The organism is Novosphingobium profundi (assembly GCF_020524485.1).
Classification (GTDB): domain Bacteria; phylum Pseudomonadota; class Alphaproteobacteria; order Sphingomonadales; family Sphingomonadaceae; genus Novosphingobium; species Novosphingobium profundi_A.
Genome location: NZ_JAIVLF010000006.1, coordinates 448,807 through 501,447, shown reverse-complemented (window position 1 = coordinate 501,447; position 52,641 = coordinate 448,807). Strand labels below are relative to the sequence as shown.

The window sequence follows — 52,641 nt, the reverse complement described above, 5'->3', positions numbered from 1 at the left end:
GAACAAGCTGTCCGTCTATCGTGGCGACCACCCCAAAGCGCCGTGTTTGGCGGCGTGCTTCGCTGCGGTGAGAGGCCCTCTAAGTGAGCCCCGCGATTCGGTCAAACCCTTTTTTCAAAAAACCTTCATGAAATCGGCATTTTTTCCAAATGACGGAAATCAGGTCATTTTTGTTCGCGCATACGTCCTAGAGGGCAACTATCGACCACCGCCGGAGCAGCGCCCCGGCGAGACAGGGATTCGCCGTCGTAAATCCTCGTCCCGGTGCACGGCTTGGCCATCTCTGATGAGCCTCAGGTGATGCTCTGACCGCACGTTGGCGTTCTCCTCGCAGTCAAAAGTTGGCATCTGATGGGGGCGCCGCTTAGGCTCAGGGCATGATGCGGCCTGCGAACGGCGTGCCGTGCCCAAGGAGATCTGTGCAGACATGACCTACTGGCCGCTGATCGGCATCGCGCTTGTCGTCGTGGGCTTCGTGGCCCGGCTCAATCCCCTGATGGTGGTGGCCGTCTCGGCCATCGTCACCGGCCTACTTGGCGGGCTGGAGTTCGTCCCCGTGCTCGAGGCCCTGGGCAAGGCCTTCAACGACAACCGCTATATCTCCGTCACCTGGATCATCCTTCCCGTGATCGGGCTCCTCGAGCGTTACGGGCTTCAGGAGCGGGCGCGCACGCTCATCGGGCAGGTCCGCGGAGCCACCATGGGACGCCTGCTTGTCCTCTACCTCGGCTTTCGCCAGATTACGGCAGCGCTGGGCATGAAGGACATCGGTGGGCACCCGCAAACGGTGCGCCCCCTCATAGCCCCCATGGCCGAGGCCGCCGCCGAGCGCGCCCACGGGGCGCTCTCCCTCAAGGAACGCGAGAAGGTGCGCGCAATGGCCGCCGCAACCGACAACATCGGGCTCTTCTTCGGAGAGGACATCTTCTTCGCGATTGCCTCGATCCTCCTGATCCAGGGCGTGTTCGAGGCGCAAGGCTATCCCCTTGCCCCCTTGCAGCTTTCGGTCTGGGCGATCCCGAGCGCGATCTGCGCCTTCCTGCTTCATGGCGCGCGCCTTCTGGCGCACGATCAGCGCCTGGCCCGCCTTCCCGCCAGCGAAACGGAAGGCGCCGCATGATCACGCTCGAATGGCTTTACGTCCTGACCGGGCTTGTCTTCAGCGCCTGGGCGCTCCTCAGCCTGCGCGACCGGACAAACCCCAAGCGCTGGGGCAACGCCGCCTTCTGGGGATTGCTGGCGGGCAGTTTCTTCTTCGGCTCGCACATCTCGGACCTGGCGAACGGGATCCTGGTGCTGGTCCTCGTCGCGCTGGCCGGAACGGGACAGCTTGGCCGCAGCCACCCGGCTACAACCAGCGAAAAGGAGCGCACGGCACTCGCCGCACGCCTCGGCAACCGGCTTTTCGTGCCCGCGCTCGTCATCCCGCTCACCGCGGTCGCGGGCACCCTTGTCTACACCTATACCCCGCTGGGTGAGAGCGGCCTGTTCGAAGCGCGCCGCGAGACTCTGATCCTGCTGGGGGTCGGCGTGCTCCTGGCTCTGGCGCTGGCCATGCTGTGGATGCGCGCGCCGCTCCTTGCACCGCTCGAGGAAGGGCGCCGGCTCATGGATTCCATCGGATGGGCCGCGATTCTGCCGCAGATGCTGGCCGCGCTGGGCGCCGTCTTCGCGCTCGCGGGCGTGGGCTCCATCGTCGGGGACCTTGCAGGCACGCTCCTGCCGCGCGGCAGCCTGTTCCTCGCCGTCCTTGTCTATTGCACCGGCATGCTCCTCTTCACCGTCATCATGGGCAACGCCTTTGCCGCCTTCCCGGTGATGGCCGCCGCCATCGGCATCCCCGTGCTGGTCGAGGACTATGGCGGCAACGTCGCGCTGATCGGAGCGGTCGGCATGCTGGCGGGCTTTTGCGGCACGCTGCTCACCCCCATGGCCGCCAACTTCAACATTGTGCCCGCCGTGCTGCTCGACCTGCGCAGCCAGTACGGCGTCATCCGCGCGCAGGTGGGAACGGCGCTGCCGCTCTTTGCCTGCAATGTCCTTCTCATCTATTTTCTGGCGTTTCCATGACCCAACTCGATCCGGCCCTGGCCGCCCGCTTTGCGAACATCGCCCTTGGCCATGTCGCACGCGAATACCCGCACAAGCTCGACCACGTGATGGAGAGTGACGGGGATGTCCTGCCCCCGCGCGTGCTGCACCCGGTCTTCTTCGGCAGTTTCGACTGGCACAGCTGCGTGCATGGCTGGTGGACGCTGCTGACCTTGCGCCGGATGTTCCCCGCGATGTCCGAAAGCGCGGACATCGCGACGCTGGCCGAAACCACGTTCAGCCCCGAAAAGCTGGACGTGGAACTTGCCTATCTCGACCGGCCTTCCGCGCGCGGGTTCGAGCGGCCCTATGGCTGGGGCTGGCTCTTGGCGCTCCACCTGGAAGCGACCCGCCACGAGGACCGGGGCTGGGCCGCACGTCTGGAACCACTCGCCCGGCGTCTTGCCACAGCAGTTGGCGACTATCTCGGCAAGCTGACCTACCCGATCACCGTGGGCACCCACTTCAACACCGCCTTCGCGCTGATCCTCGCGCACGAATGGGCGCAGGTCCACGATGCTGCGCTCGCCGAGACAATCGAAAGCTGGGCGCTGCGCGTCTTTGGAGACCGCCGCGACTACCGGGGCTGGGAGCCGGGGGGCGATGAATTCCTCTCCCCCGCCCTCACCGCAGCCGTACTGATGCGCCGCTGCCTGCCTGCGCGCGACTTCGCCCCGTGGTTCGCCGCGTTCCTGCCGGAGGGGGGCTGGCTGGACAGCGACCTGCAACCGGCCACCGTCTCGGACCGCAGCGATGGCAAGATCGCGCATCTCGACGGGCTCAACCTCAGCCGCGCGTGGTGCCTGCGCGAGATCGCGGCAGGCCTCGCGCCTTCCTCACGCACAACGCTGCTGGAGGCCCGCGCCCAAGCACACCTCACCAGAGCCCTCCCCCATGTCGCGGGCGACTACATGGGCGAACACTGGCTGGCGAGCTTCGCGCTGCTGGCTCTGCGCGCCGCCCCGGACGGCTGATCAGTCCTGGTCCGGGACGCCCGCGACCTCCTCGAGACCGCCGCCGAGCGCCGTATAGAGGTTGACCGCGTTCTGCAGTTCGGTCGCGCGCAGCGAAATCAGCGTCTGGCTGGCCGAAAACAGGCTGCGCTCGGCGTCGAGCACTTCCAGGTAGATCGCGATGCCGTTGTCGTAGCGCAGGCGCGCCGTGCGGGCGAGCCGGCGCTGCGCGGCAATGGTGCGCTGCTGGATCTCGATCTGCTCGGCAAAGCGCTCGCGCCCGACAAGCCCGTCGGCGACCTCGCGAAAGGCGTTCTGCACCGCCGACTGGTAGGCCGCTTCCAGTTCGGCGGCCTGCGCCTTGCTGAGACGCACCTCGGCCTCGCGCCGTCCCCAGTTGAAGATCGGCAGGCTGGCCGTGCCGCCATAGCTCCAGCTCTCGTTCGCGCCGTCGAAGAGCGAGCCGAGCGCGTTCGACATGAAGCCCAGCGTGCCGGTCAGCGAGATCGTCGGGAAATAGGCCGCGCGCGCCGCGCCGATATTGGCGTTGGCGCCGATCAGCGCGTGCTCGGCCTGCAGGATGTCCGGGCGCTGTTCGAGCAGGGTCGAGGGCAGACCCGCCCTTACCGGCACGACCTGCTCGGACAATGAGAGACCGGCGGGCATCGGGCCGGTGATCGACCCGCCGACCAGCACGTTCAGCAGGTTGCGCGCCTGTTCGGTGGTGCGCTGGATCTCGGCGAGTTCGGTCTCGGCCTGGGTGAGGAGGAGTACGGTCTGGTCGTAGTCGGCGGTCGAGGTAACCCCGGCCTCGAGGCGCATGCGGGCGATCCGCTCACCCTCGCGGCGCCCTTCGAGGCTGCGGCGGGCCAGCGCGATCCGCTCTTCTCCGGCGCGGATGTCGAAGTAGGTCGCGGCGACCTGCGCGATGAGCGAGAGACGGTAAGCGCGCGCGCCCTCAACCGAAGCCAGCCAGTTCTCACGCTGCAGGCGGGTCAGATTGCGCACGCGGCCCCACAGGTCGAGCTCGAAGGAGCTGACGCCCAGGTTCGCGCCGAACTGGGTAAAGCGGATGGAGTCGGGCACAGGCGTACCACCCCCGCCACTGCCGTCACCCGGGATCGCCGATCCGACCGCGCCGAGCCCCGCGATGGGAGTCTGGCTGCGTGTGCCGGTGCCCGTCGCGTCCAAAGCGGGCAGGCGGCCGGCGGCCTGGATGCGGAACTGCGCGCGGGCCTGGTCGACCCGGGCGTAGGACTGGGCCAGGTCGCGGTTGTTGGTGAGCGCCGCTGCAATCAACGACTGGAGGCGCGGGTCGCGGAAGAACTGACGCCAGCCCAGTTCGGTCGCGAGCGGAGCCTCGGCTTGCGACGCGGCGTCCACCTGCCCGTCCCGGTAGACAGGCGAAATGGCCGCATTGGGCCGCTCATAGTCGGGGGCAAGACTGCAGGCGCTGGCCAGTCCTGCCAGGAGCAGTGCGGCGCACTTACGCATGGGGGGCCTCCCTCTCCGGGCCAGGGCCGTTTTCGTCCCCATCATCGCGGTTCTGCGCCAGCCAGCGCGCGTCCTCGGCTTGCGGATCGCGCCGTTTGCTGAGGTAGGTGCGGGTCAGATAGTAGAAGACCGGCGTGAAGAAGATGCCGAGCGCGGTAGCCGCGATCATCCCGCCCATGACGCCCGTGCCGACCGCCTGGCGGCTTGCCGCCCCCGCGCCCGAGGCAATCGCGAGCGGCACCATACCCAGGATGAAGGCAAGGCTGGTCATCAGGATCGGACGCAGGCGCTGGCGCGAGGCCTCCAGGGTCGCCTCGCGCGGCGAGCTGCCCGCATCCTCATCCTCGATGGCGAACTCGACAATCAGGATCGCGTTCTTGGCGGCCAGGCCGATGATGGTGATGAGACCGATGTTGAAGTAGACGTCGGCCGAAAGCGAACGCAGCAGCGTGAAGACCACCGCGCCCATGATCCCGAAGGGCACCACCAGCAGCACCGCGATGGGAATGCCCCAGCTGTTGTAGAGTGCAGCGAGCAGCAGGAACACGACGATGACGCTCAGGCCCAGCAGCAGGCCGATCTGCCCGCCCGCCTGGCGTTCCTCGTAGGCCGTGCCGGTCCACTCGTAGCTCATCGCGCCCGTCAGGTTGCGCGCGGCGATCTCCTCCATGATGTCGAGCGCCTCGCCCGAGGAGTGCCCCGGCGCGGCGTTGCCCGAAATGGTGAGCGAGGGATACCCGTTGTAGCGCTCGACCTGGATCGGCCCGGAACGCCAGGAACTCTTCGCAAAGGCACTGAAGGGCACCATCTGGCCGTTCTCCCCGCGCACGCGCAGGTTCATCACGTCATCGGGCGTCATGCGCGCGGGCGCATCGGCCTGGACGTAGACGCGCAGCGTGTTGCCATCGCGCGTGAAGTCGTTGGCGTAGGACGAGCCGAAGCTGATCGCCAGCATCTGGTTCACCGACTGGATCGAGAGGCCGAGCGCCCGCGCCTTGACCCGGTCGATGTCGACATAGAGTTCAGGCGCATTGCCCGGCCCGTCGGGGCGCACCTGCATGAGCGCAGGGTTCTGCATCGCCTCACCCAGAATCGCATCGCGCGCGGCGACCAGCCCTTCCCGGTCGTTGCCCGAACGGTCCTCGACCTTGAGCGAGAAGCCGGTGGCATTGCCCAGTTCCTGGATCGCGGGGGGGTTCAAAGCAAAGACGGTCGCGTCGGTCAGCGAGCCTGCAAAACGCTGGAACCTGCCGATGATCGCGTTGATGCTGTCCTCCTCGCCAGTGCGCTCCTCCCAGGGGTGGAGATCGACGAAGGCAAGGCCAGCGCTCTGGCTCTGGCCGAAGAAGTTGAAGCCCACCACCGAGATGATCGAGCGAACCTGGGGCTGGGCGGTGAGGTTCGCCTCGATCTGCTTCACCACCGCCTCGGTGCGCTGCATCGTCGCGCCCACCGGCGCATCGACGTTGACCATGAAGTAGCCCTGGTCCTCTTCGGGTAGGAAGCCGCCGGGAAGACGGGTAAAGAGGACACCCGTCAGCACCGCCATGACCGCAAAGACGGCCATCCAGCGCAAGGGCCCCGAAAGCATGGTGCCGATGGTGCGGGTGAAGCGGTTGGTGGCCGCCCCGAAGCGCTCGTTGAAACTGCGGAAGAAGCGGCGGGGCCAGCCACGCACGCCGGGCGGCACGGGGGCCTCCTCGTCCTCACCCTCGTGGCCATACTCCTCGCGCAGGAGCGTCGCGCACAGGGCCGGGGTGAAGGTGAGCGCCAGCACCGCCGAGAACAGGATCGAGACCGCGAGCGTCACCGAGAACTGGCGGTAGATACCGCCTGTCGAGCCCGGGAAGAAGGCCATCGGCACGAACACGGCAACCAGGACCAGCGTGATGCCGATGATTGCGCCGCGGATCTGGCCCATCGCCTTGATCGTGGCGAGACGGGGCGGCAGCTTTTCCTCGCTCATGATGCGCTCGACGTTCTCGACCACGACGATGGCGTCGTCGACGAGGATGCCGATCGCCACCACCATGGCGAAAAGCGAAAGCGTGTTAATCGAAAAGTCGAAGAGATAGAGGCCAAGGCACGCGCCCAGAAGCGCGATGGGCACCACCACGGCCGGGATCAGTGTCGCGCGCCAATTCTGCAGGAACAGGAACATGACCGCGAAGACCAGCACCATCGCCTCGACAAGGGTGTGGATCACGCTGTCGACCGAGGCGTTGATGAAGGGGGTGGAATCGAAGGCCACGTCCCAGGTGAGACTGTCGGGGAAATTGGCTTCCAGCTGGGCGAGGCGCTCGCGCACCGCCTTGGCGGTCTCCACCGCGTTGGCACCGGTCGCCAGCTGGATCGCCATGCCGGCGATCTCCTTGCCGTTGTAGCGCGCCTTGAAGCCGTAGGTCTCCGCACCCAGCTCGACCCGCGCCACATCGGAAAGCCGCACGGTCGAACCGTCCTGGTTCGACTTGACGATGATCTGCTCGAACTGTTCGGGATCGGAAAAGCGGTTCTGGGTGATGATCTTGGCCGAGAACTCGGTTTCGCGCGTGACTGGCTGTTCACCAAGGCCGCCGCCTGCGGTCTGGCTGTTCTGCTCCTGCACGGCAGCCAGCACCTCGGAAGCCGAGAGGTTGTAGCCAGCAAGGCGCGTCGGATCGATCCAGATGCGCATCGCGTACTGCGAGCCGAACAGCATGACATCGCCCACGCCGTCCACCCGGCGCAGTTCGTTGAGGACATTGTTGTTGGTGTAGTTGCCGACCTCAAGCGCACTCATCGACGCATCGGACGAGGACATCGCAACGACCATCAGGAAGCCCGAGGCGCGGTCGGTGATCTGGATGCCCATCTGGCGCACCTGTTCCGGCAGGCGCGGCTCGGCGCGGTTGAGCCGGTCCATCACCTCGACCCGCGCGACGTCGAGATCGGTGCCCGATTCGAAGGTCAGCGTGATCTCGCCCGTGCCGTTGGAACGGCTCGTCGAGGCCATGTAGAGGTAGTTGTCGACCCCGTTCAGCTCGCGCTCGATCACCGAGGTCACGTTCTTGTCGAGCGTCTCGGCATCGGCGCCGGTGTAGGTATAGCTGAGGTTGAGCGAGGGCGGCGCGACGGACGGGTACTGCTCGATAGCAAGGTTGAGGAGCGCGATGATCCCGCCCAGCGCGATGAACGCGGCGATGACCCAGCCGAAGACCGGCCGGTAGACGAAGAACCGATCCATCGCCTCAGGCGCCCCCGGTCCTGGCCGTGCCCTTGGCCGGTGCCTTGGCCCCGCTCTTGGCCTCCGTCGCCTTCTGCCCCGGACGCAGCTTGGCCCAGCCCTCGACGATCACCCGCTCTCCGGGCTTGAGGCCGTCGTTGACGATCCAGTCCTTGCCCAGCAAGGCACCCAGGCGCACCTTGCGCGCCTTGACCGAACCGTCCTCGCCCATCACCGACACCTGCGGCTGCGAGCCCTGGAACTGGACCGCACGCGCGGGCACCGTCATCCCGTCCTTGCGCACGCCCAGCCGGATGCGCCCGCGCACGAACTGCCCCGGTGCCAGCAGGCGTTCCGGGTTGGCGAAGCGCGCGCGCAGGGTCTGGCTGCCGGTCTCGGGCGAAACCACGGGGCTCGCAAAGTCGAGGTGTCCAACGGGACCGTATTCCTCGCCGTTCTCGAGGATCAGCGAGACCTCGATGGTCTCCAGATCCGGCACAGCGAGCTCGCCGCTGCGCACCTGCGCGAAGGTGTCGAGCACCGAGGCGCTGGAGACGCTGAACTCGGCGTAGACCGGACTTACCTGGTCGACACGGGTCAGGAGCGTACCTTCCGCCCCGCTCACCAGCGCGCCCTCGGTCACTTCGGCGCTGCTGGCGCGGCCTGCGATGGGCGCGCGCACGGTGGTGTAGCTGAGCTGGAGCTTGGCGCGGTCGAGCGCGGCGCGCGCCTCGCTGACCTGCGCGTTGGCCTGCCGCAGATCGGACTGCGCCGCGTCGAATTCCTGCGCGCTCACCGCACGCTCGGCGATCAGCGGTTCGTAGCGCGTGACGATCGAGGCCGCGTTCTGCTGCGCGGCAATGGCCCGCTGGAGGGCCGCCTCGGCCGATTGCACCTGCGCGCGGTAGTCACGCGGATCGATCTCGAACAGCGGGGTGCCCGCCGCCACGCTTGCGCCTTCCTCATAGAGGCGGCGCAGCACGATACCGTCACTGCGCGCCCGCACCTCGGCTGAGCGGACCGCCTCGATACGGCCGGGCAACTCGATCACGTTGGGCACTTCCTGGCGGGAAACCTTGATCGTCCTGACGGGAACCGCGGGCGGCGCGCTCGGTGTCGGCTCCCCGCCACATGCCGCCAGCAGGGCAAGTCCAGCCAGCGCGCCAACGCGCCATGGGCGAAGAGATCGAAGCACGGTGTCACCGTTCCAAAGGAGGATCATTGGGGAGGGGGCTTATCGCACGCGCAATAAGTGGACAAGCCCTGTCCGTTTATTCGTGGCCTTCGGCGCCGACACACGGTATCAGCGCGCCACGAACATGCAGAAGGCGACACGCGGCAGACGACGCAGACGACAAGGAGATCCCCCATGCGTGCAGATGCGCTCGAACATAGGCGGCGCCTGATCGAGGCCGCCGCGCACGTGTTCGCAAGCCACGGCCCCGACACCCCGCTCCAGGCGGTGATCGAGGAGGCCGGATGCGGACGCGGCACGCTCTACCGCCACTTCGCCGACCGCGCGGAACTGATCATGGCGGTGGTCGAAGGCGAGATCGAGGACGCCTTGCAGACGATCGAGACACGCGCGGGCGATCCGGCTCTCCTGGTCGATGCCCTCACCTGCCAGAGCCGAGCCGCCTCGATCCACTTCCCGCTCCTGTGCACCGTCGATGAAGACCGCATCCAGGCCTTCGCCGAGCGGCTGCGTCCGCGCTATGAACGCATGCTCGACCTCCTCCTCGAAACCGCGCGGGGCTGCGGACAGGTCGATGAAGGCTTCACCCCGGACATGCTCTATATGGCCATCGAGATGCTGGGCGCGGCGCGCGGCTCCAAGGCGATGCCCGAGGACAAGGCCTTTGCACTGGCCCTGCGCATCGTCCTCGACGGGGTGCGCCAGAACCCGCAAGGCGCGTACAAGAGTTTGTCCAGCTTCCTGAAACCGGGCGAATGTCGGGAAGTTGACGCTTAGGGCTTGCGTCCGACGCCCTGAGCGGGGAAACGGGCTCTCCATCGCTGAACACCTACGCAATTGCTGCCGTTCCGGTCGGCAACAAGGGGGAAACTCTTGCATCTGGTCCTGATTGCCGTCCTGCCGTTCATCGGTTGCCTCCTGCTGGCCGCGGGCGGCCGCCTGAGCCGCAACGCACAGACCCTGGTGGCGCTGGCCCCGGTTCTGGCCGGGCTCTGGTTCCTCGGCGGCACGGCTCCTGACATCCTCTCCGGTTCGGTCCAGGCATTCCGGGCCGAATGGGTGCCCGCGCTCGACCTGGCCTTCTCGCTGCGCCTCGATGGGCTGGCGTTCCTGTTCACCGGGCTGATCCTGGGGATTGGCCTGCTCATCGTCATCTACGCCCGCTTCTACCTGCCGGGCGACGAAGCGTTGGGACGCTTCCTCTCGCTGCTGCTGCTGTTCCAGGGCGCGATGGTGGGCATCTCGCTTTCCGGCAACATCCTGCTGCTGCTGGTTTTCTGGGAGCTAACGAGCCTTTCCTCCTTCCTTCTCATCGGCTTTCGCAGCGGCAAGGCGGAAGGTCGGCAGGGCGCGCGCATGGCACTCGCGGTCACCGGCGGAGGCGGGCTTGCCCTCATCGCCGGGCTGCTGCTGCTGGGCCACATCGCGGGCACTTACGAGCTGGGCGCACTTCTCGCCCGGGGTGAGACGATCCAGGCTTCGCCCCTCTACCCGGCCGCGCTCATTCTCATCCTCCTGGGCTGCTTCACCAAGTCCGCGCAGTTCCCGTTCCACTTCTGGCTGCCCCACGCCATGGCCGCGCCCACGCCGGTGAGCGCCTACCTGCACTCGGCCACCATGGTGAAGGCGGGCGTCTTCCTGATGGCGCGCCTCTGGCCGGTCCTCGCGGGCACCGAGACCTGGTTCTATCTCGTCGCGACGACGGGCCTCGTGACCATGCTGCTGGCCGCCGTCGTCGGCTTCTTCAAGCAGGACCTGAAGGGCATCCTCGCCTATTCGACCGTAAGCCATCTGGGCCTGATGACCATGCTTCTGGGCTTCGGCACGCCGGGGGCGGCAATGGCCGCGCTGTTCCACCTGCTCAACCACGCGCTGTTCAAGGCCGCGCTGTTCATGAACGCGGGGATCGTCGACCACGAAGCGGGCACCCGTGACATCCGCAAGCTGGGCGGTCTGGCCACGCTCATGCCGATCACCGCAACGCTGGGCATCGTGGCGGCCGCCTCGATGGCGGGCCTGCCCCCGCTCGGCGGCTTCCTCTCCAAGGAGATGATGCTGGAAGAGGCCGCGCACACCGTCTGGTCGGGCCAGGACTGGCTGCTGCCGATGCTTGCCGTCCTCGCCGCCGCGTTCTCGGTGGCCTATTCGCTGCGCTACATCTTCCACCTCTACCTTGGCCCCAGGCGCGAGAGCTATCCGGCCAAGCCCCACGATCCGCCGCTGGGTCTGTGGGCGCCGTCCGCGCTGCTGGTCGTCCTCACCATCCTCGTCGGCCTTGCCCCCAACACCCTCACCCACGCGCTGATGGTCCCGGCCATCGACGCGGTGACGGGCGGGCGCGCGCCCACCTTCCACCCCGCGCTCTGGCACGGGCTGACCCCGGCGCTGGGCATGAGCCTCGTCGCAGTCGCTGCGGGCGCCTTCCTGCTGTGGCGTCACGCGGGGCTCCAGCGGGGCTGGGACGTCGCCAACCTGCCCGACGGCAAGGCCCTGTTCGAAAGCCTCGTCGAACGCCTCGTCGATGCTGCCCGCGTGGTCTCCGATGCCATCCACAACGGCTCGCTCCAGCGCCAACTGGCGGTCCTCTTCGCGCTGGCCATTGCGCTCGGCGCCTACGGCATGGTCCAGGGCGGATACACGCCCGGCACGCACGAGACCCTGCCCGCCCACCCTGTCGCCATCGTCGCCTGGCTCCTCCTGCTGTCGGGCATCGCCGCCGTGCTGGTCGCCCAGCAGCAGCGCTTCCTGACGCTGGTCTTCATCTCGGTGATCGGCCTCGTCGTCAGCCTTGCCTTCGTCTACCTCTCCGCGCCCGACCTCGCGCTGACGCAGATTTCGGTCGAGACGGTGACGATCCTGCTCATGCTGCTTGCACTCAACCTTCTGCCCAAGAAGCCTTCGCGCCTCTCCAGCATGCCGCTGCGCCTGCGCGATGCGCTGATCGGCCTTGCCGGGGGCGGCGCAGTCGGCTTCGCAGCCTGGGCGGTGATGACGCGCGAGCCCAACGATCCGATCTCGACCTACCACTGGGAAAACAGCGTGTCGGGCGGCGGCGGCCACAACGTCGTCAACGTGACGCTGGTCGACTTCCGCGGTTTCGACACCTTTGGCGAGATCACCGTGCTGGGCATTGCCGCGCTCACCATCTTCGCGATGCTCCAGCCGGCCGCGCGCGGCGCCGCCGGCCAGCGCCTGCGCGCCTGGATCGCCGAGCTGCCGCGCTCGCCCGAACGCCACCCGATGATGTTCGCGGTGGCCGCGCGCGTGCTGCTGCCGCTCGCCACGATCGTTGCCATCTACATCTTCCTGCGCGGCCACAACGCGCCGGGCGGCGGCTTCATTGCCGGGCTGGTCGCCTCGATCGCGATGCTGGTGCAGTACATGGCCTCGGGCTTTGAGTGGACCGACGCACGCCGCCGCATCGACGAACACCTGTTGATCGGCCTGGGCGTGACCATCGCCGCGCTGACGGGGCTGGGTTCGCTGGTCTTCGGCGCCCCGCTCTTCACCAGCGCCTTCGGCCACTTCCACCTGCCACTGCTGGGCGATTTCGAGCTGGCCTCGGCCATGGCCTTCGACGTGGGCGTGGGCATGACCGTCATCGGCGCGGTGATGCTGGCGCTGGCCGAACTGAGTCACATCGCCGTGCGGGCCAACAAGGAAGACACAGGGACCAAGGCCGCCGAGGCCGGTCCCATGGACATCGACCCCGCCAGACTGCGTGAAACGAACGGGGAGACACCCGCATGAGCATGGAATTCCTCATCGCCACCGCCATTGGCGCGCTGACCTGGGCGGGCATCTACCTCTCGCTGCGCGGACGCACCTTCCCGGTGGTCCTGGGCGTGACGATGCTCTCCTACGCGATCAACCTCTTCCTCTTCGCCATCGGCCGCCTGAAAGTGGGCGCCCCCCCAATCTTCAGCGAGGACGCTGCGACCTACACCGATCCGCTGCCTCAGGCGCTGGTGCTGACCGCCATCGTCATCTCCTTCGGAATGAGCGCGCTGGTTGTCGTGCTCTCGCTGCGCACCTTCCTCGAAACCGGCACCGACCAGGTCGACGGCGAGCCCGACCCCGCCATCGACCCACTCGACGGCGACCGCGAGGAATGGATCGCACGCCGCAACGCCCACCGCATCGACATGCTGGGGGAAACCCGCCCGTGAGCCTTTCGATTTCCGACAACCTGGCCGCCTCGCTGATTGCCGCGCCCATCATGCTGCCCTCGCTGGCGGGCACGATGGCGCTCATCTTCCGCCGCCGCCGCCGCATGGTCGCGGCCGGAATCTCCATCGGCTCGACCGCGCTGCAAGTGCTGATCGCGGTGGCCCTGCTGCTACGCGCCTCCCAGTCCGACCCCACGCCCTACGCCATGGGCGACTGGCCCGCGCCTTTCGGCATCGTCCTCGTGCTCGACCAGCTTGCGGCCTGGATGCTGCTTCTGACCTCGGTCGTGGGCTTTGCCGTGGCGACCCACGCCGCGCTCACCAAACTTGACCGCAAGGGCTGGAATTTCCACCCGATCTTCCAGTTCCAGCTGCTCGGCATCAACGGCGCCTTCCTGACCGGCGACCTGTTCAACCTGTTCGTCTTCTTCGAGGTCCTGTTGATCGCCTCCTACGGCCTGATCCTGCACGGACAGGGCGCGCGCCGCCTGACTTCGGGCGTGCAGTACGTCGTCGTCAACCTCACCGGCTCGACCCTGTTTCTGGTCGGCCTTGGCATCCTCTACGGGGTGACCGGCACGCTCAACATGGCCGACATGGCCGCACGCGGGGCGCAGCTGGCGCAAGGGGACCGCGGCCTGTTCCTGGCCGGCGGGCTCGTTCTCATCGCCGTGTTCGCGCTCAAGGCCGCGCTGCTGCCGCTGCACCTGTGGCTGCCGCGCGCCTATTCCTCGACCGCGCCCGCCGTCGCTGCGCTCTTCGCGATCATGACCAAGGTCGGCGCCTACTCGATCATCCGCACCACCCCGCTGATTTTCGGCGACGTGGCCGAGCCAATCCTGCTTCCCGCAGCGCTCGGCACCATTATCCTGGGGTTTGCCGGGATGCTCGCGGCACGCGGCCTTCGCGACATGGCCGCCTTCGGTCTTATCGGCTCGACCGGCACGCTGCTTGTCGCCATCGCCCTGTTCGATGGCGATGGCCTTGCCGCCGCGCTCTACTACCTGCCCCACACCACCATCGCCGCCGCCTTCCTGTTCCTGACGGTCGACCTCGTCGTGCGCTGGCGCGGCGTGGAGGGCGACGCCATCGTGCCCACCCCGCGCTTTGCCGGGGCCTCGCTCCTGGCCTTCCTGTTCCTGGCAGGCGGCGTGGCGCTCGCGGGTCTTCCCCCGCTGTCGGGCTTCTTTGGCAAGCTGCTGATCCTTGATGCCGCACTGGCCAGCCCGCAGGCGGCCTGGATCTGGGGCGTGATCCTTGTCACCAGCCTCATCGCCGTTGTCGCCCTCGCGCGCGCGGGCAGTACCGTCTTCTGGAAGCACGATGAGACGCCCGAACTGCCCGAAGACCGTGATCCCCCGCGCCTCGTCCAGGCCCTGCCCAGCCTGTTCCTGCTCGCCCTGCTGGTCGGCCTCACCGTGTTCGCCGGCCCGGCCACCCGGTACACGCAAGGGACCGCCGCGCAGGTTCTCGACACGCCGCTCTACCTGCGCTCGGTCCTGGGGACCGCCTCCCCCCCGAGCCCGACCGCGCAAGGAGATGCTCCGTGATGCACCGCCTCCTCCCGCACCCCGGTCTGACCGCCATGCTGCTGGTCATGTGGATGATCGTGTTCAACTCCCTGAACCTGGGAGTCGCCATCCTGGGCCTGGTCTTCGCGGTTCTGGTCCCCCTGTTCAGCGCGCCCTTCTGGCCCGAACGCGCAAAGCTGCGCCTGGGCCTGCCGCTCGTGGGCTACGTGTTCCTGGTGCTCTACGACATCGTGGTCGCCAACTTCCACGTCGCGCGCCTGATCCTGTTCAAGCGCAATAAGGACCTGCGCCCGGCCTGGCTCTCGATCCCGCTCGAACTGCAATCGGCCGAAGCCATTACGGTGCTGGCGGGCACGATCAGCCTGACGCCTGGCACCGTCTCGGTCGACATCTCGACCGACGCGCGCCACCTTCTTGTCCATGCGCTGCACACCGACGATCCGGACGGCGAGATCGCCCAGATCAAGCAGCGCTACGAACGCCGCCTCATGGAGATCTTCGCGTGATCGACATCGCCCTCAAGATCGCACTTGCCTGTGTGGCGCTGGCCATGCTGCTCAACCTGTGGAGCCTGCTCAAGGGCCCGACCGCGCCCGACCGCATCCTCGCGCTCGACACCATGGTCATCAACGCGATCGCCTTCATCATGCTGTTCGGCATCTTTGCGGACACCACGGTCTTCTTCGAGGCCGCGCTGCTCATGGCCATGGTCGGCTTCGTCAGCACGGTGGCCTACACCAAGTTCCTCCTGCGCGGGGACATCGTGGAATGACAGGCGGCGATACCATGACCACCCTGCTTGACGCACTCGTCGCCTTTCTCATCGTGCTGGGGGGCGCCTTTGCGCTCATCGGCAGCTGGGGCCTTGCCCGCCTGCCCTCGCTGATGACCCGCCTGCACGGCCCCACCAAGGCCACGACGCTGGGTGTCGGCGGCATCCTCCTCGCCTCCATGGCCTGGTTTCCGCTGCACAGCCAGGAATGGTCGAGCCACGAACTGCTCATCACCCTGTTCCTGTTCCTGAGCGCGCCCATCTCGGCGAACATGATCGCAAAGGCCTACATCCACCGCCGCTTCCGCCGCTGCAGCGCGCCCGAGGACGTGGAGACCGAACTTCCCGCCCCGCCGGGAGAGGGCACCGACTGGGCCACCTTTGGCAGCTCCAAATTCGACGATACGAGGACCGGACGTCCCTGAACCTTCGAACCGGGGCAAACGCGGAAAACGGACAATAGGGAAAGAACTAGAACCGAGGGCCATCGCCCTCGGGCTCCCCGAACTGTCGAGCTCACCTCCCACGCGCCGCCCTGGCTGAGAAAAGTGAAGTCGCCGATTCCGGGGTCAAGGGGCGATGGCCCCTTGAAAAGGGCCTTCTATCTATTGTCCTCACCCCGCCATGCGGACCGGCTGCATGATATCCTGAGCAAAGCGCTGTGCCTCGGCGTAGAGGGCCGCATCCGGGGCATAATAGTCCGCGATGAAACGCTCCACATCCGGATCGAGACGAACCGTATCGTAACGACTGGCCGCATTGGCAAAAGCCGCGCTGTTCATCCACAAGGGATAGATCGCCTTCTTGAGCGTCTGGGGCAGGAGGTTGCGGCCGATGAAGCGCACGGCAGGCTGCAACGAACTTGCCCAGGCCTTGGGTTCACGCCGGGCATGGTCATGGGCCACCTCAAGCTCCAACCCGGTCTCCCGTTTGACCCAAGCGGCGAGCGCATCCGTGCGATCAAGCGGGAACAGCGCCGAAACGATCCTTTCGCCTACAATTTCAGCGTAATCGATCTGACGGGAAAAGTGGATGTAGGGCATGTCGCAAAAGGGCCCGCGTCCCTCGAGCCAGTCGCAGATCCGGCGCGCTTCCTGCGCCACGAGAGGATCGTCCACCCGCAACGCCGCCGCCCCGCCATATTCGCGGATCCGCTGCAGCAAGGCCGAGAGGAACCGGTCGCGAGGAGGACGCACCATGATGAAGCTCTTCGCCGCTTGCAGACGCTCAAAGCTGCAAGGAAAAGCCAGTTTCAAGAATGGCAGCGGCACATGTTCGGGCTGGACCGCTGTGTCGATCCCCGGCCGCCCTGTCACCGGCTCTTCCATCAGACCCTCAGCCGTTGGCTCGTCAACCCCCAGATCTCTGGCCATCGCGGCATAAGAAAGCCGGCCGCAGTCGCCGAGCGCGCGACGAATGCTCTGGCCTGCGTTCTTGGGCACATGGATGAAGGCCAGGTCGGCCTCTTCAACATACAGCATGGTTCTTCATCCCCCTCACAGGCACCGAAGTCGCGTGTCGCGGCTATCCCGCTGCCATGGCCTTGAGCAGTCCGGGGCCATGCTATGAAGCCATGGGAACGAGGTAAAACCGAAGTAGCTCCAGGACGGATGTAACCCACGTAGCCTAACGGATCGGTCCATCACGCAAGGGAACAACCAGCCGAGCGCACGCTTGAAGCCGCGACGCCAAAATCACGCCGCCATGATCGAGAGCGATGTCTGGAGAATAGTGTCGGTCAACAGAAAGGGGGGCCAAGCCCGCCACCCAAAGCCGTTCCCTCACACGAGAATCAGGACATTGCCACGGACAGAAGGCTGGCGCACCCGACAGGATTCGAACCTGTGGCCTCTGCCTTCGGAGGGCAGCGCTCTATCCAGCTGAGCTACGGGTGCAGTAAAGCGCCGCCTAGCAGAGCCTTGGCGGGGACGCCAGCGCCAAATCCATCCGCATGTGCAGGAACTTCACCCAAATGCGCGCGCGGATTGGCCGCGTGAATGCGTGGCAGTTAGGAAATTGGCAAGCGCACCGCGCCTAAACAGGCTGACCATGGACGCGACTCCGCACAAGACGGGCAAATTTGCCACCTCAGGTTCCGGACCTGGCCGGTCGGGGCGCGCCCAGTTCGGAAACGGGTCGGCCAGCGCGCTGTCGATGAAATGGTCGGCCCTGCATGATGCCGCGCAAGCCATTGCCAGCATCGCCGGGACGCCTTGCCCCCCGCTTACCCAAGCCATCCGGGCATTCCCCGCGCAAGTCCGCGATGCAGGAGAGGATCGCCGCCTCCAGGCCGAACAGGAGATCGCGGATCTCTCTGCGATCATGGAGGCGGGACTGTCCGCGCTGCTCGCCGCCCTTGCGCGCGGGAGCCATCCCCAGGCCGCCGCCCGCGCGCTGTGGAGCGAGTTCGTGCGCACCCGCGACGGGCTCCTCCATCTGGCCCTCAGTCCGCAAGGGACCGCGCGTCGAATGGCCTGAACTGTCAGCCGCACGTTGCAAGTTCCCATTTTGTTCTTATCATGGCGGGCATGGCCGTCACCGATTCGCTTCGCCCCGATCCCGCTGCCGAGAGCGGCGCCTCCATCGTTGCCAGCGACGTCGTGCGCGGCGTCTCGCGGCTCTTTGCCCGCAACGACATCTGGTGCCTGCCTGAGATGATGCTGCGCAATGGACGGCGCGCGGACCTCATGGGCGTGGACGCACGCGGGCAGGTCATCATCGTCGAGATCAAGGTCAGCCGGGCCGACCTGCTCGGCGATGGCAAGTGGACCGACTATCTCGATTTCTGCGACAGGTTCTACTGGGCGCTGCCCCCCTCGCTCGACCGCGCTCCACTGGAGACCGAGGCGTTCCTGCCCGATACCTGCGGGGTGATCGTGGCGGACAGCTACGACGCCGAGATCCTGCGACCAGCCCCCTTGCGTCAGCTTGCCGCTGCGCGCCGCAAGGTCGAGGTCGAGCGCCTTGCCCGCACCGCCCTGCGCCGTCTGGTGGTGAGCGCCGACCCCGAAACGCAGAAGTGGGACCGGGAGAGCTGAGCTAGACGGCCTGGGCTCCGGGCCAGCGCCGCCTTGGGGCGTTCTGCGCAAGTGCGCGCGTGTTGGCATCCCCCTTGTCGATGTCGATCACGTCGATGTCGATCACATGGCGCGGCTGGAAGGGAAGTTCGATTCCGCTCCAGAACGTGTCGTTCTCGCGGATGCTGCTGGGATCGTTGTCGAGAAGGCCCAGGAAACCTCCGTCGTAGCGCGCGCGGACGAGTACCCACATGCGTTCGACGGCGACCGGCTCGTCGGGGCAATCGAGCTGGATCCGGAAGATGAGCTTCACCAGATCGCCCGGCGCCAGGTTCTCCCGCTCACCCAGGGAGGGTATCCAGAAGGTGTCCGGCGCGGCGGCGTGATAGACCTCGCCATCGTTCAGGCACCAGCCATCAACCTGCAAATCAGGTTCGCGCATCTGCTCGCTCACTTTGGGGCCAACGCTTCCAGCCGCGCCCAGACCGCGCGCTTGCCTGCATTATCAAGGCGGGGCCAGGCGACGATTTCCTCGATCGTGCGGTGGCAGCTGCGGCAGACCCGCCGGGCGGAATCGAGCGCGCAGGTGTTGCGGCAGGGGGAGGGGACCTCGGGCATGGGCTCCATGCTCAGCCGATTCGGATCGGACCGGCAAGCGCAATTATCTTGCGTTTTCCACAGAACACCCCTATCTGCCATCCCGCAACCGGCGCGCAGGAGTGATTCCTGCGCTGCAGTCCGCGAGCGGCGTGAGGTCCAGGGGTAGGCGAAAAGCCGAAAAATCCCGGACCGGCCCGGACGAGCGGTTGCGATAGAACCAAGCTTCCTTCTTCACGCAGGGTCGCCCGAACGACACCTTGCCGTGCGCGCGCTTGCTTCGATGTTCCTGGCGCGCACCAAGCATGACAACTTGAAAGTGACGTGCATGTCCTATTTTAACGACCTTGGTCTGGCCGAGCCCCTGCTGCGTGCGCTCGAGGCCAAGGGCTATACCGATCCCTCGCCGATCCAGCGCAAGTCGATCCCCTCGCTGCTCGAGGGCCGCGACCTGCTCGGCATCGCGCAGACCGGGACCGGCAAGACGGCGGCCTTCTCGCTGCCCTCGCTGCATCGCCTCGCCGCCGATCCCAAGCCGCGCCAGAACGCCGGCTGCCGCATGCTGGTGCTCTCGCCCACGCGTGAGCTTGCCGCGCAGATCGCTGACAACATGCGTGGCTATGCCAAGTTCCTCAATCTCTCGATCCAGTGCGTCTTTGGCGGCGTTCCGGCGGGCAAGCAGGCCCGCGCGCTCGAGCGCGGCTGCGACGTCCTTGTCGCAACGCCCGGCCGTCTGCTCGACCTCATCGACAGCCGCGCGCTGACCCTCAAGCACGTCGAGATCTTCGTCCTCGACGAGGCTGACCAGATGATGGACCTGGGCTTCATCGTGCCGCTCAAGCGCGTAGCCGCCCTGCTCCCCAAGCAGCGTCAGAGCCTGTTCTTCTCGGCCACCATGCCCCAGGCCATTGCCGAGCTGGGCAAGCAGTTCATCAACAACCCGATCAAGGTCGAGGTCGCGCCGCAGTCGACCACGGCCGAGCGCGTCGAGCAGTACGCGACCTTCATCAACCAGGCCGAGAAGCAGGCGCTGCTTACCATCCGCCTGCGGGAAGGCCTCGCCGAAGACGCTGCCGAAAAGGCCGAGCACGGCGCGATCGACCGCGCGCTCGTCTTCACCCGCACCAAGCACGGCGCGGACCGCGTGGTGCGCCACCTGACCGCCGCTGGCATTCCCGCCGCCGCGATCCACGGCAACAAGAGCCAGGCCCAGCGCACCGCCGCACTCGGCGGCTTCCGCCAGGGCACGATCCGCGTCCTTGTCGCAACCGACATCGCCGCGCGCGGCATCGACGTCTCGGGCGTGTCGCACGTCTACAACTTCGAGATCCCGAACGTGCCCGAACAGTACGTCCACCGCATCGGCCGCACCGCGCGTGCGGGTGCCGACGGCGTGGCCGTGAGCTTCGTCGCGCCGGACGAGAAGCCCTACATCCGCGACATCGAGCGCCTGACCCGCGTCAAGCTGACCGCGCTCGGCCTGCCCGAGGATTTCGTGGTTGAGGCGCGCCGCCTGCCCGCTCCCACCCGCCGCAAGCCTGAGCCCCAGGGCCAGGGCCGCTCGGGCGGTGGCCGCGGCGGCAACAACGCTCGGGGTGGCAACGGCGGCGGCCAGGGCGGCCGTTCGGGCGGCGGCAAGCCGCGCCGCGATCGCCAGGGCGGTGAGGGCGAGCGCCAGGATCGCCGCGAAGCTCCGCGCGGCGAGCGCACCAACGGCGCAAACGCGGGTGGCACGGGCGAAGGTGAGCGCAAGCGCCGCTTCCGTCCTCGCGGCGGCAAGAGCGTGGGCACGCACAAGAACGCAGTGCGCCGCGCAGGCTAAGCCTGCCACTTATCGCATGCATACACGACGATCCCGAGGGCCCTGCTCTCGGGATCGTTTCGTTTCTGGCCATATCAAAAGGAAAGAAGAGATGATTCAAGGGGCCATCGCCCCTTGACCCCGGAACGGGCAACCTCACCTGTCTCAGCCAAGGCTGCGCGCGGGAGGTGAGGTCGACAGTTTGGGGAGCCCGAGGGCGATGGCCCTCGGAAGCCTCTTCCTGTCTTTACTGAACCCGGATCGCACTGAATTCGGCGTATCTTTTCCCGCCATGGCTTTGCAGGCGTCCAGCGCGCAGGCATAAGTGGGTATATGGGATCGCTTTCCGCCCCCGGCCTCTGGGCCCTTCTCGTCTCGGCTCTGGCCATGACGGCCATCGTGGGCGGGCGCTATCTGGCGACCTCCGGTCTCTTCGCGCTCATCACCCGGCGCGCCCGGCCCGGACTCTATGCCGGAATGGACCGCCAGATCCGCCGCGAGATCTTCTGGTCGCTGCTCTCGGCCGGGATCTACGGCGTTCCCGCCGGGATCGTGGCCTGGGGCTGGCAGGCCCATGGCTGGACGCGCATCTACACCGATTTTTCCGCCTACCCTGTGTGGTGGATGCCGCTTTCGGTCTTCCTCTTCCTCTTTGCCCACGACACCTGGTTCTACTGGACCCACCGCTGGATGCACCGCCCGCGCGTGTTCCGCATCGCCCATGCGGTCCACCACGCCAGCCGCCCGCCCACGGCCTGGGCGGCGATGAGCTTCCACCCCGTCGAGGCGGTGACGGGCGCGGTGGTGATCCCCGCGCTCGTCTTCCTTATCCCGATCCACGTGGCCATGCTCGGCCTCGTTCTCACCATCATGACCGTGATGGGCATCACCAACCACATGGGCTGGGAGATCTTCCCCCCGGCCCTTGTCCGCTCGCGGCTCGGCCACTGGCTGATCACCGCCTCGCACCACCACCGCCACCACGAGCAGTACCGATGCAACTACGGCCTCTATTTCCGGTTCTGGGACCACCTCTGCGGGACCGACCGGGGTATATCCACGCCCTGAGCCTGCTCGCCCTTGCGCCGCTCGCCATGGGGGCAACAGGCGCCGGGGACGAGGGGGCTTCGGCGCCCGCCGCCAAAGTCGTCACCAGCGCGCTCGCGGTGAAGGGCGCGGTGCCCCACGTCACCGCCCGCATCACCGACCTTCGCTCCACCAAGGGGCAGATCCTGGCCTGCCTGACCCGCGATCCCGACACCTTTCCCGACTGCGACAAGGACCCCGAGGCGCACCGCCTGATCGTTCCGGCCAGCAAGGACGTGGAGCTCGACTTCGGGCCGGTCGCACAAGGCCGCTACGCCGTCGCGCTGATCCACGACGAAAACGCCAACGGCAAGCTCGACAAGGCGCTCATCATCCCGCGCGAGGGCTTCGGTTTCTCACGCGATGCCCCCGTACGCATGGGCCCGCCGGCTTTCGACAAGGCCGCCTTCGCCACCGGTACGGAGAATACCCGCCTGACGATCCGCATGCGTTATTTGCTCTAGGCGCGCTATTTGCCGCCTGGACAGGCCCATAAGGCTTGCCGCCGCGCGCCGTGCCCCCTAACGCCGAAAAGGTGGAAGGATCGCAGCAAAGCCCCCGCCCGCCCTCGGCGACGGCGCAGACCTCGCCCGGCGGTCCCGAGGGCCCGTTCTCTCCGTTTCGCCACCCCGTCTTCCGCTCGATCTGGATCGCGAACCTGTTCTCGAACCTGGGCGCGACGATGCAGGGTGTGGCCGCGGCCTGGCTGATGACCGACCTGACAAGCTCGCACCAGCTCGTCGCGCTGGTCCAGGCCTCGACCACCGTGCCGATCATGCTCTTCGGCGTGTTTGCAGGCGCGATTGCCGACAACTACGACCGCCGCATCGTCATGCTGATCGCGCAATCGGGCATGCTGCTTGTCTCCAGCCTGCTGGCGGGGCTCACCTATGCCGGGCTCATCTCCCCAATCCTGCTGCTCGCCTTCACGCTGAGCGTGGGCATCGGCACCGCGCTCAACGCGCCCGCCTGGCAGGCCTCGGTGCGCCAAGTCGTCGCGCCGCGCCAGATTCCCCAGGCGATTGCGCTCAACTCGATCTCCTTCAACATCGCGCGTTCGGTAGGCCCTGCGCTGGGCGGTCTCCTCATCTCGATCTGGGATGTATCCTTCGCCTTCGCGATCAACGCGGTCAGCTACATCGGCCTCATCGGCGTGCTGCTGTGGTGGCGCCCGCAGCACCGCAAGATCGCCCCGACCCCGATCCTGCCCGCCGTCTGGGCGGGAATCAGCTATTGCGCGAAGACCCGCCCCTTGCGCCGGATCCTCACCCGCAGCTTCGCTCTGGGCCTCGGCCTCTCGGCCTACCAGGCGTTGCTGCCCACCGTGGTCAGCGACCAGATCGGCGGCACCGAGATCGACTTCGGAATGATGCTGGGCCTGTTCGGGATCGGCTCGATCTGCGCGGCTCCGTTCGGCACCGCGATCCGCCGCAAGCTCGGCCTTGAGGGCATTCTCCTGCTCGGCACCGGGACCTTCGTGCTCTCGCTTTCGGTCATCGCCGAGGTGCGCACGATCCCGCTCGCCCTGCCTGCCGCGTTCATCTCGGGGATGGCCTGGGTGCTGATCCTCACCACCATCAACACCGCGGTGCAGCTGCGTTCGCCCGAATCGATTCTGGGCCGCTGCCTTTCGATCTACCAGGCGGTCACCTTCGGGGGCATGGCCATCGGCGCGTGGATCTGGGGGGCGCTGGCGGACTGGAAGGGGCTACCCTTCGCGCTCCACGCCGGATCGGTCGCGCTGCTGGCCGGGTTCCTGCTGCTGCGCGTGCTCGCCCCACTGCCGCGCCTGGGCGAAGGTGTCGTCGGCGAGGATTGAGCCCCAATTGATCCACTGCGTCGCGCATTTAAAGATTATTTTACCACGGCAAGGCATGACGATGGGCCTGTCGGAGACTTGGGGATTCCACATGGATACGTTGCGCGGTCAGTTTTCCGAGCCCGACGTGCCTTTCGAGGAGGCGGGCAACACCGAATCGGACACGCCTGTTGCCGTGGGCCGCGACGAGCGGCGCATGCAGGTGCGCGCCTACAACTTCTGGGCGGGTCTTCTGGGCGAACGCGCCTTTCCCCACACCGACGACCTTGCCCCCGAAACGATCTTCGACTTCGGTCCCAACAGCGTCCTGCTCGACTTTGCCGAGGGGATCGAGGACCCCATCGTCCGGTTCGTGGGCGCCAAGCTGGCGCAGGAGTGCGACCTCGACACGCCGATCCGCACCCTGGCGGACGTGCCCAGCCGCTCGCTGCTCTCGCGCATCACCGACCACTACATGCAGATCCTGGCGAACCAGGCCCCGATCGGGTTCGAGGCCGAATTCGTCAACCAGCGCGGCGAGACCGTGCTCTACCGCGGGATCCTGCTCCCCTTCGCACGCGACGATGCTACCATCGATGCGATCCTGGGCGTCATCAACTGGAAGACGCTGAGCGCGGCCGAAGCGCAGGCGCGCGCGGCACGCGGGGGCGATGCCCCCGCGCAGGCCGACGAACGCGTGCCCGCCATGCTGCGCGAAACGGCCCCGATGACCGAATGGGCCGATGGCCCGGCCGACGAGGCCTTCGATCTCGCCCGCGGTATCGAACTCCCCGCACTCTCACTCGAGCTGCCGACCGCGCAGTTCGGCCTCGTCGATCCGGCGGAACTGGCCGCCAGCACGCCGACCGGCTTTGCGCCGCCCGCCCCGCGTGACCTCGCCGACTGGCTGGGCGCGGCTCGTGAGGAAGCGCGCCTGGCGCGCGGCTGCGAAAGCCGCTCGCGCGAGGCGCTCTACACGGCCATCGGCCGTGCCTACGACTTCGCGCTGGCCACCGAGGAGGCTCCGGACGCGTACGCCGAACTGCTCGCCCAGGCCGAGATCACCGTGCAGGAGCGCGCCCCGCTGCTGCCCGTGGCCAAGCTCGTCTTCGGGACCGATTACGACAAGACGCGCCTCACCGAATTTGCCACCGCCATGGCCCACGGCCAGCGCCTGGGCCTTGCCCGCGGGGGCCTCAGGGATCTACTCGCCACGACGCCCGGCGGCCTCAAGGCGGTGGTTCGCACCGAGCGCGACCTGCGCCGCGCCGAGGCCGGGGACGCCAGCGCCCTGATCGCTCGCCACGAGGAACTCCTTGCCGCGCTGCGCCAGATGCCGCCCAAACCCTTCGAACAGAGCGCGCAGGGCAGCGAATTTGCCGTCCTCGTCGCGCGCCGTACCCCCGAAGGCCGACTGATCCTGCTGGGCGAGATCGACGATGATGCCCGCCTGCTGGATCGTGCGGCGCGCCATCTGCTCGATTGAGCACAACGGCCAGGGGCTGGCAGAAGAAGAGATATCCGAGGGCCATCGCCCTCGGGCTCCCCGAACTGTCGACCTCACGTCCCGCATGCACTGGTGGCCGAAAGAGGTGAGGTCGCCGATTCCGCGGTCAAGGGGCGATGGCCCCTTGGTCATTGTCCTTCCTCCGTCCCCACTTCCCACGGCCCATCGCCCCCGCTAGGCTTCGCACCGTTCCCCGGCGCCCTGCTCGAAGGGCGCTTCAGCACCGGTTAAGGCCCGAAAGGCCCTAGAGGCACCATGCCGTTGATGCGTTTCGCCGCTGCCCTGATTTCCGTTCTGGCCCTGCTCGGCTGGTCGGCCACCCCGGCCGCCGCGCAATCGATCCTGCGCGACGCCGAGACAGAGGCGCTGCTCCACGACATGGCCGAGCCGCTGATTGCGGCCTCCGGGCTGGAGCCCGAGAACGTCGACATCGTTCTCGTCAACGACATGTCGGTCAACGCCTTCGTTGCGGGCGGCCAGGCGGTCTACGTCAATGCGGGCCTCATCAACGAGGCGGACACCGCCGAGGAAGTCCAGGGCGTGATCGCGCACGAGCTGGGCCACGTCACCGGCGGGCATGCCGTGCTGCGCCCGGGCGCCTCGGCAGCGAGCAATATCTCGATCCTCTCGCTGCTGCTGGGCGCGGCCGCCGCAGCGGCCGGCAGCGCGGAAGCGGGCCTTGGCGTGATGATGGCCGGGCAGCAGGCCGCAATGGGCAAGTTCCTTGCCTACACCCGCTCGCAGGAAGCCTCGGCCGACGCGGCGGGCGCGGAGTACCTATCCAAGGCCGGGATCAGCGGGCGCGGCTCGATCGAGTTCTTCAAGAAGCTGCAGAACCTGGAATTTCGTCATGGCTACCGTCCGCAGGAGGGCGACGAGTTCTTCTCCACCCACCCGCTCACCGGGGACCGTATCCAGACGCTCCAGGACACCTACCAGAAGGACCCGGCCTGGGATAAACCGGCCAACGCCGACATCCAGAAACGCTTCGTGCGCATGAAGGCCAAGCTGTTCGGCTACCTCGCCGAGCCGCGCCTCGTGTTCCGCGAATATCCCACGACCGTCAACACGGTGCCCGCGCGCTATGCCCGCGCCTACGCCTACCACCGCGAGAACCAGTTCGAGAAGGCGAGCGCGGAAGTCGCCGCCCTGGTCGAGACCGACCCCGAAGATCCCTATTTCCTGGAAATGCAGGGGCAGATCCTGCTGGAAAGCGGGCAGCCGAAAAAGGCGCTCGAGCCCTTGCGCAAGGCCACGCAGGAAACGGGCAACCAGCCGCTCATCGCCACCCTCTTCGGCCACGCGCTGATCGCAACCGAAGACCGCGCCAACCACGACGAGGCGCGCCGCGTTCTCAAGGCCGCCGTGGTGCGCGACCGCGAGAACCCCTTTGCCTGGTACCAGCTGGGCGTCATCTACGCACAGGACAACGACATGCCCCGCGCCTATCTTGCCAGCGCCGAACAGCAGGCGCTCTCGGGCCGCATGGCGGAGGCCCTGCGCAGCGCCCAGGCCGCCGAGGCGGGCCTCCCGGAATACTCCGCCGACTGGCTTCGTGCCCAGGATATCGAGATGCAGGCGCGCGCTGAACTGGAACGCCGCGCCGAGCGCCGCTAGGGCACCTTCACACAACCACCGACCACCCTCGACAGACCAGACAGGACGCCAGGATACACATGGGAATGGGAACGAAGCTTGCTGCCGGGATTGCCGCCATCGCCGTGATTGGCACAGGCGGCTGGTTCGCAGGCCGCTTGGCGGTGGAACGCGTAGTCCACGACTACATCCTCGAACACCCCGAGATCCTGCCCCAGGCGATGGAAAACCTGCAGAAGCGCGAATCGCAAGAGCAGCTCGCCGGGGTGCGCCAGAGCGTGGAAACCCCCTTCCCCGGCGCGGTCCTGGGCAATCCCGACGGCACCACCACGCTGGTCGAATTCAGCGATTTTGCCTGTGGCTACTGCCGCCAGAGCCTGCCCGACGTGCAGGCGCTGATCGCGAAGAACCCGGACCTGCGCATCGTCGTGCGCGAACTGCCCGTGATCAGCCCGGCAAGCCCGGCCGCCGCGCGCATGGCGCTCGCCGCCGCCGAACAGGGCAAGTACCCGGCGTTCCATGACGCAATGTACGCGGCAGGCCAGGTCGATGAAGCCACGATCGAGGCAGTCGCGCAGAAGGTCGGCCTCGACATGGAGCGCGCGCGCCGCGTGGCCGAAAGCCCCACGGTCGATGAGGAGATCCAGCGCAACCTCAAGATGGCGAGTCAACTGGGCTTCACCGGAACGCCGAGCTGGATTGCGGGCGACGCCCTGATCGCAGGCGCGGTCGGCATCGACCAGCTGTCCCGCGCGCTCGACGAGGCGCGCGCCGCACGCTCTGCACAGGACAGCTGAGCCCACTGCTTTTCAGGCGGCCCGGTTTCGGGCCGCCCCCAATCTAGGCTAGACCATGGTCATGCGCGTACTGCCCATCCAGCCGATTCCGTTCTTCGCGAACAAGGACAAGGCCTTCTGGCGCCTGCAGACCGCCGGCTGGGCCGGTGCGATGCTGCTGCGCACGATGTCGATGATCGCCAACAACCAGCCGCTGACCTCGCTGGTCCTGGTGCTGATCCAGACGATCACCGGCTTCTCGATCTCGCTCGTCCTCTCGGTGATCTACCGGGGGCTCATCACACGCCGCCCGATCATCACCTGGGGCCTGACCGCGGTGATCCTGGCCTTTGCGGTCTCGCTCCACGCTTTCATCGACGCCTGGGTCTGGTCGCTCTGGCGCACCGACAGCGACGCCAGCTTCACCCAGCTGTTTCTGGGCGTGCTCTACATCGACGCGACGCTGCTGGGTGCCTGGTCCGCGCTTTACTACGCGATCAACTTCTACCTCCAGGTGGAGGAGCAGAACGACCAGCTGATCCGGCTCGAAAGCCAGGCGACGAGCGCGCAGCTGGCCATGCTGCGCTACCAGCTCAACCCGCACTTCCTGTTCAACACGCTGAACTCGATCTCGACGCTGGTGCTGCTCAAGCAGACAGAGCCGGCGAACGCGATGCTGAGCCGGCTTTCCTCGTTCCTGCGCTACACCCTCGTCAACAAGCCCTCCGCGCGGGTGACGGTGGCGCAGGAGGTCGAGACGCTGAAACTCTACCTCGACATCGAGCGCATGCGCTTCGAGGAACGGCTGCGCACCACCTTCACCATCGATCCCGCCACCGAGAAGTGCCTGCTGCCCTCGCTGCTGCTCCAGCCGCTGGTCGAAAACGCCATCAAGTATGCCGTGAGCCCGCAGGAATCCGGGGCCGAGATCACCATCGCCACGCAACTCATCGGCCCTACGCTTCGCATTACCGTCTCCGATACCGGGCCGGGCTTGCAAAGCGCCACCACCGACAACAGGTTGTCGGGCATGACCTACGATGGAGGGGAGCCGGTATCCACCGGCGTTGGCCTATCGAACATTCGTGACAGGCTTGACCAGGCGTACGGCGAGGATCACCGTTTCGAGACGCTCGAACCGGTCGAGGGCGGCTTTGCCGTCCTTATCGAGATGCCCGCCGAACGCCGGGACGAAGCCGAGGAAGACCTGCCCGGTCGGCCACCCCAGGCCGCTCTGGCGGGACGCTGAGCACACCACCCGCAATCACCAAAGGGGGCGGGAACAAAGGGGGATGGCGCGCATTGCGCTTTTTTCCGGAGAAGTAAAAAGATGACAATTCGCACGATCCTTGTCGACGACGAGAAGCTGGCCATCCAGGGCCTGCAGCTGCGCCTCGAGAAATACCCCGATGTCGAGATCATCGACACGTGCTCGAACGGGCGCGAGGCGATCCGCAAGATCAAGACCGAAAAGCCCGATCTCGTCTTCCTCGACATCCAGATGCCCGGCTTCGACGGCTTCTCGGTGGTCAAGGGCGTGATGGAGATCGAACCCCCGCTCTTCGTCTTCGTGACCGCCTATCAGGAGCACGCCGTGCGCGCCTTCGAGGCCAACGCGGTGAACTACCTGATGAAGCCGGTCGACGAGAGCAAGCTCGACGACACGCTGGCCCGCGTGCGCCAGCGCATCGCGGAAAAGAAGTCCGCCGAAGAGGCCGAGAAGCTGAAGTCGGTACTTGCCGAAGTGGCCCCCGATGCAGTCGACCACATCCCGGAAGACCCCGAACAGGCCGCCTCGGAGCGCTACGAGAAGCTCATCAACATCAAGGACCGCGGCCAGATCTTCCGCATCGATGTCGACACGATCGAGCACATCGAGGCGGCGGGTGACTACATGTGCATCCGCACCGCCGACAATTCGCTGATCCTGCGCGAGACGATGAAGGACCTGGAACGCCGCCTCGACCCGCGCGTGTTCCAGCGCGTCCACCGCTCGACCATCGTCAACCTCAACCAGGTCCGCCAGGTCAAGCCGCACACCAACGGCGAATGCTTCCTCGTGCTCGATTCGGGCGCGCAGGTGAAGGTCTCGCGCAGCTACCGCGACGTGATCGCCCGCTTCGTGCACTGACCCACGAACCAGCGCCGGAAAACGAATCAAAAGGGCCCCGCCGGTCACCCTTTCCAGGGGACGGGCAGGGCCCTTCGTCGCACGAGGCACCGGCCATTCAGGTGCAAGGGGTGGCCGGTGTCCGGCCGGGTGTTTCGCGCAACCTTACTTGGTCGCGTACTCACCGGCTTCGGCGTTGAAGTTCTTGCGGGCAAAGGCCTTGGCCGCCGACTGCGTCTCGAAGATCTCGTCCTGCAGCTTGGACGAGACGATCGGGTAACCGATCGAGTTGTAGCGCGTGGTGCGCACGGTCAGACGGAAATTGCCGCTCTCGTCCTTCTGGATGAGGAAAGGCTTGATGGGGCCCTGGGCCATGAAACTGCTCCTATATCGTGTACCGGCGACCCGGCATTGCTGTTGAACGGGAGGACCTTGCGCTCCTTTGCAGGGTGCGCACGCAATCCGATCCCGGGCACGAGCGGTGTGGGCCAGAACGGCAGCCGAAAAACGCCCGGCAGACGCGGGGGGCGTCCGGGCATCGGCAGGGTTGGGCTGAACAGCGATCCGGGGGGACTGCGGGCACCTGAAGCGGGGGGCTCCGGGCCGTGGGTCCTGGGTCATGCAGCCACGAGCGCCTTGTGGCCTGTGAGCTCGTGTTGGAGCCCCTATGCTCTCCTTTTGCGTATTTTGCAAATCCGGGATGCAACGCCTCCTCGACAGGCGGGCAATCGCTTGGCAAGGACACGCATATGACTGAGCCGACCCTGTCCGGCCTCGCATCCGAGGCCTTCGCCATCGACACATTCGTTGCCGCCACCCTCGCCGAGGACCTGGGCGAAGGACTTCCCGGAGGCGGACGCGACGTCACCAGCGAAAGCGTCATCGATGCCGACGCGCGCTTCTCGGGCGTCATGGATTCGCGCGATGCGATCACGGTGGCAGGCCTGCCGCTCGCCGCCGCCTTCTTCCGCGCGCTCGATCCCGAAATGGAAATCGAGATTCTCGTCGCAGAAGGCACGCAGGTCCAGCCGGGCGCCGACCTCATGCGCCTCACCGGCAACGCGCGCGCCATGCTGACAGCCGAGCGCAGCGCGCTCAACACCGTCCAGCACCTGTCCGGCATCGCCACGATGACCCGCGCCTACGTCGATGCGATGGAGGGCCACGCGACCCTTCTCGACACGCGCAAGACCATTCCGGGCCTGCGGCACCTCGAAAAGTACGCCACCCGCATGGGCGGCGCCCAGAACCACCGCATGGGCCTGTGGGATGCCGCCATGATCAAGGACAACCACGTCCTTGTCGCGGGCGGCGTCGGCCCGGCCGTGGCGCGCGCGCGCGCAGCGGGCGTTGCGCAGATCATCTGCGAGGTCGATCACCTCGAACAGATCGAACCGGCCATCGAGGCGGGCGCCCACCACCTCCTGCTCGACAACATGGGCCCCGACATGCTGCGCGAGGCCGTGGCCCGCGTCGCCGGGCGCGTGCCCACCGAGGCCTCGGGCGGGGTCAATCTCGCCACCATCGGTGCGATTGCGGCCTCGGGCGTCACTTATGTCTCGGTCGGGCGCCTCACCCAGAGCGCGCCGGCGGCCGACATCGGGCTCGATTTCACCCCGCTCTGACCCTGGAGGACTGCGCGCGATGGCTTCCCGGCCAACCTCGATCCGCATCTTCGGTGCCCTGATGCTGGCGCAGGGCCTCACGGCCCTCGCCACCGTGCCGCTGACCTATGCGCAGGAGCCCGGCAGCCTGCCGATGGTGCTGATGGCGATGTACGCCGTCGGCTACTACCTGTGCTTCTGGTACATGATCGCCCGGCGCGCCAACGTCATCGCGCTGTGGTTCTATGTCGGCCTTGCGCTGCTGGACCTGCCGATGACCATCGTCTTCTGGGAAGAGTACGCGGCCCCAGGCTCGCTCCATCTGGCGCTGAGCCTTGTGAACCTCGCGCTCGAACTTGTCTCGGTAGCGCTGCTGCTGTGCACCGACGCGCTCGCCTGGGTGCGCGCCAGAGGCCAGGCCCCCGATCACCGGGACATCTTCCGCTAGAATGGCGCGCGCGGGCATCTGCATCGGCCTCGCACTCCTGGTGACGCCGCTTGTCCCTCAGCACGCCCTCGCACAAGCCTACCAGTGCCGCATGCCGCGCCAACTCGCGCCGCCGGAGCCGGTCACGCCCGATGGCCCTGCCCGCCCGCGTCCCATCGCAGGCTACACGCTGGCGGCCAGCTGGTCGCCTGACTGGTGCAAGACCCGCGGCAATCCCAAGGTGATGCAGTGCGACACCCGCTTCGGGCGCTTCGGCTTCATCCTCCACGGCCTTTGGCCCGAGGCCGCGCGGGGACCCTCCCCGCAGTGGTGCGCAGTGGCGCCCCTGCCCCGCCCGCAGACGCTGCGCAGGCACCTGTGCATGAGCCCGTCCCCTTCGCTGCTGGTCCACGAATGGGCCAAGCACGGCAGCTGCATGACGAAGGACCCCGCCAGGTACTACCGCGTAAGTGCGATCCTGTGGCGCTCGGTTCACTGGCCCGACGCCGACCGCCTCTCGCGCAAGGACGACCTGAGAGCCGGAGACGTTCGCGACGCCTTCCTCGCGCGCAACCGCGACTGGCCGCGCAAGGCCATCGGCATCCACCTCAGCCGCCGGGGTTGGCTCCAGGAGGTGCGCCTTTGCTACGGCGCGGATTTCCGCCCCCGCGCCTGCGACACCCGGCGGCTGGGCGCGCGCGACGATACCGCGATGAAGATCTGGCGGGGACTTTGAGCTGGACAATCAGGAAAGTGATTCCGAGGGCCATCGCCCTCGGGCTCCCCAAACTGTCTGGCTCACGTCCCGCGCGCCACCTTGGCTGAGAGTGGTGAGGTCGCCGATTCCGGGGTCAAGGGGCGATGGCCCCTTGAAGACTCCCTTTTTCTATCTTCCCGGCCCCGATCAACGCCGGTCACGAAAGAAGGTGCGCAGGAGGTCCGCCGCTTCGGCCTCGCCCATGCCGGAATAGACCTCGGGGCGGTGGAGGCACTGGGGGTGATCGAAGACGCGCGCGCCGTGTTCGACAGCCCCGCCCTTGGGATCGCTGGCCGCATAGTAGAGCCTGGCGATACGGGCGTGGGCGATCGCGCCGGCGCACATCGCGCAAGGTTCGAGCGTCACCCACAGCTCGCATCCGGTCAGCCGTTCATCGCCAAGGATTCGCGCGGCCTCGCGAATCGCCTCGATTTCAGCGTGGCTCGTGGGGTCATGGCGGGCTCTGGGCGCGTTGCGGCCGGTGGCGATGACCTTTTTATCCTTCACCACCACAGCGCCGATAGGGACCTCCCCCGAATCGGCGGCTTCGCGGGCTTGCGCGAGGGCGAGAGCCATGTATTGGGGGAGCGGCCAGCGGGTCATGTACCCTGCGCTAGCCTGCGAAATCCGCCCATGCAACTTGACCTTTGCACAGGGAATCAGTAAGGGCGCGCCTTCCCGTACTTACGGCAACCGTTTTTTTCGAGCGAGAGTAAACATGTCCCGCATCTGCGAACTGACCGGCAAGGGCCGTCAGGTCGGCTGCAACGTCAGCCACGCCAACAACAAGACCAAGCGCGTCTTCCTGCCCAACCTCCAGAACGTCACGCTGATGTCGGAACGTCTGGACCGCAGCTTCAAGTTCCGTGTCTCGACGCACGGTCTGCGCTCGGTCGAGCACAATGGCGGCCTCGACAACTGGCTGCTCAAGACCTCGGACGGCAAGCTCAGCCCGCGCGCCCTCAAGGTGAAGCGCGAGCTCAAGAAGCAGCAGGCCGCCTGATTGCCCTCACCCCGCAAGGGGTGAACGGCCAATTCGGCTTCTCGCAAGGGCGTGCGGTTAACCCGCGCGCTTTTTGCGTGTCCTTTGCTATCTGGACCCGCGCTCAGCGGATGTGTTTTGTCACGTCCGTGCGCGGAAGCTGCGCGGGATCGACCGACAGCTTCCACAAAAGCGTGCGCTGCCAGTGGCGCATGAAGTTGTCGTCCGAGATCAGCCAGATCTCGACGCGGCCTTGCGCGCCCTCACGCACCGCCATTCCCTCGAAATTGTCGAGCGGCATGTCCGAGGCCAGCACCGCGACTTCCTGCGAGGTCCAGGCCCTGCCGGGCACAATGTCACGCGGATCGGCAATGACGATGCGCCCCGCAAAAGTCAGCGGCGCCGGCCAGACCAGCCGCCGCATGAGCACCAGCACGCGCCCGTCGGGCAGCGTGGCGGCATCGACCGCGGAAAAGTTGCGCGGCCCTGCAAACTGCAGCAGCTGGGCTTTCGCACCCTCGAGGGGATCCCCTTCGAAGAGCACCGCTTCGTGCAAGCGCCCACCCGTTCCCGACATCGGCGTCTCGCGCAGCACGAGAAAACGTCCGTCGCGCAGCCGGGTCATCGCCTCGGGTCCCGAATTGACGTCCCAATCGCGCATCGTGGCAGGCTGGACGCGTTTCTCTTCGCGCAACTGTGTGTCCGTGCGTACGATCGCGTTGACGCCCTCCATGCCGAGCCAGATCGTGCCGCTTCGCGGGTCCCGAAACGCCGATTCGACGTCGCGGTCCTCCTTCTCGTTGCTGCGCGTCGCCAGGCCCACCTTGCCATAGGCATGGAGGAAGGGCGCCCCTGCGCGCATGGAGAGGTGCAGCCACATGCCCCCGTCGCTGATTGCGAGAAGCTGATCATCGCCAATCGGCACCAGCGCCGAATAGCCGCCTGCACTCGCACCGGTCAGTTGCCAGGCACCTTCCAGGCGCAAGGGACCAAGATCGCGCGCCAGCCGGTCCCGATCGGGCAGGCGCTGACGCGCCAGCGCAAGGCCGTTGCCCTCGGGCTCGGGCAGCTGCGGTGAGCGCACCCAGATCGGCACGAGGAGCCCGGCCAGCAGGATCAGCGAAGCAATACGAGCGCGCACGGGTCCTCTTTGAAGACGGATATCGCCACGTTAGGGTATATAAAGCAGGAAGAAAGGAGATTTCCGAGGGCCATCGCCCTCGGGCTCCCGGAACTATCCAGCTCACCTTCCGCGCGCCATCCCGGCTGAGAGAGGTGAGGTTGCCGATTCTGGGGTCAAGGGGCGATGGCCCCTTGAAAAATCCTTCTTCCGAACTGGCGCGATCAGTTCATCGGCCCAGTAAACAGGATCGGATCGACACGTGCGTCCTTCCACTTGATCGACCAGTGCAGGTGCGGCCCGGTCGCGCGGCCCGAGCTGCCGATCTTGCCGATCACCTGACCCTGGCGCACCGTATCGCCCACCTTCACGTCGATTTCCGAGCAGTGCAGGAAGGCGCTGTTAAGGCCATTGCCATGGTCGATCATCAGCAAGTGCCCTTCAAGCGAGAAGGGCTTGGAATCGGCCGCCAGGATCACCGTGCCATCGGCCGGTGCAACGAAGGGCGTGCCGCTCGTGCCGGTGGCGATGTCGAGGCCCGAGTGGTAGCTGCCCGGCTCTCCGCGATAGATGCGCTGCGAACCGAAACGCCCGGAGATGCGGCCCTTCACCGGCCAGATGAAGTCCTGCGTCCAGCCCATGGCGCCGGTGCGCTTGGCGCGCGCGGCCACGATCTGGGCGAGTTCGGGACGGCGGATCTTCATGAAGGCTTCGGACGGTCCGCCCTTGCGGCGCGCGACGTTCACCCGCTCGATGTTCCACTTGCGCGGCGAAACCGAGATCGTACGCTCCACCACCGAACCATCGGCCAGTTTGGCAACGAGCCGGGCGCTGTCCCTGGCATCGCGGTCGAAGGCGGCAAACCACCGGCCCGAGCCTTCCGCCACGCCCACGTCCTCGCCATCGAGCGTCATGGAAACGGTGCCCCTGGGCGCGACGCCGCGAATCCAGCCCCCTTGGGTGACTTCGCCGGTAAAGGAGAGGCCCTGCCCGCGCGCCGCATCGTCGGCCGCGTGAGCCGGGCGCTCGGCAGCAAGAAATGTACCCGCGGCGAGAACCGCGCAGCCAAGAGCGCTCCCCAAGGCCATGCGGCCAAGGAGGAACGTGCGTGCAAACTTCGTCATGGGATGGTTCCCTGGGTCAGGTGTCCGAGAGCATGCGGCGCGTCGCGATCTCCGCGCTCGCGTAGGCTTCCTGCCGCTCCGCGCTCCAGTAGCGCAGCTCCTCGAGCGCGATGGGCTCGCCGGTCACGGCGCAATTCACGTAGTTGCCCGGGCTCAGCATACGGTAGCTGCTGGGCCCGTAGGCGAGCTTGGCGGGACGGTCGGCAGAAGACATTAGCATGACCTTGGATCTAGCAGAGGCCCCGCCTCAAAACAAATCGCCCTGTCGCGGTTCCTCGGCCTTCGGTCGCGGGGCAGGAGACGGCTTGGGGCTGGCCTTGGGCGCCGGGGCCGGAGCCGGGCCCGAAGAGCCGGAAGGGGCCGCGCCCTCACCCACCGCAACCGCCAGTTCGCCATCGCGAAACTCAAGGACGAGGCCGGTTTCGGCCGCCGCCTTTTCGCGCGTGGTCAGCGCCTTGCCGTCCACGGTCTTCACCAGCGCATAGCCACGTTCGAGCGGCAGGCGCGGGTTGAGCTGGGGCAGCACGCGCGCAAAAGGCGCCAGCCGGTCGCGGTCCTGCGCCCAGCGGCGGGTCAGGAGGCGCGGTTCGAGGCCCGTACCGGCCAGGTCCTTGCCCGCCTGGACAACCTGACGCTGGAGCAGCGGCAGCGAGAGCCTGGCGGCGGCGACGCCCAGATGCTCACGCTTGCGCCCCGCCCGGTCCTTGAGGCCGCGCCGCAGCCGGTCGGTCAGATCGTCAAGCGCCTGCGCCTTCATGGCAAGGATCGCATCGGGCTTGGGCAGGCGCTGCACGCGCGCCTCCAGTCGTTCCCGCCCCAGCGTTACCGGGCGCAGCGCGCAGCGGCGCATGCGAAAGCCCATTTCGTCCAGCTGGCCCAGCAGTTCGCGGCGCACCGGCACCGCCATTTCGGCCGCGGCCGTCGGCGTGGGCGCGCGCCGGTCGGCGGCATAGTCGCACAAGGTGGTGTCGGTTTCATGCCCCACGGCCGAGATCACGGGGATCGAGCATTCGGCCACCGCGCGCACGACCACTTCCTCGTTGAAACTCCACAGGTCCTCGATCGAACCGCCGCCGCGCGCGACGATGACGAGATCGGGGCGCGGCACCGGACCGCCGGGCGCGATGTCGGAAAAGCCGCGCACCGCGTTTGCGACCTGCTGCGCGGCACCCTCACCCTGAACCAGCACCGGCCAGACCAGCACCTCGCTCGGGAAACGATCAGCCAGGCGGTGGAGAATGTCGCGAATGACCGCGCCGGTGGGCGAGGTGACGACACCGATGGTGCGCGGCAGGAAAGGCAGCGCGCGCTTCCTCTCGGGCGCGAAGAGACCTTCGGCGGCGAGCCGCGCGCGCAGCTTTTCCAGGAGCGCCAGCAGCGCGCCCTCGCCTGCGATCTCCATCGATTCAATCACGATCTGGTACTTGGAGCGCCCGGGATAGGTCGTCAGCTTGCCTGCCGCGACGACCTCGATCCCGTCTTCGGGGCGGAAGGCGAGGCGCTGCGCATTGCCGCGCCACATCACCCCGTCGATCACCGCCTTGTCGTCCTTCAACGCGCAATAGAGGTGCCCGGAGGCCGCGCGCTTGACGCCCGAAAGCTCCCCGCGCAGGCGCACATAGCCGAACCGATCCTCGACCGTGCGCTTCAATCGGGCCGAAATCTCGGTGATCGAGAGCGGCGCGGCGTTGTCCCCTGCGCCCTCCTTCGCTACCAGCCCCTCCAAGCGACCGTATTCGGTATTGTCATCGTCAGTGGATCGATTGAAAGGCACGGGGTTATGAACATCCTTCTTCTGGGCTCGGGCGGGCGCGAACATGCGCTGGCATGGAAGATGGCGCAATCCCCGCTGTGCGACGCGCTCTACGCTGCCCCCGGAAATCCGGGTATCGCGCAGGAGGCAACCTGCGTGGAGCTGGATGCGGCCGACCACGGCGCCGTCCTTGCTTTCTGCGAGGACAAGCGCATCGGGCTCGTCGTGATTGGCCCCGAGGCCCCGCTCGTCGACGGCCTTGCCGATTCGCTACGCGAGGCGGGCGTTCCGGTGTTCGGTCCCAACAAGGCCGCCGCCCAGCTCGAAGGCTCCAAGGGCTTTACCAAAGACCTGTGCGCCAAGGCCGACATTCCCACCGGTCGCTATGTGCGCGTCACCAGCGAATCCGCCGGACTTGCCGCTCTGGCCGAATTCGGCGCGCCGGTGGTGGTGAAGGCCGATGGTCTTGCCGCGGGCAAGGGCGTGACCGTCGCGATGACCGAGGCCGAGGCCGAAATGGCGGTCATGGAAATCTTCTCGGGCCGCTTCGGCGAGGCGGGCGCGGAAGCGGTGATCGAGGAATACCTCGATGGCGAGGAAGCCAGCTTCTTTGCCCTGACCGATGGTTCGACCATCGTGCCCTTCGCCAGCGCGCAGGACCACAAGCGCGTGGGCGATGGCGACATCGGCCCCAACACCGGCGGCATGGGCGCCTACAGCCCGGCCAAGGTGCTCACCCCCGAGCTCACCGCCGAGACGATGACCCGCATCATTGCGCCGACCGTGCGCACACTCGCCGACGAGGGCATGCCCTACAACGGCGTCCTGTTCCTGGGCCTCATGCTCACCAGCGCTGGCCCCAAGCTGATCGAGTACAACTGCCGCTTCGGCGATCCGGAATGCCAGGTGATGATGATGCGCCTGCAGAGCGATCTCGTCGAACTGCTCCACGCCTGCGCGGAGAATCGCCTCGGCTCGGTCGCGCCGCCACGCTTCTCCGACGAGCCCGCGCTCACTGTGGTGATGGCCGCGCGCGGCTATCCCGGCACGCCCGAGAAGGGCGGCGCGATCAAGGGAATCGAGGCCAACGAGAACGACCACGTGAAGGTCTTCCATGCCGGCACCGCGATCAAGGACGACACGCTGGTGGCCAGTGGAGGCCGCGTGCTCAACGTGACCGGCATGGGGTCTTCGGTCAGCGAAGCGCAGGGGCGTGCCTACGCCGCGCTCGACGCGATCGACTTTCCCACCGGCTTTGCCCGCCGCGACATCGGCTGGCGCGAGGTGGCGCGCGAGAAGAGCGCCCACTAAGCCCATGATCAAGCACGCCGACGCCATCCTCAAGCTGTGCCTTGCGGCCGGGGCCCTGATGGGCGGGGCGGGCGTCGGCTTCTACTACGGCATCTACCTGCCGTCGCAGGACATCCGCGAGCAGAGCCAGGCTATGGCCCAGCGCCAGGAGAACGCGGTCCAAAAGACCGACGCACTGGCCCAGCAGGCCCGGCGCGAGAAGGCGGCCCAGACCGCCTTCGAGGACTGCGTGAGCCGCGCCCAGCTTTCCTACAAGAACCACTGGAGCGCGGCCTGCCGCGCCCAGCACGTCGCCGACGTCGCCGAATTCGAGGACTGCGCGGACAACTTCTTCGCCACCGAGAGCGGATGCCGCCGCAAGCATCCGATCCGGCCCGAACGCGGCTGCGCGCTCACCACCCAGCTTGCCGACCGGCTCGTCGAGGAACGCCGCGAGGCGCGCCGCGAATGCCAGGTAGACCTGGAAGAGGCTCGGCGCCGGGCCACTGCCGAGGTCTGAGTTTTCAGATCTTTTCCAAGGGGCCATCGCCCCTTGACCCCAGAACGGGCAACCTCACCTCTCTCAGCCAAGTTGGCGCGCAAAAGGTGAGCCAGACAGTTAGGGGAGCCCGAGGGCGATGGCCCTCGGATTTCTCTTCTTCGTCTCTTGATTAATCAGAGCGCCGCGCGGCTGAGCCCTCCGGGCGGCTCGTCGAGCAGGAGCTTGACCATCATCGCCAACCGCTTCGCATCTTCGCGCGCGAGGTGCTCCTTGGGAAGCTTGGCCCGCGCCGCGTCCAGCGCGCGCACGACCTGTTCGCGCGTGTAGCCGCGCCGGCCGATGAATTCACCCAGGTAGCGGATCGGGAAGGGGAGCGGTTTGCCGATGGCGTGGCACAGGACCTCGAACCAGTATTCGTCGAGGTCGGCATCGGCGTAGAGGTCGCAGTCCTCGGTGAAGGCGACCATCTCGGCATAGACCTGCTCTGGCGGCAGGCCCTGGGATTCCAGCAATTCGCGGCTGATGCCATGGAGGCTCTCGGCCTCATCGGACCAGTCCCAGTAGGTCCAGCGGGGCGAGGGCTTGATGAGCCAGGCCCGGCTGCGCCCGTCCACGCGCGCGATGGCAACCTCGATGGGAAAGGATTGCCCGTATTCGGGCAGGCAGCTTGCCTCGAAGTCGATCAGCGCCGGACAGGTCAATCGGCCAACTCCCCAGTTCCGGGCGGTCCGTCGGGCGGCACACCATGGCGCTGCCCGACGGACCGGAACCGGAAAATCGGCCCCTGTCGGGTCAGACGCCCGCGAGCGCCTTGAGATCGGCTTCCGGACGGGCCCCCATGTGCGAAATGATCTCGGCTGCACAGACTGCCCCAAGCTTGAGGCACTTGGCAACCTCCATGCCGCGCACGTGGCCATAGAGGAAGCCGGCCGCGAAGAGGTCACCGGCACCCGTCGTATCGACGACCTTGGCGATGGGCTCGGCCGGGACCTGAGTCACCTCGCCGCCGGTCGCGGCCACCGCACCCTTTTCGCTGCGGGTAACGACCAACGTCCCGATCTTGGGCGCCAGCGCGGCAATCCCGGCCTCAAAATCGTCCTCGCCGGTCAGCGCGGCCAGTTCGACCTCGTTGGCAAAGAGGATGTCGATCAGGCCATCGGCGATGAGCGCGCGGAAGTCATCGCCATGTCGGCTGATCACGAAGGCATCGGACAGCGTGAAGGCAACCTTCGCACCCGCACCGCGCGCGGCATCAATCGCCTTGCGCATGGCGGCGCGCGGCTCTTCGGGATCCCACAGGTAACCTTCGAGGTAGAGCACCTTGGCGCGCGCGATCATGTCGAGATCGAGCGCCTCGGCGGGCAGGTACTGCGAAGCGCCGAGGAAGGTGTTCATCGTGCGCTGGCCGTCGGGCGAGACGAAGATCAGGCAGCGCCCCGTCGGCGGATCGCCCGCCCGCCGCTCGGTGGTGTAGGCAATGCCGCCCGAACGAATGTCATGGGCAAAGATCTCGCCCAGCTGGTCGTCGGCGACCTGGCCGATGAAGCCGCAGTCGGCGCCCAGCGCGGCAAGGCCCGCCAGCGTGTTCGCCGCCGAGCCGCCCGAGATCTCCGTCGCCTGGCCCATGCGCGCGTAGAGCGAGGTCGCCCCCTCGGTGTCGATCAGGGTCATGCCGCCACGCACCAGGCCCAGCTCCTCGATCAGGGCATCCTCGCAGGGGGCCATGACATCGACAATGGCGTTACCGATGGCAACGACGTCCAGGGTAGTCTCGCTCATGCAGCTTGTTTCCTCAGGCTAAGGGGTTGTTCGGCAGTGAACTTCGCGCAGCACACAGGTTTTGCACCGCATCATGGCGCGAGTAGCCTGCCGTCTGTCGCGGTGCAACCTTCCCCGCCCCCGCGGCCCGTTGACACAGACGCGGCGGCGGGCGATGCGCTGGAGCCATAATGACGACGATCCGCCCCGCACATTCGCGCCTTCGCCGCCGCCGTTCCACGCCCGCCCGCAGGCCGCTCCCGGGGAGGGGAGCCGCGCTCCTGCTGGCCGGGGCCCTGGCGCTGGCGGGCTGTGTCTCAAGCAGCGGCAGCGGCGGGGGATCGCGTACCAGCGCGCCGCCGCGCGCCACCAGCATCCGCCCCGCGACACCGTCCGGCGCGCGCGACCCGCGTTTCCTCAACATTCCGGGGCTCGAAGGCGTGATCGGCGTGACCGAGCGCGAGCTGGTGCGCCAGTTCGGCCAGCCCCGGCTCGAGGTCTGGGAAGGCGATGCGCGCAAGCTGCAGTTCACCGGGCGCGCCTGCCTGCTCGATGTCTATCTCTACCCGACCTCGAATTCGAAGGCCCCGGTCGCGACCTACGTCGATGCGCGGCGCCAGTCGGATGGGCAGGACGTGGACCGCGCGGCCTGCGTCGCGGCGCTGCGCCAGCGCTAGGACTTGCGCAGCGGGCCTCGGCGGCCCCTGCATTAACGCGTAATTAGGGCTATTCAGCCTAGTCTCGCGCCTGCAACCAGGGCGGGGACCAGCACGACCGATGACCATGCATTTCAGCGCCATTGCCGAGAAGGCTCTTGCCGACGGGACGATCTGCGCCAAGGACGTTCTCGAGTTGCGCCGCACCGGCTGGGCGGACGGCACCATCACAGCCGAAGAGGCGGCGACGATCTTCGCGGTCAACCGCCGCCTGACCACGCCCGAGCCCGAATGGGCCGAGTTCTTCCGCGAGGCCATCACCCACTTCATCGTCGAGATCGAGGAACCGCGCGGCTATGTGAGCGAGGCCAATGCCCGCTGGCTGATCGAGCAGATCGAGGCCGACGGCGCGGTCTGCTCGCTGACCGAACTGGAAACGCTCATCCGCGTGTTCGAGACCGCGCTCTCCACGCCCGAGACTCTTCGGGTCTGGGCCATTGAGTGCCTGGAACGCGAAGTGCTGACCGGCGAAGGCCCCACGCGCTGCGGCGGTGAACTGGAAAAAGGCCGGGTCACGCAGGCCGAAGCCGCGCTGCTGCGCCGTGTGCTTTTCTCCAGCGGATCGGACCGCCCCGCCGGGATCGGTCGGCGTGAAGCCGAACTGCTGTTTCGCCTGAAGGACGAAACACTTGGCGCCGACAACGCGCCCGAATGGAAGGCGCTGTTCGTGCAAGGGGTGGGCAACTACCTGCAGGGCTTCACCAGCCACACCCCGCTCGACACCGAACGCGCGGCCGAACTCGAAAGGTTCATGAACGATACAACCTCGTCGGTCGGGCGTTTCCTGGGCCGAACCGGGCGCGCGGCGCTCAATCCCAACCATCTCGGCAAGGTTTTCGGCAAGAAGCCCCCGCGCCGTGAATTCAACGCGCTGGTGGAAGCCGCCACCGACATCACCCGCGACGAGCAGATCTGGCTCGACGAACGGATCGAAGCCAACGGCATGGTCGACGAGTATGACCAAGCCTTGCTGCGGTTTCTCGCGGAGGGGTAAATAGAAAGACAGATCCGAGGGCCATCGCCCTCGGGCTCCCCAGACTGTCTAGCTCACCTTTCTCACGCAGCCTTGGCTGAGAAAGGTGAGCTTGCCGATTCCGGGGTCAAGGGGCGATGGCCCCTTGGAGAAAACTTCTTCTTAAACCGTGAAGCTCTCACCGCAGCCGCAGGCGCCCTTGGCGTTGGGATTGTTGAACACGAAGCCGGCGGTGAAGTCGTCTTCCTGCCAGTCCATGGTCGAACCGATCAGGTAGAGTACCGAGGCGGCATCGATGTAGAACACGCCGCCGGGCGTTTCGATCTTCTCGTCCATGGGGCTTTCCTCGGTCACGTAGTCGACCGAATAGGCCAGCCCCGAACAGCCCCGGCGCGGGGTCGAGAGCTTGACGCCGATCGCGCCGTCGGGAGCCTGGGCCATCAGCTTGGCGACCCGCTCCTCGGCGCTCGGGGTCAGCACAACGGCGGCCGGACGCGGGCGGGAGGTTGTCGTGGTGGTCATAGCTTCTTTTCCCAGAATTGAGCGGTTCCCGCATCGGGATCGAGCGCATAAGTGGCAAACCCCTGCGCGGTGTAGAGTGCCTTGGCGGGCGCATTGCCCGAGAGCACCTCGAGCGTGACCTTGCAGGCCCCGCGCGTGCGGGCCTCGGCCTCGACCGCATCCATCAGCGCGCGGCCGATACCCTTGCCCCGATGCGCCGAGAGTACCACGAGATCATGGATATTGACCAGCGGGCGCGCGGCGAAGGTCGAAAAGCCGGTAAAGCAGTTGGCGAGCCCGACCGGCTCGGCACCCGCGAAGGCGAGGACCGAGAATGCCCCCGGAAAGGCATCGAGCGCGATGGCGAGCCGTTGTTGCACCGCCGGAGCAAGACCCTCGCCCCCGCCCATCGGATCGCGCGCATAGGCATCGAGCAGCGCAACGATGGCCTTGCCGTCCGCCTCGTAGCCATAGTTGGCAAGACGCACGTTGAGGCCATCGACGTGCCCCTGCTCTGCAAGGTCCGCCGCGCCGCTCACAGCATGCCCAGTTCGAGCTTCGCCTCGTCGGACATCTTGGCCATATCCCACGGCGGATCCCAGACCAGGTTCACTTCGGCATCGCGCACGCCCGGAACGGCGGCGACGCGCAATTCCACTTCGCCTGGCATCGATTCGGCGACGGGGCAGTGCGGCGTCGTCAGCGTCATGGTGACCGCCACCGAGGCCTCGGGCGAGACATCGACCGCGTAGATGAGCCCCAGGTCGTAGATGTTGACCGGAATCTCGGGATCGAAGATTTCCTTCAGCGCATCGACCACGCCGTCGTAGATCGCGCCGCCCGGCTCACCCGGATTGGTCCCTTGCGGCTTCTCGGCCAGGAACCCTTCGAGGTAATCGCGCTTGCGCTCACCCGCATCCGCTTCGACCTGCGGCGCGTCGGCCTCGTCGACCCGCGCGCGGCGGGGGGCGGGGGCTTCATCGACACTTTCGACGGTGAAGTTGGGCTTCTCGTCGTTGCTCATCCAAAAATTCTCCTGGTGCGCTCGATCCCTTTCAGGAGCGCCTCGATATCGCTTTCATCGCTGTAGAGGCCGAAGCTGGCCCGGGCCGTGGCGGACACCCCGAGGTGATCCATCAGCGGCTGCGCGCAGTGGTGCCCGGCGCGGATCGCCACCCGGCTGCCATCTGCACCTTCCTCGTCCAATATGGTGCCCAGATCGTGCGGGTGAACCCCGTCGAGCGCGAAACTGACGATGCCAAGGCCATCCTCGGGCCCGAACAGGGTCACGTCATTGCGTGCGGACAGTTCGCGGCGCAGCGTGGCGGTAAGGTCGCGCTCATGGGCCTGGGCCCGGTCGAGGCCGACCTCGTCGAGCCAGTCGATGGCCGCCGCCATGCCCAGCGCCTCGACGATCATCGGCGTCCCCGCCTCGAAGCGCTGCGGCGCCGGGGCGTAGGTGGTCTTTTCAAAGGTCACGCGGTCGATCATCGCCCCGCCGCCGTGCCAGGGCGGCATGGCATCGAGGATGTCCTTCTTCGCCCAGAGCACGCCCACCCCGGTCGGCCCGTAGAGCTTGTGCGCCGAGAAGGCGTAGAAATCGCAGTCCAGCGCCTTCATGTCGAGCGCAAGGCGCGGGGTAGCCTGGCAACCGTCAACCAGGAGCTTCGCGCCGACATCGTGCGCGAGCCGGGCGGCGCGCGCCACGTCGAGCACCGAGCCCAGCACGTTCGAGACATGCGCCAGCGCCACCAACTTGTGCGCCGGGGTCAGCATGGCTTGCGCGGCATCGAGATCGATCCGGCCATCCGCCGTCAGCGGGCAGACGTCGATGGCAACGCCGGTACGTTCCGCCAGAAGCTGCCAGGGCACGATGTTTGCGTGGTGTTCGAGCACCGAAAGCAAGATGCGGTCGCCCGCCTTCAGGTTCGTCAGGCCCCAGGTCTGCGCCACGAGGTTGATCGCCTCGGTCGCGCCGCGGGTGAAGACGATCTCGTCCTCCTGGGCTCCGATGAACTTGGCGGTCGTGCGCCGCGCCGCCTCGAAGGCCAGTGTCATCTCGGCCGAACGCGCATAGACGCCGCGGTGCACGGTCGCGTAGTCGCGGCCCAGCGCGTTGACCGTGGCATCGATCACGACTTGCGGCTTCTGCGCGGTCGCCGCGGTGTCGAGGTAGTGCCAGTTGCCCGCCCCATTCGCCGAAACGAGCCCCGGAAACTGGTCCTTCAAGGTCAGCGTCGCGGTGCTCATCCCAGGATGGCCTCCAGCCGGGCCTGCGCGGCTGCGTTGAGTTCGTCGCTCTCGGGCGCGCCCGAGAAGGCCTCGGCGATGAACGCCTGGAGCATCAGGCGCTTGGCGTCCGCCGGGGGAAGTCCGCGCGACATGAGGTAGAAGAGGCCTTCGGCATCCAGCTCACCCACCGCGCAGCCATGCGCGGCCTTCACGTCGTCGGCGAAGATTTCCAGTTCGGGCTTGGCGTTGGCCGTCGCCGTGCGATCAAGCAGCATGGCGCGCACCGACTGCTCGGCGTCGGTGCCGTCCGCGCCGCGCTCCACACCAATGCAGCCCAGGTACGTACCGACCGCCTTTTCGGCGAGAACGGTGCGCACGATCTGCGCCGAGGTCGCGTTCTCCTGTGCGTGGACCACCTTGGTCACGATCTCGAGATTCTCCGAGCCCGTCGCCAGCTGCGCCGCGCCAAAGGTGAAGTCCGCGCCTTCGCCCAGACGCACGTCGAGCGCGAAGCGGCCATATACAGGGCCCGCCGAAAGGACGCGCAGGTCATACTTCGCGCCCTTTTCGAGCGTGATCACGAGATGGCGCGCGACGGCGGCCTCGCCGTCGAGGACCACCTGCAGGCTTTCCTCGGCGCCGGCGGCAACGTGGATCTCCTCGGGCGTGATCGGCCAGAGCGTTTCGAGCGCCGCGAGATCGGAATACCGGTAGTCCTCGTCCCGGCGCGTCGGAAGAGTCAGGGTATCGCTCATGCCGCCGTCTCGTGCACCACGGCTTCGTAACCCTCATCCTCAAGGCGCAGGGCCAGTTCGGGACCGCCTGACTTGACGATGCGGCCCGCCGAGAGAATGTGGACATAGTCCGGCTTCACGTAGTCGAGCAGGCGCTGGTAGTGGGTGATGAGAAGGACAGCCTTGTCCTTCTGGCGCATGATCGAGTTGATGCCTTCGCCGCAGATGCGCAGCGCGTCGATGTCGAGGCCCGAGTCGGTCTCGTCGAGGATCGCCAGCTTGGGGTCGAGGACGCCCATCTGCACCATCTCGGCGCGCTTCTTCTCACCGCCCGAAAAGCCCACGTTCACCGGGCGCTTGAGCATGTCCATGTCCATCTTGAGAAGGCCCGCCTTCTCCTTGGCGAGCTTGAGGAACTCGCCGCCCGAATAGGGCTCCTCACCGCGGCCCTTGCGCTGGGCGTTGGCCGCTTCGCGCAGGAACTGGACAAAGGAAACACCGGGAATCTCGACCGGGTACTGGAAGCCGAGGAAAAGCCCGGCCGCCGCACGCTCGTGCGGTTCCAGCTCGAGCAGGTCCTCGCCGTTGAAGGTCGCCGAACCGCCGGTCACTTCATAGCCCGGACGACCACCCAGCGTGTAGCCCAGCGTCGACTTGCCCGCGCCGTTGGGGCCCATGATGGCGTGGATCTCGCCCGGGTTGATCTCGAGGCTGAGCCCCTTGAGGATCGGCTTGTCGGCCACCTTGGCCTGGAGGTTTTCAATCTTGAGCATGGCGTTGTTCTGTTCCGCTTGGATTCGTGTGGCGCTTGGCGGTGCAGGAGGGCTCAGCCCTTGGGGCACCGAAAGCGCTGGAATGTGAATTTCTCGTTGGTCGTCGTCAGCGTGCTACCATCGCCCGAAAGCTCGTAGCGGTCGCTCGAAGTCCAGGTCTGGCCTTCGCCATCGAACGATGCGGTGATGACGATGGCGCGTGGCCCCACGTCCTCGACCCCGGTGACGGCGCCCGTCGCTTCCCAGCCCTTGAGCGCCGTGGCGGTCAGGGTCAGGGTCGCATCGCTGGGCGAGGCGCAGAAGCGGCGCTCCTCTTCCCAGTGGCCCTGGAAGGCCTCGGGGATGGTGGGCGCGGCGGCATGGGCAAGGCCGGAGCCCGCCAGGAACACCAGCGGCAGGAGAAGGGCGCTTGCGCGCAGCCTCATGCCTCGGTGTCCTCCATCTGCACGCCCGCCCCGCCGCGGCGCGCGGCGCGCTTGTCGAAGGGGCGGTTGACCTCGACGCTGATCGCCTTGATCACGCTGTCGATGTCCGAGAGCACCTCGCTCTCGGCAAAGCGCAGCACGCGCACGCCGACCTGGCGCAGCTTGGCGTCCTGCAGCGTGGCGACCTCGACGTTGGCACCTTCCGGGCTCAGCAGCACCGCGATCCAGCGCGAGGGGCAGGCGAAATCGACGATCGCCGAGCCGACGATGGCCTGGCGCAGGAACTTGACCCCGCCCAGCTTCGAGCCCGACAGTTCGGCCCAGAGCGCGGCCTGCGCCTCGCTCGGGTGATGGCGCTGTTCGCGCGCGCGTTCCTTGAGCTTTTCGTAGCGGGCGCCCGTCAGCGCGAACGTCGCGCGCACGTCGCTGCCGCCACTCGTGCCACCCTGGCTCACGCCCAGCGTCTTGCGTTCCACGGTCATTATCCGACACTCCCTTCGAGCGAAATGCCGAGCAGCTTCTGCGCCTCGACCGCAAATTCCATCGGCAGTTGCTGGAGAACTTCCTTGGCAAAGCCATTGACGATGAGGCCGACCGCCTCCTCGGTATCGAGCCCGCGCTGCTGCGCGTAGAAGAGCTGGTCGTCGCTGATCTTGGAGGTGGTCGCCTCGTGCTCGATCTGCGCGGTGGGGTTCTTCACCTCGATGTAGGGGACGGTGTGCGCGCCGCAGTCCTTGCCCAGCAGCAGCGAATCGCACTGGGTGAAGTTGCGCACATTCTCCGCCGAAGCGCCCACGCGCACGAGGCCGCGATAGGTGTTGTTCGAGCGGCCCGCCGAAATGCCCTTGGAGATGATCGTCGAGCGCGAGCCTGCGCCGTTGTGGATCATCTTGGTGCCGGTGTCGGCCTGCTGGTAGTTGTTGGTGACCGCGACCGAATAGAACTCGCCAACCGAGTCCTTGCCGTTGAGCACGCACGAGGGGTACTTCCAGGTCACGGCCGAGCCGGTCTCGACCTGGGTCCAGGACACCTTCGAACGGTCGCCCTGGCACAGCGCGCGCTTGGTCACGAAGTTGTAGATGCCGCCCTTGCCCTCGGCGTTGCCGGGGTACCAGTTCTGCACCGTGGAATACTTGATCTCGGCATCCTCCAGCGCGACCAGTTCGACGACCGCCGCGTGCAGCTGGTTCTCGTCACGCTGGGGCGCGGTGCAGCCCTCGAGATACGAAACGTAGGCGCCCTTGTCGGCGACGATCAGAGTGCGCTCGAACTGGCCGGTGTTCTCGGCGTTGATGCGGAAATAGGTGGACAGCTCCATGGGGCAGCGCACCCCTTCCGGCACGTAGACGAAGGTGCCGTCCGAGAAGACCGCGCAGTTGAGCGTGGCGAAGTAGTTGTCATGCTGGGGCACGACCTTGCCGAGCCACTTCTTGACGAGCTCGGGGTACTCGCGGATCGCCTCGGAGATCGAGCGGAAGATCACGCCCGCGCTTTCCAGCTCCTTGCGGAAGGTGGTGGCGACCGAAACCGAATCGAAGACCGCATCGACCGCGACCTTGCGCGCGCCCTCGACCCCGGCGAGCACCTTCTGCTCTTCGAGCGGAATGCCCAGCTTCTCGTAGACGCGCAGGATTTCCGGATCGACCTCGTCGAGCGACTTGGGGCCGTCCTTGGCCTTGGGCGCGGCCCAGTAATAGGCCTCCTGGTAATCGATCGGCGGCACGTCGAGCTTGGCCCAGTCGGGCGGGGTCATTTCAAGCCAGCGGCGGTAGGCCTTGAGACGCCACTCGAGCATCCACTCGGGCTCGTCCTTCTTGGCCGAGATGTACCGCACGGTCTCTTCGGACAGGCCCTTGGGACCGTATTCCTGCTCGATGTCCGAGGACCAGCCGTGCTCGTAGTCGGCGACGCGCGCGGCGGCCTCGCGGGCGGCCTGGTCGCGCTCGGGAGCCTCCGGCGTGAGAGGGGCGGAACCTTGTGTCATTTATGCTTCCTCGACGAACTGGGTGAGGGGCACCTGTGCCAATGCCCCGCGCAGGGCCGCATTGACCTGCGGCCAGTGGGGGCGAACCGTGCATTGCCCCTCCAGCGTGCAGTCATGCTTGCCCTCTTCGATGCAGGCGGTGAGCGCGATCGGCCCCTCCACCGCTTCGACAATGTCGGCTATCGTTATTGCGGCGGGCGGGCGCGCCAGCTTGAGACCGCCACCGGCCCCGCGCGAGGAGCGCATGAGCCCCGCCGCGCTGAGCTTGCTCACCAGTTTCTGCACCGTGGGTCCGGGAAGGCCCGTTTCCTCGGCCAGTTGCCCTGCGCTGATGCGCACGCCGCCGCAATGCCGCGCGGCGGCGGACATGATGACAACAGCGTAGTCGGCCATGCTGGACAAGCGCATCGCTAAAGGACTTCTCGCACCCGAGGGTTAAACTGGATTAAATCTCTCCAATTCAACTAGCGCAGGACGCCGCGGTTTTCAATGGGGCGCAGACCTTCGCGCGCGCGGCTCGGATGCAAAATGCGCACACAAGGTCATAAAAAAGGGCGGCTTTCCGCCGATGCAGAAAGCCGCCTCAAGGTATAAAGAACTCGTGCGCATCCCGCTACGAGCCCTTCGGGTCGCGCAACCCATGTAGGCTGAGGCGCCGTTCAGGAATTGTAGATTTGCGACATGGGGTTGCGGGGGGGTGGCGGCTAAGAGCGCTTTTTTGCTGACAATTGTTGTTAGACGAAAGATTTGTGGCCTTCGCGCAACGCGGCTATGAGCGCGGCTGTGACCTACAAAGCCCTTCGCCCCGCCCTTTTTCGATTCGACGCCGAATCGGCACATGGCATCGCGCTGCGCACGCTCGCGATGGCCCGCTTCCTGCCCGCCCCTGCGCCCAGTCCGGCGCTGGCGAGCGAAGTGGCCGGCATTGCCTTTCCCAATCCGGTCGGCATGGCCGCCGGATTCGACAAGGACGGCGAGGTGCCCGACGCGCTCCTGAAGCTGGGCTTCGGGTTTGCCGAGGTCGGCTCGATCACCCCCCTGCCCCAGCCGGGCAATCCCAAGCCGCGCCTGTTCCGCCTCGAAGAGGACCGCGCGGTGATCAACCGCATGGGCTTCAACAATGGTGGTGGTCAGGCGGCCCGCAAGCGCCTTTCCGCCCGCGCCGCGCGCCCGGGCGTGGTGGGGATCAACATCGGCGCGAACAAGGATTCGACCGACCGCGTCGCGGACTACGCGACGATGGCGCGCATGATGGCGCCCTATGCCACCTACCTTGCGGTCAACATCTCCAGCCCGAACACCCCGGGCCTGCGCGCGCTGCAGGACGAATCCGCGCTCACCGGCCTGCTCGACGGCGTGATCGCCGCGCGCGACGAGGTCTGCCCGGTGAAGGCTCCGCCCGTCTTCCTCAAGGTCGCGCCCGATCTTGAGCCCGCCGACATCGACGCAATCGCGCGCATCGCCATCGAGCGCAAGCTGGGCGCGCTGATCGTCTCGAACACCACCATTTCACGCCCGCCGCTCGCCTCTGCGCACGCGGGCGAGGGTGGCGGCCTGTCGGGCGCACCGCTCAAGGACCTTGCCCAGCAGCGGCTGCGGGATTTCCGCAAGGCGACCGGCGGCGCGCTGCCGCTGATCGGCGTGGGCGGCATCGCCACCGCCGAGGACGCCTGGGCCCGCATCCGCGCGGGCGCCAGCCTCGTCCAGCTCTACAGCGCGATGGTCTACGAAGGCCCCTATATCGCCAAGCACATCTGCAAGGGGCTGGAAACGCTGATGAAGCGCGATGGCTTCACCACCATTGCCGAGGCGGTCGGAAGCGAATAGCCTCGCGCGCAATGCTTCGAAATTCCCTCGCCGTCCTGCGCACGCCCTTCGCCCTTTCCGCCTCGCTTGCCCTTCTTGTGGGCACCGCAGGCTGCACCGCCACCGCGCCTGCCGAAACGCAGACACCGCCCCCTGCCGCGCAGAACCGCGACGGTACCGGGATCGGCGTGGTCAGCGCGGCCGACCCGCGCGCCGCGGCCGCGGGCGTCGAGATCCTCAACCGCGGCGGCAGCGCGACCGATGCCGCCATCGCGACGATGCTCGCATTGAACGTGGTCGAGCCACAGAATTCCGGGATTGGCGGGGGCCTGTTCTGGGTCCGCCACGGCGCGGCCGACGGTTCGATCGCCACCATCGACGGGCGCGAGACCGCGCCGGGTGCTGCCGACGAAAGCTGGTTCCTCGATGCCAACGGCGAACGCCGCCCGGGCCGCGAGATCTACCAGGGTGCGCTCAGCTCGGGCGTGCCGGGTGCGCTCGCCGCCATGGCCAAGGCCCACGCGCAGTGGGGCACGCTGCCCTGGGCCGATCTCTTCGCGCCGGCCATCGCGCTCGCCCGCGACGGGTTCGTGGTGACCGACCGCCTTCACAACGGCCTCAATCTCTACAGCCGCCACGTCACCGGCTGGGCCAAGGAGACCTATTTCCCGGGCGGTGAGGCCGTCGCCATCGGCTCGACGCTCAAGACCCCGGCGCTGGCCGCGACGCTCGAACGCCTTGCCGCCCAAGGGCCCGAGCCCTTCTACAAGGGCGATATCGCGCAAAGCATCGTCCACGCCCTCAACAGCGCCGAGCCCGTCTCCTCGCCGATCACCACCGCCGACCTCGCCGGATACGAGGCGAAGGAACGCCCCTCGGTCTGCGACGATTACCGCGGCTACAAGGTCTGCTCGATGGGCCCGCCCTCTTCGGGGGGCCTGACCGTGCTGATGATTTTGAAGCAGCTCGAACGCTTCGACATGAAGGCGCTGGGCAAGGACAACCCGGTCTCTTGGCACCTTCTCGCCGAATCCGAACGCCTCGCCTACGCCGACCGCAACCTCTACATGGCCGACCCCGACTTCGTCGGCGTCCCGGTCAAGGGGCTGCTCAACCCGGCCTACCTCGCCCGCCGTTCGGCCCGGATCGATCCGGCGCGCACGATGCAGGTGATCGAGCCCGGCACGCCCGAAGGCGCGCCCGCGCGCCAGCGCGTCCCCTTCCGCGACGATCCGGGCACGAGCGACCTTGCCGTCGTCGACAAGCAGGGCAACGTCGCGCAGGTCACCACCACCATCAACGGCTACTTCGGATCGGGCATCGCCGCCTCGGGCTTCCTCCTCAACAACGAGCTGCCCGATTTCGACCCGGTGCCGAGCAAGGACGGCTATCTCGTTGCCAACCGCGTGGAAGGTGGCAAGCGGCCGCGCAGCTCGATGTCGCCCACCATCGTCTATGCGCCCGATGGCTCGGTGCGCCTGGCC

At 67.0% G+C, this 52,641-nt stretch carries 56 protein-coding genes and 1 tRNA gene (1 of these 57 only partly in view); 32 read left to right on the top strand and 25 right to left on the bottom strand.

All coding sequences use genetic code 11. The annotated features are described in order from the left end of the window. The 4 genes from LC060_RS18805 to LC060_RS18790 form a co-directional block, all read left to right on the top strand. The coding region (locus LC060_RS18805; RefSeq protein ID WP_226638227.1) for a hypothetical protein at nt 1–301 on the top strand (301 nt) is incomplete at its 5' end. A 126-nt stretch (nt 302–427) separates the two neighbouring features. Further along, on the top strand, nt 428–1,120 hold the full coding sequence (locus tag LC060_RS18800; RefSeq protein WP_226638226.1) for a DUF969 domain-containing protein: 693 nt from the start codon (nt 428–430) through the stop codon (nt 1,118–1,120). Next, nucleotides 1,117–2,070 carry a DUF979 domain-containing protein gene (locus LC060_RS18795; RefSeq protein WP_226638225.1) on the top strand — a complete coding sequence of 318 codons (954 nt, stop codon included), beginning with the start codon at nt 1,117–1,119 and terminating at the stop codon, nt 2,068–2,070. The genes LC060_RS18800 and LC060_RS18795 overlap by 4 nt, the downstream gene beginning before the upstream one ends. Continuing rightward, nucleotides 2,067–3,065, top strand: coding sequence for a DUF2891 domain-containing protein (locus LC060_RS18790; protein WP_226638224.1), 999 nt, complete (start codon nt 2,067–2,069; stop codon nt 3,063–3,065). Before LC060_RS18795 ends, LC060_RS18790 begins: the two co-directional genes overlap by 4 nt. On the opposite strand, the gene LC060_RS18785 is transcribed toward LC060_RS18790, so the two are convergent. Genes LC060_RS18785 through LC060_RS18775 form a run of 3 tightly spaced genes read right to left on the bottom strand, consistent with a single transcriptional unit; the run spans nt 3,066 to nt 8,935 of the window. Then, entirely contained in the window at nt 3,066–4,538 is a 1,473-nt protein-coding gene (locus tag LC060_RS18785) for an efflux transporter outer membrane subunit (RefSeq protein WP_226638223.1), read from the bottom strand. It lies immediately after the preceding gene. Continuing rightward, a complete protein-coding gene (locus LC060_RS18780) occupies nt 4,531–7,761 on the bottom strand; it encodes a multidrug efflux RND transporter permease subunit (protein WP_226638222.1) in 3,231 nt (1,076 codons plus the stop codon). Before LC060_RS18780 ends, LC060_RS18785 begins: the two co-directional genes overlap by 8 nt. Nucleotides 7,762–7,765: 4 nt before the next feature. Beyond that, nucleotides 7,766–8,935, bottom strand: coding sequence for an efflux RND transporter periplasmic adaptor subunit (locus LC060_RS18775; protein WP_226638221.1), 1,170 nt, complete (start codon nt 8,933–8,935; stop codon nt 7,766–7,768). A 174-nt stretch (nt 8,936–9,109) separates the two neighbouring features. Between LC060_RS18775 and LC060_RS18770 the strand changes: the two genes are divergently transcribed. The 7 genes from LC060_RS18770 to LC060_RS18740 all read left to right on the top strand — a co-directional run bounded on the left by LC060_RS18770 (nt 9,110) and on the right by LC060_RS18740 (nt 15,833). After that, nucleotides 9,110–9,712, top strand: coding sequence for a TetR/AcrR family transcriptional regulator (locus tag LC060_RS18770; protein ID WP_226638220.1), 603 nt, complete (start codon nt 9,110–9,112; stop codon nt 9,710–9,712). 96 nt (nt 9,713–9,808) lie between these two features. After that, nucleotides 9,809–12,685, top strand: coding sequence for a monovalent cation/H+ antiporter subunit A (locus tag LC060_RS18765; RefSeq protein ID WP_226638219.1), 2,877 nt, complete (start codon nt 9,809–9,811; stop codon nt 12,683–12,685). A 2-nt stretch (nt 12,686–12,687) separates the two neighbouring features. Continuing rightward, on the top strand, nt 12,688–13,104 hold the full coding sequence (locus tag LC060_RS18760) for a Na+/H+ antiporter subunit C (protein ID WP_413465137.1): 417 nt from the start codon (nt 12,688–12,690) through the stop codon (nt 13,102–13,104). Then, entirely contained in the window at nt 13,101–14,654 is a 1,554-nt protein-coding gene (locus tag LC060_RS18755) for a monovalent cation/H+ antiporter subunit D (protein WP_226638217.1), read from the top strand. The genes LC060_RS18760 and LC060_RS18755 overlap by 4 nt, the downstream gene beginning before the upstream one ends. Continuing rightward, nucleotides 14,654–15,142 (top strand): Na+/H+ antiporter subunit E, encoded by a 489-nt coding sequence (locus LC060_RS18750; RefSeq protein ID WP_226638216.1) that lies wholly within the window; start codon nt 14,654–14,656, stop codon nt 15,140–15,142. Before LC060_RS18755 ends, LC060_RS18750 begins: the two co-directional genes overlap by 1 nt. Next, entirely contained in the window at nt 15,139–15,408 is a 270-nt protein-coding gene (locus LC060_RS18745) for a K+/H+ antiporter subunit F (protein WP_039389717.1), read from the top strand. Before LC060_RS18750 ends, LC060_RS18745 begins: the two co-directional genes overlap by 4 nt. 14 nt (nt 15,409–15,422) lie before the next feature. Next, nucleotides 15,423–15,833 (top strand): Na+/H+ antiporter subunit G, encoded by a 411-nt coding sequence (locus LC060_RS18740; protein WP_226638215.1) that lies wholly within the window; start codon nt 15,423–15,425, stop codon nt 15,831–15,833. A 189-nt stretch (nt 15,834–16,022) separates the two neighbouring features. On the opposite strand, the gene LC060_RS18735 is transcribed toward LC060_RS18740, so the two are convergent. Then, the gene (locus LC060_RS18735; RefSeq protein WP_226638214.1) at nt 16,023–16,889 is read right to left on the bottom strand and encodes a sulfotransferase family protein; all 867 of its coding nucleotides are present in this window, start codon (nt 16,887–16,889) and stop codon (nt 16,023–16,025) included. 337 nt (nt 16,890–17,226) lie between these two features. Continuing rightward, a tRNA-Arg gene (locus LC060_RS18730) sits at nt 17,227–17,303 on the bottom strand. Nucleotides 17,304–17,562: 259 nt separating this feature from the next. On the opposite strand from LC060_RS18730, the gene LC060_RS18725 reads away from it, so the two are divergent. Both LC060_RS18725 and LC060_RS18720 read left to right on the top strand, forming a co-directional pair. Further along, entirely contained in the window at nt 17,563–17,886 is a 324-nt protein-coding gene (locus LC060_RS18725; protein WP_226638213.1) for a hypothetical protein, read from the top strand. Between the two features lie 50 nt (nt 17,887–17,936). Next, a complete protein-coding gene (locus LC060_RS18720) occupies nt 17,937–18,446 on the top strand; it encodes an MmcB family DNA repair protein (RefSeq protein ID WP_226638212.1) in 510 nt (169 codons plus the stop codon). A gap of 1 nt (nt 18,447) precedes the next feature. Here the strand turns inward: LC060_RS18720 and LC060_RS18715 are convergent, their stop codons facing one another. Further along, complete coding sequence (locus tag LC060_RS18715) at nt 18,448–18,867, bottom strand: hypothetical protein (RefSeq protein ID WP_226638211.1); 420 nt, start codon at nt 18,865–18,867, stop codon at nt 18,448–18,450. An 8-nt stretch (nt 18,868–18,875) separates the two neighbouring features. Then, entirely contained in the window at nt 18,876–19,043 is a 168-nt protein-coding gene (locus LC060_RS18710; protein WP_226638210.1) for a DUF1289 domain-containing protein, read from the bottom strand. 307 nt (nt 19,044–19,350) lie between these two features. Here LC060_RS18710 and LC060_RS18705 point away from each other — a divergent pair, with 307 nt between their 5' ends. From LC060_RS18705 to LC060_RS18665, 9 genes are all read left to right on the top strand, one after another. Next, the gene (locus tag LC060_RS18705; protein ID WP_226638209.1) at nt 19,351–20,844 is read left to right on the top strand and encodes a DEAD/DEAH box helicase; all 1,494 of its coding nucleotides are present in this window, start codon (nt 19,351–19,353) and stop codon (nt 20,842–20,844) included. 312 nt (nt 20,845–21,156) lie between these two features. Further along, nucleotides 21,157–21,891 (top strand): sterol desaturase family protein, encoded by a 735-nt coding sequence (locus LC060_RS18700; protein ID WP_226638208.1) that lies wholly within the window; start codon nt 21,157–21,159, stop codon nt 21,889–21,891. Between the two features lie 26 nt (nt 21,892–21,917). After that, on the top strand, nt 21,918–22,373 hold the full coding sequence (locus LC060_RS18695) for a DUF2141 domain-containing protein (RefSeq protein WP_226638207.1): 456 nt from the start codon (nt 21,918–21,920) through the stop codon (nt 22,371–22,373). A gap of 50 nt (nt 22,374–22,423) precedes the next feature. Next, nucleotides 22,424–23,728 (top strand): MFS transporter, encoded by a 1,305-nt coding sequence (locus LC060_RS18690; protein ID WP_226638206.1) that lies wholly within the window; start codon nt 22,424–22,426, stop codon nt 23,726–23,728. Nucleotides 23,729–23,819: 91 nt separating this feature from the next. Then, a complete protein-coding gene (locus LC060_RS18685) occupies nt 23,820–25,193 on the top strand; it encodes a hypothetical protein (RefSeq protein ID WP_226638205.1) in 1,374 nt (457 codons plus the stop codon). A gap of 276 nt (nt 25,194–25,469) precedes the next feature. Beyond that, on the top strand, nt 25,470–26,831 hold the full coding sequence (locus LC060_RS18680; RefSeq protein WP_413465135.1) for a M48 family metalloprotease: 1,362 nt from the start codon (nt 25,470–25,472) through the stop codon (nt 26,829–26,831). A 65-nt stretch (nt 26,832–26,896) separates the two neighbouring features. After that, the gene (locus tag LC060_RS18675; protein ID WP_226638204.1) at nt 26,897–27,607 is read left to right on the top strand and encodes a DsbA family protein; all 711 of its coding nucleotides are present in this window, start codon (nt 26,897–26,899) and stop codon (nt 27,605–27,607) included. A 61-nt stretch (nt 27,608–27,668) separates the two neighbouring features. Beyond that, a complete protein-coding gene (locus LC060_RS18670; protein ID WP_226638203.1) occupies nt 27,669–28,835 on the top strand; it encodes a sensor histidine kinase in 1,167 nt (388 codons plus the stop codon). 81 nt (nt 28,836–28,916) lie between these two features. Then, entirely contained in the window at nt 28,917–29,717 is an 801-nt protein-coding gene (locus LC060_RS18665; RefSeq protein WP_226638202.1) for a LytR/AlgR family response regulator transcription factor, read from the top strand. 144 nt (nt 29,718–29,861) lie between these two features. On the opposite strand, the gene LC060_RS18660 is transcribed toward LC060_RS18665, so the two are convergent. Beyond that, nucleotides 29,862–30,071: a hypothetical protein gene (locus tag LC060_RS18660; protein ID WP_039389778.1), complete on the bottom strand. Its 210-nt coding sequence runs from the start codon at nt 30,069–30,071 to the stop codon at nt 29,862–29,864. A gap of 374 nt (nt 30,072–30,445) precedes the next feature. On the opposite strand from LC060_RS18660, the gene nadC reads away from it, so the two are divergent. From nadC to LC060_RS18645, 3 genes are read left to right on the top strand one after another with little or no spacing between them, the layout of a single operon-like run. Continuing rightward, on the top strand, nt 30,446–31,321 hold the full coding sequence (gene nadC, locus LC060_RS18655; RefSeq protein WP_226638201.1) for a carboxylating nicotinate-nucleotide diphosphorylase: 876 nt from the start codon (nt 30,446–30,448) through the stop codon (nt 31,319–31,321). A 19-nt stretch (nt 31,322–31,340) separates the two neighbouring features. Next, entirely contained in the window at nt 31,341–31,748 is a 408-nt protein-coding gene (locus tag LC060_RS18650; protein ID WP_226638200.1) for a hypothetical protein, read from the top strand. Nucleotide 31,749: 1 nt separating this feature from the next. Then, nucleotides 31,750–32,463: a ribonuclease T2 family protein gene (locus tag LC060_RS18645; protein WP_226638199.1), complete on the top strand. Its 714-nt coding sequence runs from the start codon at nt 31,750–31,752 to the stop codon at nt 32,461–32,463. A gap of 168 nt (nt 32,464–32,631) precedes the next feature. Here LC060_RS18645 and LC060_RS18640 read toward each other — a convergent pair whose 3' ends face one another. Continuing rightward, nucleotides 32,632–33,087, bottom strand: a complete 456-nt coding sequence (locus LC060_RS18640) for a nucleoside deaminase (protein WP_226638198.1) — start codon at nt 33,085–33,087, stop codon at nt 32,632–32,634. Between the two features lie 115 nt (nt 33,088–33,202). On the opposite strand from LC060_RS18640, the gene rpmB reads away from it, so the two are divergent. After that, nucleotides 33,203–33,487: a 50S ribosomal protein L28 gene (gene rpmB, locus LC060_RS18635; RefSeq protein ID WP_039389789.1), complete on the top strand. Its 285-nt coding sequence runs from the start codon at nt 33,203–33,205 to the stop codon at nt 33,485–33,487. A gap of 103 nt (nt 33,488–33,590) precedes the next feature. Here rpmB and LC060_RS18630 read toward each other — a convergent pair whose 3' ends face one another. The 4 genes from LC060_RS18630 to xseA form a co-directional block, all read right to left on the bottom strand. Next, nucleotides 33,591–34,607, bottom strand: a complete 1,017-nt coding sequence (locus LC060_RS18630; protein WP_226638197.1) for an esterase-like activity of phytase family protein — start codon at nt 34,605–34,607, stop codon at nt 33,591–33,593. Nucleotides 34,608–34,810: 203 nt separating this feature from the next. Next, the gene (locus LC060_RS18625; RefSeq protein ID WP_226638196.1) at nt 34,811–35,710 is read right to left on the bottom strand and encodes a M23 family metallopeptidase; all 900 of its coding nucleotides are present in this window, start codon (nt 35,708–35,710) and stop codon (nt 34,811–34,813) included. A gap of 16 nt (nt 35,711–35,726) precedes the next feature. After that, on the bottom strand, nt 35,727–35,930 hold the full coding sequence (locus tag LC060_RS18620; protein ID WP_039389797.1) for a DUF2093 domain-containing protein: 204 nt from the start codon (nt 35,928–35,930) through the stop codon (nt 35,727–35,729). A 27-nt stretch (nt 35,931–35,957) separates the two neighbouring features. Then, on the bottom strand, nt 35,958–37,529 hold the full coding sequence (xseA, locus tag LC060_RS18615) for an exodeoxyribonuclease VII large subunit (protein WP_226638195.1): 1,572 nt from the start codon (nt 37,527–37,529) through the stop codon (nt 35,958–35,960). Here xseA and purD point away from each other — a divergent pair. Continuing rightward, complete coding sequence (purD, locus tag LC060_RS18610; protein WP_226638194.1) at nt 37,491–38,774, top strand: phosphoribosylamine--glycine ligase; 1,284 nt, start codon at nt 37,491–37,493, stop codon at nt 38,772–38,774. The genes xseA and purD overlap by 39 nt on opposite strands. Before the next feature lie 4 nt (nt 38,775–38,778). Continuing rightward, a complete protein-coding gene (locus LC060_RS18605; RefSeq protein ID WP_226638193.1) occupies nt 38,779–39,273 on the top strand; it encodes a hypothetical protein in 495 nt (164 codons plus the stop codon). 155 nt (nt 39,274–39,428) lie between these two features. Here the strand turns inward: LC060_RS18605 and LC060_RS18600 are convergent, their stop codons facing one another. Both LC060_RS18600 and LC060_RS18595 read right to left on the bottom strand, forming a co-directional pair. Continuing rightward, complete coding sequence (locus LC060_RS18600) at nt 39,429–39,956, bottom strand: hypothetical protein (protein ID WP_226638192.1); 528 nt, start codon at nt 39,954–39,956, stop codon at nt 39,429–39,431. A 91-nt stretch (nt 39,957–40,047) separates the two neighbouring features. Further along, nucleotides 40,048–41,034 (bottom strand): adenosine kinase, encoded by a 987-nt coding sequence (locus LC060_RS18595; protein ID WP_226638191.1) that lies wholly within the window; start codon nt 41,032–41,034, stop codon nt 40,048–40,050. A 170-nt stretch (nt 41,035–41,204) separates the two neighbouring features. Between LC060_RS18595 and LC060_RS18590 the strand changes: the two genes are divergently transcribed. Next, nucleotides 41,205–41,690, top strand: a complete 486-nt coding sequence (locus LC060_RS18590) for a hypothetical protein (RefSeq protein WP_226638190.1) — start codon at nt 41,205–41,207, stop codon at nt 41,688–41,690. 100 nt (nt 41,691–41,790) lie between these two features. Further along, the gene (locus tag LC060_RS18585) at nt 41,791–42,723 is read left to right on the top strand and encodes a hypothetical protein (RefSeq protein WP_226638189.1); all 933 of its coding nucleotides are present in this window, start codon (nt 41,791–41,793) and stop codon (nt 42,721–42,723) included. 141 nt (nt 42,724–42,864) lie between these two features. Here LC060_RS18585 and LC060_RS18580 read toward each other — a convergent pair whose 3' ends face one another. From LC060_RS18580 to LC060_RS18535, 10 genes are read right to left on the bottom strand one after another with little or no spacing between them, the layout of a single operon-like run. Then, entirely contained in the window at nt 42,865–43,224 is a 360-nt protein-coding gene (locus tag LC060_RS18580) for a HesB/IscA family protein (protein WP_039389816.1), read from the bottom strand. Continuing rightward, on the bottom strand, nt 43,221–43,742 hold the full coding sequence (locus LC060_RS18575) for a GNAT family N-acetyltransferase (protein ID WP_226638188.1): 522 nt from the start codon (nt 43,740–43,742) through the stop codon (nt 43,221–43,223). Before LC060_RS18575 ends, LC060_RS18580 begins: the two co-directional genes overlap by 4 nt. Beyond that, nucleotides 43,739–44,227: an SUF system Fe-S cluster assembly protein gene (locus LC060_RS18570; protein WP_226638187.1), complete on the bottom strand. Its 489-nt coding sequence runs from the start codon at nt 44,225–44,227 to the stop codon at nt 43,739–43,741. Before LC060_RS18570 ends, LC060_RS18575 begins: the two co-directional genes overlap by 4 nt. Next, complete coding sequence (locus LC060_RS18565; RefSeq protein ID WP_226638186.1) at nt 44,224–45,453, bottom strand: cysteine desulfurase; 1,230 nt, start codon at nt 45,451–45,453, stop codon at nt 44,224–44,226. Before LC060_RS18565 ends, LC060_RS18570 begins: the two co-directional genes overlap by 4 nt. Continuing rightward, the gene (locus LC060_RS18560; protein ID WP_226638185.1) at nt 45,450–46,190 is read right to left on the bottom strand and encodes a SufD family Fe-S cluster assembly protein; all 741 of its coding nucleotides are present in this window, start codon (nt 46,188–46,190) and stop codon (nt 45,450–45,452) included. Before LC060_RS18560 ends, LC060_RS18565 begins: the two co-directional genes overlap by 4 nt. After that, on the bottom strand, nt 46,187–46,942 hold the full coding sequence (gene sufC, locus LC060_RS18555) for a Fe-S cluster assembly ATPase SufC (protein WP_226638184.1): 756 nt from the start codon (nt 46,940–46,942) through the stop codon (nt 46,187–46,189). The genes LC060_RS18560 and sufC overlap by 4 nt, the downstream gene beginning before the upstream one ends. A gap of 53 nt (nt 46,943–46,995) precedes the next feature. Beyond that, nucleotides 46,996–47,367, bottom strand: a complete 372-nt coding sequence (locus LC060_RS18550; RefSeq protein ID WP_226638183.1) for a hypothetical protein — start codon at nt 47,365–47,367, stop codon at nt 46,996–46,998. After that, nucleotides 47,364–47,849, bottom strand: coding sequence for an endonuclease domain-containing protein (locus LC060_RS18545; protein WP_226638182.1), 486 nt, complete (start codon nt 47,847–47,849; stop codon nt 47,364–47,366). The genes LC060_RS18550 and LC060_RS18545 overlap by 4 nt, the downstream gene beginning before the upstream one ends. After that, a complete protein-coding gene (sufB, locus tag LC060_RS18540; RefSeq protein ID WP_039389829.1) occupies nt 47,849–49,351 on the bottom strand; it encodes a Fe-S cluster assembly protein SufB in 1,503 nt (500 codons plus the stop codon). The genes LC060_RS18545 and sufB overlap by 1 nt, the downstream gene beginning before the upstream one ends. Continuing rightward, nucleotides 49,352–49,759 (bottom strand): SUF system Fe-S cluster assembly regulator, encoded by a 408-nt coding sequence (locus tag LC060_RS18535; protein WP_039389832.1) that lies wholly within the window; start codon nt 49,757–49,759, stop codon nt 49,352–49,354. 363 nt (nt 49,760–50,122) lie between these two features. On the opposite strand from LC060_RS18535, the gene LC060_RS18530 reads away from it, so the two are divergent. Together LC060_RS18530 and ggt are read left to right on the top strand one after the other, a co-directional pair. After that, entirely contained in the window at nt 50,123–51,178 is a 1,056-nt protein-coding gene (locus tag LC060_RS18530; protein WP_226638181.1) for a quinone-dependent dihydroorotate dehydrogenase, read from the top strand. An 11-nt stretch (nt 51,179–51,189) separates the two neighbouring features. Further along, nucleotides 51,190–52,641: the 5' portion of a gamma-glutamyltransferase gene (ggt, locus tag LC060_RS18525; protein ID WP_226638180.1), read on the top strand. It continues 360 nt past the right edge of the window; only the first 1,452 of its 1,812 coding nucleotides appear in the window; its start codon is at nt 51,190–51,192; its stop codon lies beyond the right edge, outside the window.

What these genes read in the sequence shown, in the direction of transcription:
- LC060_RS18800 (WP_226638226.1), top strand. Translation starts at nt 428, where the DNA reads ATGACCTACTGGCCGCTGATCGGCATCGCGCTTGTCGTCGTGGGCTTC.
- LC060_RS18795 (WP_226638225.1), top strand. Translation starts at nt 1,117, where the DNA reads ATGATCACGCTCGAATGGCTTTACGTCCTGACCGGGCTTGTCTTCAGC.
- LC060_RS18790 (WP_226638224.1), top strand. Translation starts at nt 2,067, where the DNA reads ATGACCCAACTCGATCCGGCCCTGGCCGCCCGCTTTGCGAACATCGCC.
- LC060_RS18785 (WP_226638223.1), bottom strand. Translation starts at nt 4,538, where the DNA reads ATGCGTAAGTGCGCCGCACTGCTCCTGGCAGGACTGGCCAGCGCCTGC.
- LC060_RS18780 (WP_226638222.1), bottom strand. Translation starts at nt 7,761, where the DNA reads ATGGATCGGTTCTTCGTCTACCGGCCGGTCTTCGGCTGGGTCATCGCC.
- LC060_RS18770 (WP_226638220.1), top strand. Translation starts at nt 9,110, where the DNA reads ATGCGTGCAGATGCGCTCGAACATAGGCGGCGCCTGATCGAGGCCGCC.
- LC060_RS18760 (WP_413465137.1), top strand. Translation starts at nt 12,688, where the DNA reads ATGGAATTCCTCATCGCCACCGCCATTGGCGCGCTGACCTGGGCGGGC.
- LC060_RS18750 (WP_226638216.1), top strand. Translation starts at nt 14,654, where the DNA reads ATGCACCGCCTCCTCCCGCACCCCGGTCTGACCGCCATGCTGCTGGTC.
- LC060_RS18740 (WP_226638215.1), top strand. Translation starts at nt 15,423, where the DNA reads ATGACCACCCTGCTTGACGCACTCGTCGCCTTTCTCATCGTGCTGGGG.
- LC060_RS18735 (WP_226638214.1), bottom strand. Translation starts at nt 16,889, where the DNA reads ATGCTGTATGTTGAAGAGGCCGACCTGGCCTTCATCCATGTGCCCAAG.
- LC060_RS18725 (WP_226638213.1), top strand. Translation starts at nt 17,563, where the DNA reads ATGAAATGGTCGGCCCTGCATGATGCCGCGCAAGCCATTGCCAGCATC.
- LC060_RS18720 (WP_226638212.1), top strand. Translation starts at nt 17,937, where the DNA reads ATGGCCGTCACCGATTCGCTTCGCCCCGATCCCGCTGCCGAGAGCGGC.
- LC060_RS18715 (WP_226638211.1), bottom strand. Translation starts at nt 18,867, where the DNA reads ATGCGCGAACCTGATTTGCAGGTTGATGGCTGGTGCCTGAACGATGGC.
- LC060_RS18710 (WP_226638210.1), bottom strand. Translation starts at nt 19,043, where the DNA reads ATGCCCGAGGTCCCCTCCCCCTGCCGCAACACCTGCGCGCTCGATTCC.
- LC060_RS18705 (WP_226638209.1), top strand. Translation starts at nt 19,351, where the DNA reads ATGTCCTATTTTAACGACCTTGGTCTGGCCGAGCCCCTGCTGCGTGCG.
- LC060_RS18700 (WP_226638208.1), top strand. Translation starts at nt 21,157, where the DNA reads ATGGGATCGCTTTCCGCCCCCGGCCTCTGGGCCCTTCTCGTCTCGGCT.
- LC060_RS18695 (WP_226638207.1), top strand. Translation starts at nt 21,918, where the DNA reads ATGGGGGCAACAGGCGCCGGGGACGAGGGGGCTTCGGCGCCCGCCGCC.
- LC060_RS18685 (WP_226638205.1), top strand. Translation starts at nt 23,820, where the DNA reads ATGGATACGTTGCGCGGTCAGTTTTCCGAGCCCGACGTGCCTTTCGAG.
- LC060_RS18680 (WP_413465135.1), top strand. Translation starts at nt 25,470, where the DNA reads ATGCCGTTGATGCGTTTCGCCGCTGCCCTGATTTCCGTTCTGGCCCTG.
- LC060_RS18675 (WP_226638204.1), top strand. Translation starts at nt 26,897, where the DNA reads ATGGGAACGAAGCTTGCTGCCGGGATTGCCGCCATCGCCGTGATTGGC.
- LC060_RS18670 (WP_226638203.1), top strand. Translation starts at nt 27,669, where the DNA reads ATGCGCGTACTGCCCATCCAGCCGATTCCGTTCTTCGCGAACAAGGAC.
- LC060_RS18665 (WP_226638202.1), top strand. Translation starts at nt 28,917, where the DNA reads ATGACAATTCGCACGATCCTTGTCGACGACGAGAAGCTGGCCATCCAG.
- LC060_RS18660 (WP_039389778.1), bottom strand. Translation starts at nt 30,071, where the DNA reads ATGGCCCAGGGCCCCATCAAGCCTTTCCTCATCCAGAAGGACGAGAGC.
- nadC (WP_226638201.1), top strand. Translation starts at nt 30,446, where the DNA reads ATGACTGAGCCGACCCTGTCCGGCCTCGCATCCGAGGCCTTCGCCATC.
- LC060_RS18650 (WP_226638200.1), top strand. Translation starts at nt 31,341, where the DNA reads ATGGCTTCCCGGCCAACCTCGATCCGCATCTTCGGTGCCCTGATGCTG.
- LC060_RS18645 (WP_226638199.1), top strand. Translation starts at nt 31,750, where the DNA reads ATGGCGCGCGCGGGCATCTGCATCGGCCTCGCACTCCTGGTGACGCCG.
- LC060_RS18640 (WP_226638198.1), bottom strand. Translation starts at nt 33,087, where the DNA reads ATGACCCGCTGGCCGCTCCCCCAATACATGGCTCTCGCCCTCGCGCAA.
- rpmB (WP_039389789.1), top strand. Translation starts at nt 33,203, where the DNA reads ATGTCCCGCATCTGCGAACTGACCGGCAAGGGCCGTCAGGTCGGCTGC.
- LC060_RS18625 (WP_226638196.1), bottom strand. Translation starts at nt 35,710, where the DNA reads ATGACGAAGTTTGCACGCACGTTCCTCCTTGGCCGCATGGCCTTGGGG.
- LC060_RS18620 (WP_039389797.1), bottom strand. Translation starts at nt 35,930, where the DNA reads ATGCTAATGTCTTCTGCCGACCGTCCCGCCAAGCTCGCCTACGGGCCC.
- purD (WP_226638194.1), top strand. Translation starts at nt 37,491, where the DNA reads ATGAACATCCTTCTTCTGGGCTCGGGCGGGCGCGAACATGCGCTGGCA.
- xseA (WP_226638195.1), bottom strand. Translation starts at nt 37,529, where the DNA reads ATGTTCGCGCCCGCCCGAGCCCAGAAGAAGGATGTTCATAACCCCGTG.
- LC060_RS18605 (WP_226638193.1), top strand. Translation starts at nt 38,779, where the DNA reads ATGATCAAGCACGCCGACGCCATCCTCAAGCTGTGCCTTGCGGCCGGG.
- LC060_RS18595 (WP_226638191.1), bottom strand. Translation starts at nt 41,034, where the DNA reads ATGAGCGAGACTACCCTGGACGTCGTTGCCATCGGTAACGCCATTGTC.
- LC060_RS18590 (WP_226638190.1), top strand. Translation starts at nt 41,205, where the DNA reads ATGACGACGATCCGCCCCGCACATTCGCGCCTTCGCCGCCGCCGTTCC.
- LC060_RS18585 (WP_226638189.1), top strand. Translation starts at nt 41,791, where the DNA reads ATGACCATGCATTTCAGCGCCATTGCCGAGAAGGCTCTTGCCGACGGG.
- LC060_RS18580 (WP_039389816.1), bottom strand. Translation starts at nt 43,224, where the DNA reads ATGACCACCACGACAACCTCCCGCCCGCGTCCGGCCGCCGTTGTGCTG.
- LC060_RS18570 (WP_226638187.1), bottom strand. Translation starts at nt 44,227, where the DNA reads ATGAGCAACGACGAGAAGCCCAACTTCACCGTCGAAAGTGTCGATGAA.
- LC060_RS18565 (WP_226638186.1), bottom strand. Translation starts at nt 45,453, where the DNA reads ATGAGCACCGCGACGCTGACCTTGAAGGACCAGTTTCCGGGGCTCGTT.
- LC060_RS18560 (WP_226638185.1), bottom strand. Translation starts at nt 46,190, where the DNA reads ATGAGCGATACCCTGACTCTTCCGACGCGCCGGGACGAGGACTACCGG.
- sufC (WP_226638184.1), bottom strand. Translation starts at nt 46,942, where the DNA reads ATGCTCAAGATTGAAAACCTCCAGGCCAAGGTGGCCGACAAGCCGATC.
- LC060_RS18550 (WP_226638183.1), bottom strand. Translation starts at nt 47,367, where the DNA reads ATGAGGCTGCGCGCAAGCGCCCTTCTCCTGCCGCTGGTGTTCCTGGCG.
- LC060_RS18545 (WP_226638182.1), bottom strand. Translation starts at nt 47,849, where the DNA reads ATGACCGTGGAACGCAAGACGCTGGGCGTGAGCCAGGGTGGCACGAGT.
- sufB (WP_039389829.1), bottom strand. Translation starts at nt 49,351, where the DNA reads ATGACACAAGGTTCCGCCCCTCTCACGCCGGAGGCTCCCGAGCGCGAC.
- LC060_RS18535 (WP_039389832.1), bottom strand. Translation starts at nt 49,759, where the DNA reads ATGCGCTTGTCCAGCATGGCCGACTACGCTGTTGTCATCATGTCCGCC.
- LC060_RS18530 (WP_226638181.1), top strand. Translation starts at nt 50,123, where the DNA reads ATGAGCGCGGCTGTGACCTACAAAGCCCTTCGCCCCGCCCTTTTTCGA.